At 39.6% G+C, this 57671-nt stretch carries 53 protein-coding genes (2 of these 53 cut by a window edge); 40 read left to right on the forward strand and 13 right to left on the reverse strand.

What is annotated here, in order from left to right; translation table 11 throughout:
* The 3 genes in view from EHR07_RS03930 to carB are tightly spaced (at most 41 nt apart) and all read left to right on the forward strand, a layout consistent with a single transcriptional unit that may run on beyond the window.
* Positions 1–2661 carry the end of an alpha-2-macroglobulin family protein gene (locus tag EHR07_RS03930; protein ID WP_135743887.1) on the forward strand. The gene continues 2940 nt to the left of window position 1, outside the view, so 2661 of the gene's 5601 nt are visible here — the last part of the coding sequence; its start codon lies off the left edge, out of view; it ends in the stop codon at positions 2659–2661.
* A gap of 41 nt (positions 2662–2702) precedes the next feature.
* A complete protein-coding gene (locus tag EHR07_RS03935; RefSeq protein ID WP_135744379.1) occupies positions 2703–4961 on the forward strand; it encodes a sulfatase family protein in 2259 nt (752 codons plus the stop codon).
* Positions 4962–4981: 20 nt separating this feature from the next.
* Positions 4982–8299 (forward strand): carbamoyl-phosphate synthase large subunit, encoded by a 3318-nt coding sequence (gene carB, locus EHR07_RS03940; protein ID WP_135743888.1) that lies wholly within the window; start codon positions 4982–4984, stop codon positions 8297–8299.
* A 40-nt stretch (positions 8300–8339) separates the two neighbouring features.
* Here carB and EHR07_RS03945 read toward each other — a convergent pair whose 3' ends face one another.
* A complete protein-coding gene (locus EHR07_RS03945; protein WP_135743889.1) occupies positions 8340–8789 on the reverse strand; it encodes a DUF1499 domain-containing protein in 450 nt (149 codons plus the stop codon).
* Positions 8790–9129: 340 nt separating this feature from the next.
* On the opposite strand from EHR07_RS03945, the gene EHR07_RS03950 reads away from it, so the two are divergent.
* Positions 9130–9633, forward strand: coding sequence for a TetR/AcrR family transcriptional regulator (locus tag EHR07_RS03950; RefSeq protein ID WP_135744380.1), 504 nt, complete (start codon positions 9130–9132; stop codon positions 9631–9633).
* Positions 9634–9644: 11 nt separating this feature from the next.
* Complete coding sequence (locus EHR07_RS03955) at positions 9645–10733, forward strand: alkane 1-monooxygenase (RefSeq protein ID WP_135743890.1); 1089 nt, start codon at positions 9645–9647, stop codon at positions 10731–10733.
* Between the two features lie 94 nt (positions 10734–10827).
* Here EHR07_RS03955 and EHR07_RS03960 read toward each other — a convergent pair whose 3' ends face one another.
* From EHR07_RS03960 to ispG, 3 genes are read right to left on the reverse strand one after another with little or no spacing between them, the layout of a single operon-like run.
* Positions 10828–12066 (reverse strand): hypothetical protein, encoded by a 1239-nt coding sequence (locus tag EHR07_RS03960; protein WP_135743891.1) that lies wholly within the window; start codon positions 12064–12066, stop codon positions 10828–10830.
* Positions 12063–13748 carry a DUF2339 domain-containing protein gene (locus tag EHR07_RS03965; RefSeq protein ID WP_135743892.1) on the reverse strand — a complete coding sequence of 562 codons (1686 nt, stop codon included), beginning with the start codon at positions 13746–13748 and terminating at the stop codon, positions 12063–12065. The genes EHR07_RS03960 and EHR07_RS03965 overlap by 4 nt, the downstream gene beginning before the upstream one ends.
* A gap of 42 nt (positions 13749–13790) precedes the next feature.
* Positions 13791–15839: a (E)-4-hydroxy-3-methylbut-2-enyl-diphosphate synthase gene (ispG, locus tag EHR07_RS03970; RefSeq protein WP_135743893.1), complete on the reverse strand. Its 2049-nt coding sequence runs from the start codon at positions 15837–15839 to the stop codon at positions 13791–13793.
* Positions 15840–15978: 139 nt separating this feature from the next.
* Between ispG and EHR07_RS03975 the strand changes: the two genes are divergently transcribed.
* The 23 genes from EHR07_RS03975 to EHR07_RS04085 all read left to right on the forward strand — a co-directional run bounded on the left by EHR07_RS03975 (position 15979) and on the right by EHR07_RS04085 (position 37319).
* Positions 15979–16263: a hypothetical protein gene (locus tag EHR07_RS03975; protein WP_039937836.1), complete on the forward strand. Its 285-nt coding sequence runs from the start codon at positions 15979–15981 to the stop codon at positions 16261–16263.
* A complete protein-coding gene (gene mutY, locus EHR07_RS03980) occupies positions 16260–17321 on the forward strand; it encodes an A/G-specific adenine glycosylase (RefSeq protein WP_135743894.1) in 1062 nt (353 codons plus the stop codon). Before EHR07_RS03975 ends, mutY begins: the two co-directional genes overlap by 4 nt.
* A 29-nt stretch (positions 17322–17350) precedes the next feature.
* Positions 17351–20083, forward strand: a complete 2733-nt coding sequence (locus EHR07_RS03985; protein WP_135743895.1) for a HAMP domain-containing sensor histidine kinase — start codon at positions 17351–17353, stop codon at positions 20081–20083.
* Positions 20080–20496 (forward strand): response regulator, encoded by a 417-nt coding sequence (locus EHR07_RS03990; protein WP_135743896.1) that lies wholly within the window; start codon positions 20080–20082, stop codon positions 20494–20496. The genes EHR07_RS03985 and EHR07_RS03990 overlap by 4 nt, the downstream gene beginning before the upstream one ends.
* 21 nt (positions 20497–20517) lie before the next feature.
* Entirely contained in the window at positions 20518–20793 is a 276-nt protein-coding gene (locus tag EHR07_RS03995) for a Smr/MutS family protein (protein WP_135743897.1), read from the forward strand.
* Entirely contained in the window at positions 20790–22325 is a 1536-nt protein-coding gene (gene cimA / locus EHR07_RS04000; RefSeq protein ID WP_135743898.1) for a (R)-citramalate synthase CimA, read from the forward strand. Before EHR07_RS03995 ends, cimA begins: the two co-directional genes overlap by 4 nt.
* Positions 22322–22888, forward strand: a complete 567-nt coding sequence (pth, locus tag EHR07_RS04005) for an aminoacyl-tRNA hydrolase (RefSeq protein ID WP_135743899.1) — start codon at positions 22322–22324, stop codon at positions 22886–22888. The genes cimA and pth overlap by 4 nt, the downstream gene beginning before the upstream one ends.
* 49 nt (positions 22889–22937) lie before the next feature.
* On the forward strand, positions 22938–23522 hold the full coding sequence (locus tag EHR07_RS04010; RefSeq protein ID WP_135743900.1) for a YqaA family protein: 585 nt from the start codon (positions 22938–22940) through the stop codon (positions 23520–23522).
* A complete protein-coding gene (locus EHR07_RS04015; RefSeq protein WP_135570276.1) occupies positions 23523–23744 on the forward strand; it encodes a hypothetical protein in 222 nt (73 codons plus the stop codon).
* Position 23745: 1 nt separating this feature from the next.
* Positions 23746–25005, forward strand: a complete 1260-nt coding sequence (locus tag EHR07_RS04020) for a replication-associated recombination protein A (protein WP_135743901.1) — start codon at positions 23746–23748, stop codon at positions 25003–25005.
* A gap of 115 nt (positions 25006–25120) precedes the next feature.
* On the forward strand, positions 25121–25498 hold the full coding sequence (locus EHR07_RS04025) for an NADH-quinone oxidoreductase subunit A (RefSeq protein ID WP_135743902.1): 378 nt from the start codon (positions 25121–25123) through the stop codon (positions 25496–25498).
* Entirely contained in the window at positions 25489–26049 is a 561-nt protein-coding gene (locus EHR07_RS04030) for an NADH-quinone oxidoreductase subunit B (protein WP_135743903.1), read from the forward strand. Before EHR07_RS04025 ends, EHR07_RS04030 begins: the two co-directional genes overlap by 10 nt.
* A complete protein-coding gene (locus EHR07_RS04035) occupies positions 26046–26567 on the forward strand; it encodes an NADH-quinone oxidoreductase subunit C (RefSeq protein ID WP_135743904.1) in 522 nt (173 codons plus the stop codon). The genes EHR07_RS04030 and EHR07_RS04035 overlap by 4 nt, the downstream gene beginning before the upstream one ends.
* 16 nt (positions 26568–26583) lie before the next feature.
* Complete coding sequence (locus tag EHR07_RS04040; protein WP_208739693.1) at positions 26584–27804, forward strand: NADH-quinone oxidoreductase subunit D; 1221 nt, start codon at positions 26584–26586, stop codon at positions 27802–27804.
* Complete coding sequence (locus tag EHR07_RS04045; RefSeq protein ID WP_135743905.1) at positions 27804–28292, forward strand: NADH-quinone oxidoreductase subunit NuoE family protein; 489 nt, start codon at positions 27804–27806, stop codon at positions 28290–28292. Before EHR07_RS04040 ends, EHR07_RS04045 begins: the two co-directional genes overlap by 1 nt.
* 1 nt (position 28293) lies before the next feature.
* On the forward strand, positions 28294–29565 hold the full coding sequence (nuoF, locus tag EHR07_RS04050; protein ID WP_135743906.1) for an NADH-quinone oxidoreductase subunit NuoF: 1272 nt from the start codon (positions 28294–28296) through the stop codon (positions 29563–29565).
* A gap of 16 nt (positions 29566–29581) precedes the next feature.
* Positions 29582–30652: an NADH-quinone oxidoreductase subunit NuoH gene (nuoH, locus tag EHR07_RS04055; RefSeq protein ID WP_135743907.1), complete on the forward strand. Its 1071-nt coding sequence runs from the start codon at positions 29582–29584 to the stop codon at positions 30650–30652.
* Positions 30631–31248 carry an NADH-quinone oxidoreductase subunit J family protein gene (locus EHR07_RS04060; RefSeq protein WP_135743908.1) on the forward strand — a complete coding sequence of 206 codons (618 nt, stop codon included), beginning with the start codon at positions 30631–30633 and terminating at the stop codon, positions 31246–31248. Before nuoH ends, EHR07_RS04060 begins: the two co-directional genes overlap by 22 nt.
* Positions 31245–31565 carry an NADH-quinone oxidoreductase subunit NuoK gene (nuoK, locus tag EHR07_RS04065; protein WP_135743909.1) on the forward strand — a complete coding sequence of 107 codons (321 nt, stop codon included), beginning with the start codon at positions 31245–31247 and terminating at the stop codon, positions 31563–31565. The genes EHR07_RS04060 and nuoK overlap by 4 nt, the downstream gene beginning before the upstream one ends.
* A gap of 4 nt (positions 31566–31569) precedes the next feature.
* Entirely contained in the window at positions 31570–33498 is a 1929-nt protein-coding gene (nuoL, locus tag EHR07_RS04070; RefSeq protein WP_135743910.1) for an NADH-quinone oxidoreductase subunit L, read from the forward strand.
* A 1-nt stretch (position 33499) separates the two neighbouring features.
* Complete coding sequence (locus EHR07_RS04075; protein WP_135743911.1) at positions 33500–35239, forward strand: complex I subunit 4 family protein; 1740 nt, start codon at positions 33500–33502, stop codon at positions 35237–35239.
* Between the two features lie 3 nt (positions 35240–35242).
* Positions 35243–36685 carry an NADH-quinone oxidoreductase subunit N gene (locus EHR07_RS04080; protein ID WP_135743912.1) on the forward strand — a complete coding sequence of 481 codons (1443 nt, stop codon included), beginning with the start codon at positions 35243–35245 and terminating at the stop codon, positions 36683–36685.
* A gap of 100 nt (positions 36686–36785) precedes the next feature.
* A complete protein-coding gene (locus tag EHR07_RS04085) occupies positions 36786–37319 on the forward strand; it encodes a cupin domain-containing protein (protein ID WP_135743913.1) in 534 nt (177 codons plus the stop codon).
* A gap of 91 nt (positions 37320–37410) precedes the next feature.
* On the opposite strand, the gene recJ is transcribed toward EHR07_RS04085, so the two are convergent.
* Together recJ and EHR07_RS04095 are read right to left on the reverse strand one after the other, a co-directional pair.
* A complete protein-coding gene (gene recJ / locus EHR07_RS04090; protein ID WP_135743914.1) occupies positions 37411–39381 on the reverse strand; it encodes a single-stranded-DNA-specific exonuclease RecJ in 1971 nt (656 codons plus the stop codon).
* Positions 39369–39689, reverse strand: coding sequence for a bactofilin family protein (locus EHR07_RS04095; protein WP_002973855.1), 321 nt, complete (start codon positions 39687–39689; stop codon positions 39369–39371). The genes recJ and EHR07_RS04095 overlap by 13 nt, the downstream gene beginning before the upstream one ends.
* 152 nt (positions 39690–39841) lie before the next feature.
* Between EHR07_RS04095 and EHR07_RS04100 the strand changes: the two genes are divergently transcribed.
* From EHR07_RS04100 to EHR07_RS04145, 10 genes are all read left to right on the forward strand, one after another.
* Positions 39842–40168, forward strand: coding sequence for a hypothetical protein (locus EHR07_RS04100; protein WP_135743915.1), 327 nt, complete (start codon positions 39842–39844; stop codon positions 40166–40168).
* A gap of 75 nt (positions 40169–40243) precedes the next feature.
* Entirely contained in the window at positions 40244–43540 is a 3297-nt protein-coding gene (locus EHR07_RS04105; RefSeq protein ID WP_135743916.1) for an efflux RND transporter permease subunit, read from the forward strand.
* A complete protein-coding gene (locus EHR07_RS04110) occupies positions 43541–44164 on the forward strand; it encodes an inorganic pyrophosphatase (protein WP_135570243.1) in 624 nt (207 codons plus the stop codon).
* Positions 44161–45486, forward strand: coding sequence for a TolC family protein (locus EHR07_RS04115; RefSeq protein WP_135743917.1), 1326 nt, complete (start codon positions 44161–44163; stop codon positions 45484–45486). The genes EHR07_RS04110 and EHR07_RS04115 overlap by 4 nt, the downstream gene beginning before the upstream one ends.
* Before the next feature lie 6 nt (positions 45487–45492).
* Positions 45493–46674 (forward strand): efflux RND transporter periplasmic adaptor subunit, encoded by a 1182-nt coding sequence (locus EHR07_RS04120; RefSeq protein WP_135743918.1) that lies wholly within the window; start codon positions 45493–45495, stop codon positions 46672–46674.
* Positions 46675–46724: 50 nt separating this feature from the next.
* The gene (lexA, locus tag EHR07_RS04125) at positions 46725–47333 is read left to right on the forward strand and encodes a transcriptional repressor LexA (protein ID WP_135570237.1); all 609 of its coding nucleotides are present in this window, start codon (positions 46725–46727) and stop codon (positions 47331–47333) included.
* Positions 47334–47369: 36 nt separating this feature from the next.
* Positions 47370–47660: an LA_1448 family UV-C exposure upregulated protein gene (locus tag EHR07_RS04130; RefSeq protein WP_135743919.1), complete on the forward strand. Its 291-nt coding sequence runs from the start codon at positions 47370–47372 to the stop codon at positions 47658–47660.
* 1 nt (position 47661) lies between these two features.
* Positions 47662–49026: a S41 family peptidase gene (locus EHR07_RS04135; RefSeq protein WP_208739712.1), complete on the forward strand. Its 1365-nt coding sequence runs from the start codon at positions 47662–47664 to the stop codon at positions 49024–49026.
* Positions 49026–50051 carry a tRNA (adenosine(37)-N6)-threonylcarbamoyltransferase complex transferase subunit TsaD gene (gene tsaD, locus EHR07_RS04140; protein ID WP_135743921.1) on the forward strand — a complete coding sequence of 342 codons (1026 nt, stop codon included), beginning with the start codon at positions 49026–49028 and terminating at the stop codon, positions 50049–50051. Before EHR07_RS04135 ends, tsaD begins: the two co-directional genes overlap by 1 nt.
* Positions 50048–50803 carry a CDP-alcohol phosphatidyltransferase family protein gene (locus EHR07_RS04145; protein WP_135743922.1) on the forward strand — a complete coding sequence of 252 codons (756 nt, stop codon included), beginning with the start codon at positions 50048–50050 and terminating at the stop codon, positions 50801–50803. The genes tsaD and EHR07_RS04145 overlap by 4 nt, the downstream gene beginning before the upstream one ends.
* Before the next feature lie 3 nt (positions 50804–50806).
* Here the strand turns inward: EHR07_RS04145 and EHR07_RS04150 are convergent, their stop codons facing one another.
* Positions 50807–51124 (reverse strand): STAS domain-containing protein, encoded by a 318-nt coding sequence (locus EHR07_RS04150; RefSeq protein ID WP_135743923.1) that lies wholly within the window; start codon positions 51122–51124, stop codon positions 50807–50809.
* 85 nt (positions 51125–51209) lie between these two features.
* Here EHR07_RS04150 and EHR07_RS04155 point away from each other — a divergent pair, with 85 nt between their 5' ends.
* Together EHR07_RS04155 and glpK are read left to right on the forward strand one after the other, a co-directional pair.
* Positions 51210–52166, forward strand: coding sequence for an MBL fold metallo-hydrolase (locus EHR07_RS04155; RefSeq protein WP_135570224.1), 957 nt, complete (start codon positions 51210–51212; stop codon positions 52164–52166).
* Position 52167: 1 nt separating this feature from the next.
* Positions 52168–53664 carry a glycerol kinase GlpK gene (glpK, locus tag EHR07_RS04160; protein ID WP_135743924.1) on the forward strand — a complete coding sequence of 499 codons (1497 nt, stop codon included), beginning with the start codon at positions 52168–52170 and terminating at the stop codon, positions 53662–53664.
* A 77-nt stretch (positions 53665–53741) separates the two neighbouring features.
* On the opposite strand, the gene EHR07_RS04165 is transcribed toward glpK, so the two are convergent.
* The 6 genes from EHR07_RS04165 to rsmI all read right to left on the reverse strand — a co-directional run.
* Entirely contained in the window at positions 53742–54392 is a 651-nt protein-coding gene (locus EHR07_RS04165; RefSeq protein WP_238839920.1) for a hypothetical protein, read from the reverse strand.
* A gap of 64 nt (positions 54393–54456) precedes the next feature.
* Positions 54457–55635, reverse strand: coding sequence for a FliG C-terminal domain-containing protein (locus EHR07_RS04170; protein ID WP_208739695.1), 1179 nt, complete (start codon positions 55633–55635; stop codon positions 54457–54459).
* The gene (locus EHR07_RS04175; protein ID WP_135570219.1) at positions 55632–55877 is read right to left on the reverse strand and encodes a hypothetical protein; all 246 of its coding nucleotides are present in this window, start codon (positions 55875–55877) and stop codon (positions 55632–55634) included. The genes EHR07_RS04170 and EHR07_RS04175 overlap by 4 nt, the downstream gene beginning before the upstream one ends.
* Before the next feature lie 6 nt (positions 55878–55883).
* Positions 55884–57050 carry an iron-containing alcohol dehydrogenase gene (locus tag EHR07_RS04180; RefSeq protein ID WP_135570217.1) on the reverse strand — a complete coding sequence of 389 codons (1167 nt, stop codon included), beginning with the start codon at positions 57048–57050 and terminating at the stop codon, positions 55884–55886.
* Between the two features lie 83 nt (positions 57051–57133).
* Positions 57134–57460 (reverse strand): flagellar biosynthesis anti-sigma factor FlgM, encoded by a 327-nt coding sequence (locus EHR07_RS04185; RefSeq protein WP_135692963.1) that lies wholly within the window; start codon positions 57458–57460, stop codon positions 57134–57136.
* A 21-nt stretch (positions 57461–57481) separates the two neighbouring features.
* On the reverse strand, positions 57482–57671 hold the 3' end of the coding sequence (gene rsmI, locus EHR07_RS04190; protein ID WP_135743925.1) for a 16S rRNA (cytidine(1402)-2'-O)-methyltransferase. The gene runs 533 nt beyond the window's last position; 190 of the gene's 723 nt are visible here — the last part of the coding sequence; the start codon falls outside the window, past its right edge; the stop codon is at positions 57482–57484.

Below are 57671 nucleotides of genomic sequence, written 5' to 3' on the forward strand. Positions count from 1 at the left end.
CGTATGGATATTCTCCCAGAGAAACGTTCCGTGGAGGTAGGGGAAACCATTAAAGTCCAAGTTCGTTCTCCTTTCCGAGAAGCAACAGCCCTTGTCAGTTTAGAAAGAGAAGGTGTTCTCGATTATTTTGTAACCCCGGTATCGGGAAAAGATCCAGTGATTTCCATTCCTATCAAAAAGGAATATGCTCCCAACGTTTTTGTTTCTGTATTTTTAGTTCGTGGTCGCGTCGGAGATCCCAAACCAACAGGTCTAGTGGATTTAGCAAAACCAGGATACCGTTTGGGTCTGACTATGTTAAAAGTCGGATACAAACCGTACAGTTTGTCTGTCTCTGTAAATCCTGAGAAAAAACTTTACCAAGTCCGAGAAACGGCAAATGTAGAAATTGAAATCAAAACTTCAGAGGGAAAGGTTCCTGTGGAATCAACAGAAGTGACACTTGCCGTTGTAGACGAAGCACTTTTGGAACTATCTCCGAACCCCACTTGGAATTTATTAGATTCTATGATGGGAACAAGACCTCATACTGTGGGAACTTCCACTGCCCAATCACAGATCATTGGAAAACGTCATTTTGGTTTGAAAGCAAAACCGGAGGGAGGAAGTGGGGGAAAACAATCCACACGTTCTCTTTTTGATACCTTACTCTATTGGAAAGGAAAGGGAATTGTTGGAAAAGATGGAAAATTAAAGTTTAGTTTTCCTTTAAATGATTCCCTTACCAGTTTTCGGATCGTAGCTGTTGCTACTTCAGGTGCCAAAGAATTTGGAACGGGGATGGCAAAAATCCAAACTACACAAAAAATTCAGTCCTTTTCTGGGATTCCACCTGTGGTTAGGTTAGGTGACAATCTTCGCCATGAAGTAACACTTAGAAATGCTGGTGAAAACAAAGAACAACTTCGATTACGTCTTTCCGTAACGGATGTAAAAAATGGAACCGATGTCAAAGAAGATTTAGAAACCAAATCGGCAATCCTCGGTCCAGGGGAAACTAAAGTAGTTTTTTGGGATTTAACCGTTCCTGAAAATACCACCAAACGAAAGTTCCATTTAGAGGTTTCTGCACCAAATGGAACGATCCTTGACCAAATGGCTGTGGAACAAAAAGTTTTGCCTGTGGATTCAGAAAGAGTATACCAAGCAGGTTTGTTTTTATATGAATCACCAATAAAAGAATCGGTTCAGGTTCCTGAAGGTTCAAAACCCGACTCTGGTAAAATGATTTGGAAGGCATCACCTACCATCCTAACGAGTTTATCTGGAATTCAAAATTATTTCCACAACTATCCTTACTATTGTATGGAACAACGTGTTTCCAAGGCCATCGGACTAAAGTCAGAGGTTTTATGGAATGAGGTTTTATCTGATTTGAATTCCTTTTTAGATTATAGTGGCTTTGTTAAATACTTTGCCCGTATGGAACATGGGAGTGAAATCCTCACAGCTTATATACTAACCTCAGCACAACTTACCAACAAAAAGATTCCTGAAGATGCTTTGGGAAGAATGATTGCAGGTTTACAAGGATATGTAGAAGGCCGTGTCAATGGAGAAAGATATAGATTCGGTGCCGATTCCGTGATTCGAAAAATTATAGTTTGGGAAGCCCTTACAAGATACCAAACTTATGAATGGGAACAAGTAAGACCAATTTTTGACGGACTTGAGTTTTTACCAACCGCATCCCTGATTGACTTAGCAGAAATTTGGGGAAGAGTCAATGGGGGAGATAGTTCTGTCAAATCTAGATTAATTAGTGTTTTGCGATCTAGACTTAATATCCAAGGTTCTGAACTTGTGATTGCGGATTCTGGGTTTACCAATCCTTGGTGGATTTTGGGAAGTCGCGATTATACGATGGCAAAATTTTTACTTTGGTCATTTTCCGAACCAAGTTATAAAAAAGATATGCCTCGCCTGATCAAAGGATTTGTCAAAATGCAAAAACGGGGAAGTTATGATACTACACTTGGGAATGCTTATTCCATTTTGGTATTTGACCGTGTGAGTAAACTCCTAGAATCCGAAAAAGTCACCGGTGGAAAAATAAAGATCCAATCGACAAAAGAAGTGTATCAATTGGAACCTAACGGAAAACAGACGGTATCTCAAACCATCGGAACCACTCTAGAGACAGTTTCTGTGAGTTATGACGGAAAGGGCAAACCTTGGGTGGAATGGTCCGTGAATTCTATCCTACCTTTGAAGGCTCCCATTTCCAGTGGATACCGTATCAAACGAACTTTTGAACCAGTCCAAGTGGCAAAATCTGGGGTTTTGACAAAAGGGGATACCATTAGGGTTACCTTGGAAATCCAAGCAGATTCCGATAAAACTTGGGTGGTTGTGGAAGACCCAATTCCTCCAGGTTCTCTTCCACTGGGTCGAGGATTCGGCAGGGAATCCATCATCCAAGGGGAAGGCAAAACAGGGGATACTTCATATTATTTGAGTTTTGAGGAAAAGACTCTCTCAATGTACAGAGCATATTTTGAGTATCTCCCCAAAGGAACCCATACCATCGAACATAGCTTCCGTTTGAACCATTCGGGAAGTTTTAAGATGCCGGCCACCCGGGTTGAGGCCATGTATTCCCCCGAAACTCATGCAGAATGGCCGAATGAAACTGTAAGGATTTCGGAAAACGGGGACTAGGAAAAGTTTACGGAATCAGGGGTTCTGGAATTATGACTCTAATGGGTCCGAACCAAGCCCCTCTTTTCCCCATCCGAATCCTAAAAATCTCCCTTTGGTTTACAGTTTTTTTTTATCTATTTTTTTTACTCTTTAATACAAGTTTTACCATCATGGGAGTCGATGTAGGAGACTTCCTCAAACAGTATTTAGGTGCTTTTTTTGGAGTTTATCTTAACACTACCCTCAAAGTTTTTTCCGTTTCTCTGTTTTTACACCTCTCTCTCTTTTCTCTTGTTTTCTTAACCTACCATTTTCTGAATCGAAGAGAAGTTTCTTGGGTCGTTTTATCGGCTTGGGTTCTTCTTATTGAATGTTTGGCTCTTTGTCATTCGATGGTTAGTTTTCCACAAATTTATGGTGAGTTCTTTTTCTTCCGATATCCATCTTTTGCTTCGTTCCTTTATTTTTTAACAGACCACACCAGTCCCTTTTATTTCAGTTTTGCTTTAGGACTCCTACTTTTTCTTTTTATCACCTTTCTCCTTTTCCAAATTTATCTCCATAAAAATAAAGAATCCTATTTCTCTTTAGTGCATGTTCTTGTGTTAGGTTTGGTTCATTTGTCAGGATTCTATATTTTGGGGATTGTTTATTTTGCCATTTTGTTTTGGCAGGGAAAACAATACCAAAGAGTCCATATCAAATCTTATGGATTTATTATTTTCCTTTTAATCTTCCTATATTTAATTCCTAGTATTTGGAACCAAATTGAGGTTTTGACTAAATCAAAAGAAAAAGACAAACCTCCCATTTTTATTTTATCTGCTGACTCCCTTCGGTATGATAAAGTGGGCCAGAAAATTAATGGAAAAAGCATTACACCAAATATTGATTCTTTTGCAAAAGATAGTTTTGTCTTCCATGACCACCATACAACGATTCCGCGTACTTTCCCAAGTTGGACAGATTTATTAACGGGACAATATTCGATGAGCCACAAGGTTCGGGATATGTTTCCTTCCTTGGAAGAAAAACAAAGGATTGGATCTGCTTCTTTTCCTACGATCCAACAAATGTTGCAGAAGTTGGGTTACAAAAGTTATGCGGTGGGAAGTTTTGCCGCAGATATTTTTCCCCGCGCCAATTTCGGATTTGATGAAGTATTGGCCCCGAATTTTAATGCTCGCATTATGACCGTTCAGCGAACTGCTGAATCACAGTTGTTTCTATTACCTTTTCTGACTGGTTCCTGGTTTTCCGGCGGAATGTATTTAGAGGAGATGGATGGGTTATCTACTTGGGGTGACGGAACACGAATCCTTAACCGCTTTCGTTCCATTCTCAAACGAGAAGGAGATTCTCCTTATTCGGTCACTTATTTTTCGAGTGTCATTCATTTTCCTTACACTCCTGCTTATCCTTACTACAAATCATTTACAAATCCCAAATATTATGGAAAATATAAGTATTTAAAGTTTGTGGACCCAACTAACTCTTCTTTACCGAACGAAGAGGAAACAAAACAGATCCGGGGGCTTTTTGATAGTGCGGTGTATGCTTTTGATGCCGAGTTTGGAGAGATCCTTTCTGAACTCAAAGAACGTGGGATTTATGACGAAGCCATTATCATTTTGACTGCTGACCACGGGGAAGCATTGTATGAAGATGTACATGGGCAAGGGCACGGTGAACATTTACGTGGGGAAGCAGTGACTCATGTTCCTTTACTCATCAAATTTCCAAAATCTAAAATAGAGACAACAAAAGAACACGAGTTTTTTGGAATCACATCCAGTGTGGATTTATATCCAACCATTATGGATTATTTTGGAATCCCCACCAAGCAGGAGTTTCCTGGTAAGTCATTACTACCGATCCTTGGAAAAACCAATTGGGAAGAAGACAGGTTTGTATATGCGGAAACAGGAATTTGGTTTTCTGATGTTGGGGATCACTTCTTTCAAAAACAAAGGATTCCTTATCCGAACATCCTTTCCCTCCACCAAGTAGTTCCCGAAGAGGACTACCAAATCATGATCACCGATCCTATTTATCGAGAAACCATTGCTTTTTCTAAACATAGGTCAGTTCAAAATTCAAATTATAAATTAATATATATACCTACACGCCAAGGTGTGTTATTTGAATTGTATGATCGAAAAAACGACCCTCTCAATAGGAAAAACCTTTATCCCCTTCACCCAGTAAGTGCCAAAATGAAAGACTTACTTTATAAAACGGTGATCCAGTGGGAAGAAGCCACTCTCGCAGGAGAGTATTTAATACCGAGTTCTTTATCAGATATAAATGAAAACTAAATAGGAAAAAAGAGGAAACTATGCCGCAACGTAACGACTTAAAATCAATTTTGATCATCGGATCCGGGCCAATCGTCATCGGGCAGGCATGTGAATTTGACTACTCCGGAACCCAAGCAACCAAAGCCCTACGAGAAAAAGGGATACGAGTCATTCTCGTAAATTCCAATCCGGCAACCATTATGACGGATCCTGATCTTGCCGATGCAACTTACATCGAACCACTCACGGTTCCTGTTCTTGAAAAAATCATAAAAAAAGAAAAACCAGATGCCATCTTACCAACCGTAGGTGGACAAACGGCTCTCAACTTAGCATTGGCCCTTCATAAAGAAGGTGTTTTAGAAAAATACAATGTAGAGTTAATCGGTGCGAAAGTAGACGCCATCCGTAAAGCAGAAGATAGAGAACTTTTCAAACAAGCGATGGAAAAACTGGGAATCCGGGTCGCAAAATCCTTTATGGTTTCCGATATGGATGCCGCAAGAAAAGCAAAAGACGAAATTGGATTTCCTATCATCATTCGACCTGCCTTTACCTTAGGGGGAACAGGTGGTGGAACTTGTTACGAAGAGTCGGAATTCGAAGAAATTGCGCAGAAAGGTTTATCTGCATCCCCCATCTCACAGATATTAGTTGAAGAATCGGTTATGGGATGGAAAGAGTTCGAGTTAGAAGTGATGCGAGATCTGGCCGATAACGTAGTCATCATTTGTTCTATCGAAAATTTAGATCCAATGGGTGTTCATACAGGAGATTCTATTACAGTTGCCCCACAACAAACGTTAAGTGATAGAGAATACCAACGACTCCGTGATATGTCCATCGACATCATTCGAGAGATTGGTGTGGAAACCGGTGGTTCTAATATCCAGTTTGCTGTAAATCCAGAGAATGGTGATGTCATTGTCATTGAAATGAATCCTCGTGTATCAAGATCCTCGGCATTGGCATCGAAAGCAACGGGATTTCCCATTGCAAAAATTGCCGCTTTGTTATCGATAGGATACACTTTGGATGAGATCCGAAATGATATCACTCGTGTGACGCCTGCTAGTTTCGAACCATCCATTGATTATGTGGTTACAAAAATTCCAAGGTTTGCCTTTGAAAAATTCCCTGGTTCCGATAATACCTTAGGAGTTCAAATGAAAGCTGTTGGGGAAGCGATGGCCATTGGTCGTAACTTCAAAGAAAGTTTTCAGAAAGCCCTTCGTTCCTTGGAAACCGACCGATTTGGATTTGGCAGTGATGGTTATTTAAAAGAACTTTTGGAATGGGAATCGATTCCGAAAGAAGAAAGAAAAACTTGGCTTACTGCAAAAGTAAAACGTCCTACTGACAAACGCATTTTTTATGTAAAAATGGCTTTTGATTTTGGAATGAGCGTGGAAGAAATTTTCGAAATTTGTAAAATTGATCCTTGGTTTCTCTATCAATTTGAAGAGTTATTCCAATTAGAGAATCGGTTTCGAAAAGAAGGAAAAACGATGATTGAAGAAATGAAGAAGGCAGGTTTTTCAAACCGCCAACTTGCATTTCTAAATAAAGAAGAACAAATCTTATCTCAAGTTCGAAGCGGAGCTGCTATCGAAATTACAAAAGCCAAAGTGGAAAAAACTCTTCGTGAGGAAGAAGAGGCAATCGAAAAATATTTAGAAGAAAAAAACATCCACCCAGTCTATAAACGAATTGATACGTGTGCCGGGGAATTTGAAGCTTTTACGCCTTATATGTATTCCTCTTATGACGAAGAGGATGAAGCTGATGTCACTTCGAAAAAGAAAGTGATGATCCTCGGTGGTGGTCCAAACCGTATTGGGCAAGGAATTGAATTCGATTATTGTTGTTGCCATGCTTCCTTTTCCTTACAGGAAGCAGGAGTTGAATCCATCATGGTCAACTCCAATCCAGAAACAGTTTCCACAGACTATGATACTTCTGACAGGTTGTATTTTGAACCTTTAAGTCTTGAAGACGTAATGGCAATTTTCAAAAAAGAAAAACCTGATGGCGTTATTGTTCAGTTAGGTGGTCAAACTCCTTTAAAATTAGCTAAATCATTGGAAAAAAGGGGAGTTCCAATTCTTGGAACCAGTCCCGACTCCATCGACCGTGCAGAAGACAGAAAACGTTTTGCAGAAGTTTTAGAGAAACTAAATTTAAAATCACCTGAAAATGGAATTGCCGCCTCCAAAGACAAAGCCAGAGAGATTGCACGAAAAATCGGTTATCCTGTTCTTGTGAGACCTTCCTATGTGTTAGGCGGAAGGGCCATGTTAATTGTAAACGAAGAGTCAGAACTCGATAAATACATGGAAGAAGCAGAAGAGGTATCAGAAGATAGACCACTTCTTGTAGATTCTTTTTTACAAGATGCGACCGAAGTCGACGTAGATGCTCTTTGTGATGGAAAGGATGTGTTCATTGCTGGAATCATGGAACATATTGAAGAGGCAGGAATTCACTCCGGTGACTCAGCTTGTGTGTTGCCCCCACAATCCATTTCTCAACGAATGTTACAAGAAATTGAAGAGGCCACTTACCGTTTGGCTTTGGAATTAAATGTAAAGGGACTCATTAACGTTCAATATGCGATCAAAGAAGAAACTTTGTATGTATTGGAAGTAAATCCTCGGGCTTCACGAACAGTTCCTTTTGTTGCCAAATCAATTGGAATTCCGGTAGTGAAAATTGCCGTAAGGTTGATGTTAGGGGAATCTTTGTCTTCTTTTAAATTAGGAAAACGTTTTTCTGCTCCTATGATCACTGTGAAAGAAGCGGTTTTACCATTTAGTAAGTTTCCTGGTGTTGATACCATCCTTGGGCCTGAGATGAGGTCCACCGGAGAAGTGATGGGTGTTGCAACCACAAAAGGGGAAGCCTTTGTCAAAGCACAGATCATGGCGGGTGAAGAACCACCTAAACACGGAACTGTTTTTGTGACTATTAATGATAAAACTAAAAAGGAATTACTCGAACCAGTAAGATCATTATCCAATTTAGGTTATAATATTATAGCAACGGAAGGAACACATAAATTTCTTTCTGATAATGGAATCCTATCCAGTAAAATTAATAAAATTTATGATGGATACTTCCCGAACGTGATTGATTATATCAAAGAGAAAAAAATTCATTTGATCATCAATACTCCTTTGTCAAGAGTCACCCGCGAAAATGCGTTTACGATCCGCCAAGCAGCGATTAAATATAAGGTGCCTTGTTTGACTACTTCGCAAGCAGCTAGAGCACTCATTCATGGTTTGGTGGAAATGAAGGATAAAGGTTTTTCTGTGAATTCCTTACAGGAAATTCACAGAGGACATCAAAAATAGTAAACTAATCTTGGGATTTAGAAAGATTAACAGGCCTCTGTTAAATTTCTAAATCTTTCAGTATGGACTCAATTCGCTTTCGATTCACACCTAGGTCTGATTTTCCCAGCCGCGAAGCAGACCGAAAGTGTAAGAGTTTATTTTTTTCATCAAAATAAAATTCTACATCATCCACATAACGCATGATAAGTGATGTGAATTCTGCATAAATGTAATTAGGATTTTCTTCGATGATTTTTGTACGTGGTGAAAGCTCTAATTTTCTTTTTAATATTTGGACTGCTTCTTTTAAAGGTTTCTTGTAGGGAAGCGGGCTTCTATAGTGTTCTTTGTCTGTGGGATTTGCAAAACTGCTAATGCAGTTAGGAGTTCCTGGGCATTCAGCCAATTTCTCTGACTTAACACCTAAAAAAACTGGCCTGGTTCCGGTACAGGCTAATAAAAATGCAAGAAGGGCTATCGGAAAGAGCATCTGGAATTTTTGGTTCATTGGATCATTCTCTTGGGGTTTATCTGATTGGACGGGTCCTGTTTCCAAATAGTCATAAAAATCGCCTGTCTTTTCTCGCTTGAACTTTCCCTTCCTTACTTCTTACTGGTGCCTGTTCCCCAAAAATCCTAGGTTAAGGAGATTTGGGCTAGGGGAAGGACTAGAGTTTCATGGAAAAAAAACATAAGATTTCGGAATTGGTTATAATTGGGAAAAAAGATTGGACATTCTATGTTGAAAGTAATTATTTATATCGATCGTTCGATATAAATAAGGGATTTTTCCGATGCCAAAGATAGTCGATCATGATCTCTACCGGGCAGAACTTTTGACCAAGTGTATGCCTATCTTTGTGACGAGAGGTGTGTCATCGGTTTCGATGCGGGAACTATCCAAGGAATTGGGGGTTTCTACGGGAACTCTTTACCATTATTTTCCGACCAAGGAGATTCTCTTTGCGTCGATGGTAAAACAACTTGTGGCAATTGATGCAAAAGAGATCACCGAACTATCTGAGAGTCACTCAGGTCTTTCGGATATAATGAATTTTGTCGCTTCGCGAGAAGATCATTTTTTGAACCTGATGTTACTGGCTGTGGATGTAAAGAGGCACCTTAGTGATTCCCATGAACTTTCGCAGTTGGTGGAAGACTCTTTTACTACATATCGAACGGCTTTGGACCGATTCTTTCCAACCAATGCCAATACGATGAGTGGAAAGGCTTTTTTATCTTTTTTTCTTGGAGCATTGTTTTTAAAAAATAAAGCCACGGAAAAAACAAATTGGCCAGAACTTTTTGATGGATTGGAGAACTTGAAGGTATTGTTCCAAAATAAAGAATAAGGAGATCGTTTATGACTCTAATCAAACGACTTAGTTTTTTACTTTGTTACGTTTTACCAATTCTTGTTGTGGTTGCCGAAGCAGTAGGGGGAATTAGTTATCTGATAGTTCCTATTACTGTTTTTATAGTTTTACCAGTTCTTGATTTAATTCTTGGAAGAGATGAATCAAATCCATCCGAAACTCATTTTTTTAAAATACAAAACGATACTTATTTTCGATATTTGACAGAAATTTGGGCTTATGTTCAGCTAATATTTGTCATATGGTCTGTATACCGGATTAGTTTTTTTCCTCATACAACTTCAGAGTTTATTCTCTTTGGTCTTGCCGTAGGAATTGTTACCGGTGGGGTCGGGATTACTGTAGGACATGAACTAGGTCATAAAAATACTAAGTATGAACAGTTCCTTGCAAAAATGATTTATATGACGGTTTGTTATATGCATTTTTATATAGAACACAACAGAGGACACCATACAAAAGTTTCCACTCCTAGTGATCCTGCATCTTCTAAAAAAAATCAATCCTTCTATCAGTTTTATCCGCAGACAGTGTTTGGGGCTTTCCAATCTGCTTGGGAATTGGAGAAAAAACGACTATCTAAGTTGGGACTTGGAGTATTTCATTATCGTAATGAAATGATTTGGTATATGGTCATTACCATTTTATTTTTAACGACTATGGTAGTTTTGGGATCTCTTGGGAGTGGAAAAGGATTTCGATTGGAAATTCTTGTGTTTTTACTTTTTCAATCCTTTGTTGCCTTTTCTCTTTTAGAACTCACAAACTACATTGAACATTATGGTTTGAAACGAAACCAAAATGCCCAAGGAAAGTTTGAGAAAGTATTACCAATCCATTCTTGGAACCAAAACTATTTTGTTTCTAATGCACTACTTTTTCAATTACAAAGGCATTCTGATCATCATGCGAATGCAGGAAGAAGATACCAAACCTTACGTCATTTTGAAGAGGCACCTCAGTTGCCTTATGGCTATGAGGTGATGATTTTAATTGCGCTTATTCCTCCGCTTTGGTTTTCCATGATGAATCCAATTTTGGAGTCTTGGGAAAAGAAAACGGCTATTGGATCCTAAATCAAATTTAATTCATCCAATATTTCTACTAACATTCACTTTATAATTTGGACATGGACTCACGAAAAAGTTTTTTCGTGAGTCACTTGTTTTATTATGATTCGGATTCTGTGAGAACGGACCTTTTACTCTTTAAAATGGAAAATAAAAGATACAATAAGGCAAGAACTCCTAAATAAAAGAAACCGGTGGCTAGATATCCTGAAATGGGTGGGTAGAGGATACTAAAACTAAAGTCGGGATTTTCTGATTCTGCAAGGAGTGTTCCCCTATTTACTTCAGCGTTTTTAGTTTCTTCCCCAGATGGGTAAGAGTAAGGATCAAAACTAGGCGGCCATTGGTAAGGGTTTCCGTAATAGAGTGCATAACCTTCTTTGGAAGCATCCGCATTTGCAAAAAAATATATTTCTTCTAATGGTTGGACAGAGATCACTTCTTTTAGGTGAAGGGTTTCGTTTTCTCCATCATAAATTTGTATTTCAAATTCAGAGGTGATCGTTTGAGAGAGTGGTATTTCGGTATAAACGCCATCTGATTTGTTGTGAGTAACGGTTCCGTCGAATACTGTCTCCCATTCTTTTTTGTTAATTTTTCCTCGGACGATTACGTTTCTTTCCCAATTATCTTCTTCAATACGTAATTTCAAAATTTGAAAAGCGGACTTAGTTTCATTGGGAAACAAAAACTGGCAATGGTTTTCGGCAAGGACAGGATCCGTTACCGTATGTGTTTTTTCGTAATACAAGTTTTTGTTTTGTTTGGCTCTATATGCGGATGGAAACTTTAGATCGGATCCAGGTTCTGCTTCCAAACGAACAAAACGATGTTTTGTATTTCCTAAATCAATTTCACCAGAAGTTTGGCTTCCATATTTATAAAGAAATACGGTTTTGGAATCCGTAAATTGGTCAGGATTGTCACCTAACTTAAGAGTGATGGAGGTTTCGTAGTCATAAGCACTCGACACAGAAAGTTTTGTGTAGTTCATACCTTCTGGTAGTTTGGGAAGTTCCAATACGTAAATCTCCAAATCATCCTTTTTGGAAAATAGTAGTTCTGGTTTTACTTTTTCTGTGTTTTTCGAAATTTCTTCCGCATTTTGGATATGGTAGGGAACAATGTCTCCGTTGTAAGTTAAACGTAAGTCTCCGTAAAAAGAATGTTTGTAAATATCTTCATCTAACATGAGTTTTACAACTCCGTTAGGGGAAAGATTTCCTGAGATTTTTAAATCCTTTTTGTATTTAAAATTTTGCACTGCAAGGGGGCGACTAGTTACTTGTGTTGTAATGGCTAAAAATAATAGAATAGGGAGTAAATATTTGAACTTCATTTTGTTTCCTTCTTAAAATGGTTGTATAACGTTCCTGTAACGATGAGTGTGATTCCTAAAAATAATCCTGCCGAAATTCGGTAACCCAAACTCAAATTCCAAAAATCATAAAGATAGAATTTTATGATGACTAGAGCTAAAGATCCAAATCCTACGTATCGTAACGATTGGATTTTTTTTCCAAATCCAACTGACAACGCTATGAACCCATAAAGAATCAAACTCAGAGTGTAGAGAAATAACTGTTTCTCCTCTGGAAATCCTAAGTAAATTTCAACAAAGGTTCCGAGTAACCAATACGGGTAAGCTGCATACAAAAATAATTTGGATAGGTCTGAGAACTTTCTACTATAAAGGTAAGAAAGTACAAGGTAAGCTGAACCTGTTGCAAATACCAAAAAACGTCCGTTGAGGAAAGGAATTTCGTTTTGCGAACGATAGGTGAAAGCAAAGATATAAAACAGTGCAAAAAACCAAACGGGAAATGCAGCAAAGTACATATACAATTGTTTGGAATAAGTTGAAGCAACAGTCACAAGAAAAGCGAAACTGATTAGACTAAAAGCTAAAAATTTTCCAGTAGTTCCGATGACAATCAAACTGACGATAAATGGTAGTCCGAAAAGACCAATCAAATCATAGAGTTTTTTCTTTTCTAAATTAAGTGCTGTTCGTCTGATGGAACGTTCATATAATCCATAGAATAGAATTAGAATGAGTGTTAGTAAAAAAGGTTTTGCGATAGGATAAAAAATCGAGAAGGCCCAATACGATTGTAAAAATCCTAAACCTAAAGTAAATCCAATCGTAACAAGGTTAAGAACTAAATCTTTAGATTTTTTTGATTCTAATGTCTGAAACTCTCGTAGTAAAAATAAAACAAAAACTCCAAGTTGGAATAAAATCGGAAAAAATGGTTTTGATTCCTCTAATTTGTCATTGGCCCATCCAGCAAAGATTAGGTGGTTTGCACAAAGAAGTAATAAGGGAATTACCTTCCAATCTTTATCTTTTCTTACCCAGAAAAAAAGAAGATTCCAAAGGAGTAAGTAAGTGAAAAGGAAAGGATAGGAGTTTTGGCCTGTCGACAAAAGGAGAGGAACTGAAAATGCACCAAGAGAGGCAAATCCAAATAATACCTCACTTTTTTCGGCATGGGCAGTGGCCACGGTAGTCAAACTGAGAATCAGGAGACCCACAAAACAGGTTTCGGTAGAATAAAGATCATACCAGAGATAACCAGAATAGTATGCCGAAAATAAAATAGCGATTCCGAGTCCAAGAAGGCTTGGGGAAAGATAAGGCCTTGAATGCCTTACACGGAATCCATAAATCAGTATCGGGATGGCAGAGATAAGCCCAATCCAAATGCGAACAGATTCGTTGATCCAATACTCTTCAATGGCTAAATAGAAAAACCAAATGGTTGCCAAGAGAAGTGAAAACACTCCTAACTTAACAAATAAATTTTCGCCAATCCACTGTACAAACCAATTAGGTCCTTCGCCTAGTGTAACTTCTGCTTGGTGGGTATGCACAGGAGTTGGTTTCGAAACAGGGGGAGTTTGCTGTTTTGGAGTTTCTGTTTTTGTTTGCGAAAGGACTCTTTCTTTTAAAAAAGAAAGTTCCCTTTCCATCGCTTGGATCCTAGAAAGGATATCTTTAGATTCTTTTTCTTCCACGGAGGAAATGCTTCACATCCGTGAATAGAGGGGAACTACTTTTTATTCTGGATCGCTCCACATGCCATTTTCGCGAATGAGTTCTATGAGTTGGTCGGCCGCTTCTTCTTCCGAAACACCTTTTTTTACAATTTCTTTCCCTTTGTAGAGATGAACCTTACCAATTCCAGCACCAACATATCCAAAATCGGCATCTGCCATCTCTCCTGGACCATTGACAATACATCCCATTACGGCTATTTTCACACCTTTTAGGTGCCCTGTTCTTTTTTTGATCATTGCCGTTGTCGATTGTAAATCGAACATAGTTCGGCCACAAGAGGGACAAGATATATATTCTGTTTTTGTTAGGCGAAGCCTAGTTGCTTGTAAAATATCGAAACTTAAAACCAGTGACTCTTCCGGTTCACCATCACCAAAGGACAAACGAACCACATCACCAATTCCATCAAGTAAACTTCCACCCACTTGGATGGAAGATTCATAGAGCAAAGTTTCCTTATCTTGTGTTTGTGTGACAAGAGTTATGGGATAATCAGATTCTCGCAAATGATAAGCAAGTTTTCGAACAGTAAGTAAATCCCCATTTTTTACAGAAAAAATGAGGTTTTCAATTTTTCTTTTTTTAGATTCTCTAACAATTTTTTCTGTTAGGTGAATGTCTTCGGCTTCGATACTCCACTCCACACAACGTTTGTCTTTTGCAAAACGAGTTACAAAATCCAAAAGGTCGTCCCATGACTCTTCCGATTCCTTAAAAAATATATGAGGATTTACCACCCACTTTTGAATGCGGTATAGGTCTTCGGCCAAACTATCATATTGGTAAGTCAGTTCGTTTGATAGTTCCACAGATACCGGTAAGGGAAAGGAACCACGGCGCACCATAGTGCCTAAAGAAATTAAATCCAGTTCGGAATGGATGGCGAAGTGGAGCATTTCAGGAATTCTGCCTGACTTGGATTCCCTTTGGATGAGGTGGAGGACTTCTTCTGCTGATTCTGATCCAAAAAAAGGAAAACAGATTTCTATCCGAACCGGAGAGGAATCTCCCAGTTTTGTTTCGCCTAAACAAAGTTCTTTGGAATAAAACCTGGAGTATTGAAATGGATCCCGAAATTCAGTATAAATGGTTTCTCGTTTTTCAGAAATTCCTGGTTGTGATGGAGAGTAGGGATAAGAGGTTGTTTTCTTTTCATTTAGAAACAAATCATTGTATTTGCGAACAAGTTCTTTGGCGACAGGGATTTCATGAATGGCATCTTCTGTGAGTGAAACTCGGATGGTATCTCCCAGTCCATCTTCGAGTAAACTGCCTATACCAATGGCTGATTTGATTCTTCCATCTTTTCCATCACCTGCTTCTGTAACACCTAAATGTAAGGGATAATCCATTCCTAAATCGTAAAACCTAGAAACTAACATTCGATAGGCTTGTATCATCACTTGCGGATTGGAAGCTTTCATGGAGACAACAATGTCTTTATAAGAATTTTTTTCTGCAATCCGAATGAATTCTAAAGCAGATTCCACCATACCAAGAGGAGTATCTCCAAACCGGTTCATGATTCTATCGGAAAGACTTCCGTGATTGGTTCCGATACGCATGGCAACACCCAGTTCTTTGGCACGTAGGACAAGGGGAGTAAATACTTCTTCGATTCTTTCTAACTCTTCGTTGTAGTCTTTGTCTGTATATTCGATGATTTCAAATTTCTTTTTGTCTGCAAAATTACCTGGATTGATTCGCACCTTTTCAACCCATTCCACACATTTGAGTGCTACTTGCGGTGTAAAATGAATATCCGCAACAAGAGGCACTGTAAGTCCTAATTCTTTCATTCGTTTTCGAATGTTTGGTAAATTATCCGCATCAGCTTGGCTTGGCACTGTTAGGCGAACTATTTCTGAACCTGCTTTTTCTAAATCAGCAATTTGTTTGATACTTGCTTCCGTATCTCTTGTGTTAGATGTAATCATGGATTGGATACGAATTGGATTTTTTCCTCCAATTCCCACTGTACCAACCATTACTTCCCGGGTAGGACGTCTTTTATAGAAAAATGGCGATTCGTTATATTTGGTGCTCATTTGAATCTTATGTTCTCATTATCTAGGAAATTAAATTCGAAATTTTGGGCAAGCAGTATGAAAAAAATCTGTGGGTTTCAATTTCCCTATCCCCCAGACCGAAAATCTATTTAGGAAGAAAAACCGGTTTTTTGAGACAATGAATACGGAAGTAAAACAAGGATTACAGCGAAAATACCGGGTGCAGGTTACGGTGGCCATTTACCGTGAAGGAAGTTTATCTTATAAAAGTGAAATCCTTTCACCTGCCCATTACGACAAACGTCAAGAGGCTCGTGACCATATCCGTCAGGAAATTCGAGAACGATTAGCACATTCCAAATTCTTCCGTTCCACTCGTTTAGATTATGATTTGGTTCGTTATACAGAAGAAGGAAGTTGTAATACCTTTCTTCGTTATAGTATCCAAGACTCAGAAACTTGAGCCCACAAAAAAAACTCCAGGGCTGGTACCAAATTCATAAAAGGGACCTTCCGTTTCGAAAGAAAAAACAAGCCTATCCTATTTGGGTTTCTGAAGTGATGTTACAGCAGACTCGTGTCAATGCAATGCTTCCATTGTATGATTCGTTTATGAAACGGTTTCCCACACCAGAGTCTTTAGCATCTGCCGAGGAAGAAGAGGTTCTTTCTTATTGGAAAGGGCTAGGGTATTATAGTCGTGCACGTAATCTCAGAAAGGCAGCCATTTTTCTTGTACAAAATTATAATGGATCTTTTCCTAAAGATTTAAATTTAGTTTTGAAACTTCCCGGAGTTGGAAACTATACGGCAAGGGCCATTCTTTCCATTGCTTATGACTTACCGCTTGCGGTTTTGGATGGAAACGTAAAACGAGTTCTCTCTCGTTATTTTGGATATACAGAAAATATTTTAGGATCGAAAGCAGATACTGACTTACAACAAAAGGCAGATGATTTTTTAAACAAAGATCATCCTGGAGACCATAACCAGGCCATGATGGAACTTGGGGCGACACTTTGTTTGCCGGAGTCTCCTAAATGTTTATTATGTCCATTGACTGATTCTTGTTATGCGAGAATTCATCAAAAAACGGGAGAGATCCCACTAAGGGTCAAAGAAAAAAAACAAATTCAATTAAGTGCTGAAATTTTGGTTTTTGATTTCAAAGACAAAATCCTACTTGTGAAAGAACCTAAAATGCGTTTTTTGAAAGAGATGTTCCATTTGCCCTATGGATTTATTGGTGAAATTCCAGAAGAAACCTATGAACCTACCTCCTTCTTTTTAGCCTTAAAAGAATTGTTTCCAAGTCTTCTCGCCCTTGGGAAATTTAAACATACCATCACTCATCATAAGATGGAATTTTCTGTCCTACGTCAAAGTTTGAAAGAAAGAACCCAGGTGGAAACTTTGGCCAAAAATTTTGGTGTGGAAAGCAAATGGGTCCAACTTTCCTCCTTAGATCGGGAATTCCCTTCCTCCCTTGCCTCTAAAGTCAAAAAGTTTTTGCTTTACTAAAAGTTTTAATTCGTTACCATTCATGGGCCATGGCCGAATTCATTGTTTGGATCGAAAGACTTGTTTCCAACATCCCTCTGCCCATTTTGGAGGTCTGGGGTCGGTTTTCTTTTTTACTAGGTTCTATTATTGCTATATTCGCATTTACTGGTTTTACGTTTCGAAATGGAAAAACTTTAAGAATCTCAAGAGAGGTTTGGAACTGGAACCTAACTAGTTTTTATTGGTTTCTGATTACTTTTGTTACCATTTTTATTACTGGATACTTGGGAAGTTCCATAGTTTTAATTCCCGGTGCACAAACTTTTGAAAGTTTAAAAGATTTATCTGTTTTCCTTTGTTTGAATTTTTTTGGATTTCCGGCTCTTCTTGCTGTTCCCTTTGCCTACGGCTTATCTGATCTGATGGAGGGAGTTCCGCCGGAATTTTTATGGGACTGGTTGCCGGGTTACTTTATCAATCCGTCCTTATTTTGGATTTCCTACCAATTAATTGGAAAATCACCTGACTTTCGTAAGTTCAAGATATGGATATATTACTTTATATTTGTTTTATTGTTTTTACTGTTAGAACCTTTTTTATGGGGTTATTTATGTTCCGAACAATTTGGAGCTGAAATTTCCTATCATACCATTAGTTCTGCACTTCTTTTCACTACAGGAATTACTTGGATCCTCGCACCACTGGCGATGTATATCACATTCCCCTTAGTCAGAAAGTTTGGATTTTTTTGGGCTGAGGTTCCTGGACAAGTGAAAGAAGTAACGATTACCGAACCACAATTGGTTTGGAAATCGGGACCAAAAGAATTTGATTCTTTCGAATCAGAATCGGAATTAAAAACTGGTATTTCCTTACAATTATTTATTGTTGCACCTTTTGTTTGTTTGGTGTTAATTCTTGTTGGTATTACTGCCTATGTAACTCTAAAAAATGCGGAACAATCTGGCTTTCAAATGGTAGAGGTTTTACATAGGCAATGGTCAAAGAATATCAATTTAAGTTTAGATCTATATTTTTCTACCCTTCCTGAAACGAGTAAAGAATACAGTGGAACGAGCGGACTGGGAAAGGTTCTTGATTCCTCCAAAGTAAATGAACAAGGCAAAGTGTATTTGTTAGATGAAAGTTTAAATCCGTTGGCATCACTTGCGAGAGACCGTGGAAAATCCAGATTATTGGAAATTGCCAGAGTTGAACTTAAAAAATTGGGAAATGATATAAATACTTCTGAAAAACGATTTAGTTTTGCAGTTGTGACAAAAAAGCCACTCTCTCGTGAAAATTGGAATGCGATGGTTACTGAGTATTCCCATCCAAAACTAAAAGAAAAAACCTATCTTATCACTTTGTTTCCTTATTCATTTTATTTAAGTGGAGTCCTTAGAGGTAACAGCAAATCAGCCATGGTTTTTGCTTGGGCCATCCTTTTGAGTTTGTTACTGGCAGCTTTTATTGCTGAGTTTGTGACAAGGCCCGTTCTTTCTTTTGCTAAAGCATCTAAGTCACTTGCGAAAGGAGATTGGAATTACCCTGTCGACGAAAGTATAATTGTTGAACTGAAGGATTTATCCGAAGCGTTTCGTTTTATGTCAAAGGAACTAAAACAAAGTTTTGAACGTGTGGAAGAGAGCCAACGTTTGGTGATGGAGACCAATTCAAATTTAGAAGAAAAAATTGGAGAAAGGACAGAAGCGCTTATCGAAAGTAATCGCAGCCTTTTGGAAATGATAGAGACGAAAGAAAAAATTCTAATCGATTTACATAATACACAAACACAACTACTGATGAGTGAAAAACTAGCAGCACTCGGGCAATTTGCCGCAGGAATTACTCATGAATTAAATACTCCACTGGGTGCGATTACTTCTAGCGTTCGTGCCATGTCGGAAATTTTAAAAAATGATATCACTAATTTACCTGAATTTTTGGAGTCTTTAGATAAAACTGAACGTGAAAACTTTCGTTATTTACTCCATTTAAGTTTGTCTTTTGGATCTCGTAATTCAGGGTTACTCAACCGAGCTGAAAAAAAAGAAAGATTAGGGATATTAAATTCCTATCAAATCGAAAATCCTGAAGAAGTGATGGAGGACTTAACATCACTAGGAATTTTACATTTCGACGAACCATTACTCAAGGTTTTAAAGAACCCAAGGTCAGGAATGATCCTTCAAAATGTACATATTTTAGGTAGTTTATATCGATTAGTTTATGTGATTCAAACTGCGACAGAAAAAGCATCCCATGTAGTAAATGCACTCAAACATTATTTACATACCGACCGATTAGAAACACAAACAGAATTACAAAAAGTTCATATCCCCACTGAAATGGATTCTATTTTAACCCTATATCATGCAAAAATAAAAAATGATGTCGAAGTGGTTAAACAGTATAAAACATCTGATTATTGTTTGGTGGAAAAAGACAAACTCAATCAGGTTTGGATTAATATTATCAACAATGCCTTACAAGCAATGGATTATCGAGGTAAAATGACAATTTCAGTCACTTCCAAAGAGAACTTTGTGATCACATCCATTCGGGATTCTGGTAAGGGGATTGCCCCAGAGATTCAGGATAAGATTTTTTTACCTTTTTTTACTACAAAAAAACATGGCGAAGGGATTGGGCTTGGGCTTGACATTTGTAAACAAATCGTAGAAAAAATGAAGGGCAAAATTGAGTTCATATCAAATGAAGAGGGAACTGAGTTTCGAGTGTTTTTGCCAAAGGGAATCGAAGGGGAAAGAGTTTGAATATTACACAACTACATCATGAGAAAAACGCAATCCTATGTGTGGATGATGAACCGATTCTCCTCCTTTCCCTCGTACAAGAACTAAAACGCGAAATTGGTGGCAGTTATACATACGAAACAGCCCAGAATCCTGAAGAGGCGATGGAAGTGATCGATGACCTTTGTAGTTCAGGTGTGGAAGTGATCCTCATTCTCTCCGATTGGCTCATGCCTGGAATGCGTGGAGACGAATTTCTCATCCAAGTCCATCAAAAATACCCACAGATTAAATCCATTCTGATTTCCGGCCATGCGGATCGTGATGCCATCAACCGTGTAAAGGAAGAAGCAAAAACCTACGCCATTTTTTCCAAACCTTGGAATACTAGAGAATTGCTAGATGCAGTTCGTTTCTGTTGCAATTTGACCTAAGTCCATTTTTCTGGACGTAAGGTGCGTACCATCTACATCCGAAAACTCCGATTTGAAGAAGCTCGCATTAAATTAGAGCGAGAACTCCATGAAGCCTTTATGGACGGGGAATCCTATGTCGAAATTTTGCACGGAATCGGGGAAGGAATCCTCAGGCGAATGGCGATTGACTACGTGGAGACCTGCGGTTTTCTGAAACTAGTGGAGACCGATCCGATGTTTCGGTCAAACCCGGGTGCGACCATTGTCGAAATTCTTGCCCCATCCAAAGAATACATCAACCGATTGAAATCATGACCGAATCTAACTCTACTATAGAAATCCTGGACGTTACTTTACGAGACGGGGAACAAACAAACGGTGTCTCCTTTTCTTGGCAGCAAAAGTTAAATATCACCAAACACTTATTAATGGATCTAAAAACCGACCGAGTCGAAATTGCCAGCGCTCGGGTCTCACCTGGTGAGTTTGAAGCCGTTAAAAAAATTGTGGAATGGGCTAAGTCAGAAGGTTTAGACGATCGAATCGAAATTTTAGGATTTGTGGATTATGATAAAACTGTAGAATGGATGAAGGGAACTGGCGTTCGGGTTCTTAACCTTCTTACTAAGGGGTCACTGAACCACCTAACAAATCAACTTCGAAAGACCCCAAGAGAACATTTTTTAGACATTCAGAAAACTGTCGAATTTGCAGCTGCTTCTGGAATCGCCGTAAACGTTTATTTAGAAGACTGGTCCAATGGATACACCCATTCCAGAGATTATGTATTAGAATATTTAGATGTTGTCTCAAAGTTTCCGATCCAAAAATTTTATTTAGCGGATACATTGGGAGTATTGTCTCCCTTCGAAGTTCGGACAGCCATTACTGATCTTGTAAAAGAATTTCCAAAACTCTGGTTTGAATTCCACGGACATAATGATTATGATTTAGCAGTGGCGAACTGTTTGGAAGCAGTGAGTGCCGGTGTTCGTGGGCTCCATGTCGCCGTAAATGGACTTGGGGAACGTGCGGGTAATTCTCCTTTAGAAGCAGTTGTCACAGCAATCCATGACAAAACAAAATTTAAAACTTCCATAGTGGAAAAAGAAATTACCAATGCCTCAAGGCTTGTGGCGGTTTTTTCAGGGAAACGTATTTCGGATAACCGACCCATCGTTGGTGAGGATGTATTCACACAAACTGCTGGAGTTCATGCCGATGGGGACAAAAAAGGAAATTTATATGCCAATCCCATTTTGCCAGAAAGGTTTGGACGATCTAGAGTTTACGCCTTAGGGAAGTTAGCGGGTAAAGCAAGCATTACAGAAAACTTAAAACAATTGGGTATGGTTCTTTCCCCCGAAATTGAAAAAAAAGTTTTGGAACGAGTGATTGAACTTGGTGACCAGAACAAAACCGTCACTAAGGAAGACCTTCCCTATATCATCTCTGATATCACTGGTGAAAATTTAGAAGCTAGTTTTCGAATCGAGTCCTGTACTGTGACAAGTGGGATCGGGGTCAAACCAAAAGCCGAAGTCAAGGTGAATTTCCAGGGGAAGGATTACGCGGCAAAGGGAGAAGGTGACGGCGGTTACGATGCGTTTATGAATGCCCTTGGTAAAATTTTAAAAGAATTAAACATCCAAATTCCAAAACTCTATGACTATGAAGTTCGGATTCCTCCCGGAGGAAATACCAATGCTTTAGTTGAAACAGTCATCACTTGGAAAGTAGAAGGTGAAACTCATCCTATTCGCACCATTGGCATTGACTCTGACCAACAAGTGGCAGCTGTGAAAGCCACAGAACGATTGTTACATATTTTACTCGGAAACGTATGATTCATTTTCTCATTGTGGGCCTTGGGAATCCAGGGGATAAGTATAAAAACACTCGCCATAACATTGGTTTTATGATCTTGGATGCTCTTGCGAGTAGTTTCAGTGTGTCTTTCAAAGATTCCAAAAAATATATGGAATCAACTCATACTCTGGACGGAGACAAAGTCCATCTTTTGAAACCATTAGAGTTTATGAATCTTTCTGGAAAAGCCACCCAAACTCTTGCCAATTTGTATAAAATTCCTCCCTCCCAAATTTTAGTCGTTCAGGATGAAGTGGACCTACCTTTCGGAAAAATTAAAAATAAAATTGGCGGCGGAACGGCTGGCCACAACGGACTAAAAGATATCGTGGCAAAACTAGGTTCGCAAGAATTCCACCGGTTGCGGTTTGGAGTTGGTAAACCCGAAAAAGGTGGAATGGAAGTAGCTGATTTTGTTTTACAAAATTTTAATGCAGAGGAAAGAAACAATTTGGATGCACTCATCAAAGAATCAGTTACTAAAATTGAAGATTGGATCAGAACCAACCGTAATTTAATCCGAAAAGAAAATGGAGGTTAGGTGGTTCACTCTTAACAAAACAAGGTGAATATACCATAGATCACATTTTATGACAAAAGACAAAGAAACTTCCATCAACCTTCGTAGTCTTATCTTCCAAACCATTCTATCGATTGTGATCGTGTTAGCCATTGTGTTTGGACTTGCTTTTTTCTTTCGAAAGGAACTACTCGGATTTAGCGAACACTTTGTTCGTATTTTTGGGTATTTGGGACTTTTTGTGGGAATGATTCTTTCCGATAGCCTTCCGGCTTTTGTTCCTCCCGATGCTTTTCTAATGCTTGCCATCACGGGAGAAATGGATCCTTTAAAAACCATTCTTTCTATGTCTTTTGGGAGTATCATTGGGGGATCCTTAGCCTACTTTGTTGGATTGTATCTTATTCCTAAGTTTCATTTAGGTCGGCAGATGGTTTTACATTACGAAGACAAACTCCTACCTTATCTACGTAAATATGGATTTGGTGCTGTTGTTTTAAGTTCCCTTACACCCATTCCCTATTCTTGGATGGCTTATACAGTGGGAACCTTTAAGATGCGTTATTCGCTATTTTTACTCGGCTCTCTTTTTCGATTTGTGCGAGTCACTGTATATTTTTATGCCATGTATTTGGGGTGGATCACTGGAGGATAGATGTCAGAAGAACGTTTATTTCCTAAAACAGTGGATGAGGTAATTTTAGAAAAAGTAAGGTTTTTCTTTTTGCCTGATCGGACTGCAGCTTTTGTAAAAAATTTGGTGGAAGGAAAGGTTTCGGAAAGGTCTCTTATTTGTTGTAATTCAGGATGTGATGTTTGTAACGAAACCATATACAATTGTTATATGGCAGTCAAAAAAGAATTGGAAAATACTTAAGTTGGACTCTCTTTTTTCACAAAACAAACAAGTTCCATTGGCCCATGCCCTTCGACCCAAGATTTGGTCAGAATTTGTTGGCCAGGCTCAAGTGGTGCAATCACTAAGAGCCATCACCAAACCCACCTCTATTCTGTTTTACGGCCCACCTGGTTCTGGAAAAACTACCTTAGCACACCTTCTCACACAAAGTTGGAGTTTAGAAAAACGTTATTTAAGTTGTGTGACAAGTGGTCTGAAAGAAGTGCGAGAGGTTTTAGAGGAAGCCAAACGTAGGGGAACCATTGTTTTGTTTTTGGATGAGATCCACCGTTTTTCTTCCTCCCAACAAGATGCCCTTCTTTCTGCTGTGGAGGAAGGTGAAATCATTCTAATTGCGGCAACCACAGAAAATCCAAGTTTTCGTGTGAATAAAGCTCTCCTTTCTCGGATGTTAGTGTACAGGCTCACCACTTTGTCAGAAGAAGAAGAAAACTCGATTTTTGAAACTTGCCTGACCAAACTCAATCACAAGGGAAAATTTCCAGAGGATTTAAAAAAGGAACTCTTTCGCAGAAGTTCAGGAGATGCCAGAAAACTCCTTGGGTATCTAGAACGAATTTTAAGTTTTACGGAAGATACGGGAAGTATCGACGAATCTAAGTTAGCTGAAATATTAGGTGAAAATGTAATCTTTTATGATAAAAACAGTGAAAGCCATTATGATATCATTTCTGCTTTTATCAAATCCCTTCGTGGGAGTGATCCCGATGCTGCCCTTTTTTATTTGGCTCTTATGATCGAAGGGGGAGAGGACCCACTTTTTATCGCAAGGAGGCTTGTGATTTTTGCCAGTGAGGATGTGGGAAACGCCAGTGTCCATGCCCTTCCGCTGGCCATTGCCACTTGGCAGGCTGTGGAACGAGTTGGGATGCCGGAAGGAAGGATTCCCCTTGGCCAATGTACAACTTTTCTTGCTTCGGCACCTAAATCTAACGCAAGTTATTTGGCAATTGATAAAGCTTTGCAACTAGTCCGGGAAAGGAAACGAGAGTTTCAAATTCCAAACTATTTGCGTAATGCTCCCACAGCCACCCATAAAAAGGAAGGGGCTGGAAAGGATTACCAATACCCCCACGATTTCCCGGGGCATTTCCTAAAAGAACGTTATTTTCCCACTGATTTTTATCCAGACATTCCCCAGTTTTATCATCCGACAAACCAAGGGATGGAAAAGAATTTAAAGGAACAATTGGAGCGTCTTTGGGGGGACCGGTATTGAGAATTTATCTCAAATCGGCCGCAAAAATTACAAACGATCGAAATTAACACGAAAACAAAGGGGAAAATGATTCTCATCTTGACAATCGACCCCACTCGTGAGAGCATTTTCATACATGGGTTCTGCACCAGATAGTTTTGCGCCAATACTTTTACAACTTTTGCTCGGAGTCGGTTTTTCCGCTCTGATTTTGACCCTTGCCTTCCTCATCAATCCGAAGAAAAAATCAAAACCCCAAGATACCTTTGAATGTGGAGTTACCTATTACGGTGATGCGAGAGGACTCTTTAACATTAAGTTCTATCTTGTGGCGGTTCTTTTTATCCTCTTCGATATTGAAGCTGTCTTCCTTTATCCTTGGGCAGTGAACTTAATCAGCTTTAAAGAGGCGGGCCTTGGTACCTTCTTTTTAATCGAGATGTTTTTCTTTTTACTCATACTTGTTGTGGGTCTATACTATATATGGAAAAAGGGAGCACTGGAATGGGATTAACAGAAACACTATCCAAACCGGGTGAGATGTTTGGCGATATGTTCCAAGTCGCTACATTGGATAACGTAGTCCAATGGGGGCAAAGTTTTTCATTATGGCCTTATCCTTTTGCCACTGCTTGTTGCGGAATCGAATACATGAGTACCTCTTGTGCTGATTATGACATCGCTCGTTTCGGTGCAGAACGTCCCTCTTTTTCACCACGCCAAGCAGATATGATTTTGGTTCTTGGAACCATCACATATAAAATGGCTCCCGTCTTACGCCAGATATACGACCAATTGGCAGAACCTAAATTTGTAATTTCTGTGGGTGCTTGTGCTTCTTCCGGTGGTATGTTTCACACCTACGGTGTGTTACAAGGTGTCGACCGAATCCTTCCTGTGGATGTATATGTTCCAGGATGTCCTCCAAGACCAGAAGCTCTCCTTGATGCCCTAGTCAAACTGCAAAAGAAAGTCCAAGGCCAGGGATTAGAAGCGAGACGCCAAGAAGTCATGCGAAAAATCCAAGAAATCAACGAACGCAATAAACCTCTCGTAGTGGCATGAAAGATACAATAACTGAATACTTAAACTCGCGGTTTTCTGAAGTTTTACTCCCGCAAAGGGACATAAACACCAATTTACTTTATTTTACGATCAAAAAGGAAGCCCTTCCCACCGTCGTACAAACGTTAAAGGATCATCCAGAATTTGCATTCACTTACCTAAATGATCTTACCTCCGTCGACTGGCTTGGAAAAAGAGAACCAAGGTTTGAAGTGGTTTACTTACTTCGTTCACCTAAAAACAAACATTTCCGTTTGCAACTACGAGTTCCTGTGGGAGAAGGGGAAGAGGTTCCAAGCATTGTTAGTATTTTTCCTTCTGCCAATTGGCCTGAGAGAGAAGTGTATGACCTAATGGGAATTCCGTTTTCCAACCACCCGCAGTTGGAAAGGCTGATTATGCCTGATAACTTTATTGGCCATCCACTTCGTAAAGATTATCCGCTGGAAGGTCCAGGACAAGATTATCTCATTGAAGATTTACTCACCATTCATGTGAACGAGGATATTGCCGGTTAGGCGGTAGGAAATCATTATGGTAATGTACGAAAAAACAGCCGAACACTTTGGAAAAAAATTCAAAGACCTACCGGAAGGCCATTTACTGGTTAACTTAGGACCCAGCCACCCCGCCACTCATGGAATTTTACAAAACGTAATCCAAATTGATGGAGAACGTGTGGTGGATACAGAATCCGTCATTGGGTATGTCCATCGTTGTTTTGAAAAATTAGGAGAACGTTACGATTATAATCAGTTCTTAGTTTGTACTGACCGTATGAACTACGTATCCACTCCGCTCAACAATATTGGATGGATTCTTACGGTTGAAAAGATGATGCAGATCCAAGTTCCCGAACGTGTTACTTATGTAAGAATGATCATCTCTGAACTATCTCGGATCATGGATCATATCATTTGTAATGGAATTATGGGTGTGGACCTTGGTGCATTTTCTGGATTACTCCATTTATTTCATCATAGAGAAAATATTTATCAAATTTTAGAAAAGTTAACGGGCGCTAGGCTCACGACTACTTTCTGTCGTGTGGGTGGAATGGAACGTGATATTTATCCCGAGTTCCAATCCGAAATCAAAACTGTCATCAAAGGTTTGAAACCTGCTTTGGATGAATTCCAAGACCTTCTCATTCGTAATAAAATTTTTAATGAAAGGACGGCAGGGATTGGTGGTCTCTCTGCAGACCGTGCCATTGCTTACGGATTTTCTGGTCCCAATCTACGTGCGGCCGGTGTTCCTTGGGACGTAAGAAAAGATGATCCTTATATGTTCTATGATAAGGTCGATTTTGATATCCCCGTGGGAGAAGATGGATCAGCCCTCGACAGGACTCTCGTTCGTATGGAAGAAATGCGTCAATCCATGCGCATCATAGAACAACTCATCGATGGAATTCCAGAAGGCCCGTATCATGCAGATGTTCCCCACACTTTCCTTCCGCCGAAAGATCGTGTGTATCACAATATGGAAGAACTCATTTACCATTTTAAAATCATTATGCACGGAGTGAAGGTGCCTCCGGGAGAATACTATATGTCGACCGAGGCAGCCAACGGTGAACTCGGTTTTTATGTAGTATCAGAAGGTGAAAAATCTCCTTGGAGAGTGCATGTCAGACGTCCTTGTTTTTGGTATTACCAGGCGTTCCCTGAACTTGTCAAAGGGGGCTTACTTGCGGATACCATTGCCACCATGTCTTCACTCAATGTCATTGCAGGGGAGTTGGATTGTTAATGGCTTATCAATTTTCACAAGATTCAGAAAAGCGTTTCCAGAGGTTGATTCCTCAGTTTCCGAGTAAACGTTCGTTAATTTTGCCCTGTCTTTTTTTATTACAAGCTGACAAAGGTTTTGTGGACCAGGAAGGGATGCAGTACATTGCAGATCGGATTGGTGATCCGGTATCCCTTGCTCATGTGCATGGGGTTGCTACTTTTTACACCATGTACAACAAAAAACCGGTGGGAAAGTTGCACATTCAAATTTGTGGAAATATCTCTTGTTACCTTGCTGGTTCCGATTCCATCACCGAACATGTATGTTCCAAGTTAGGGATTAAACCGGGTGAAACCACAAGTGATAAAAAATTCACCGTTGATGAAGTGCAGTGCCTTGGTGCTTGTGGGTTTGGGCCAGTGGCCCAAATCAACGACAAATATTATGAAAACCTAACACCGGAATCAATCGAAGCCATTCTTTCCGAATTGGAAAAGCAGGTATAAAATGGGATTAAAAACACTTCTCACAACTCATGTTGGTGCTGCTGATTCTCATACTTTAAACCATTACCGGTCTGTCGGCGGATACGAAAGCCAAAAAAAGGCACTGACGGAAATGACCGCAGAACAAATTGTAAACGATGTTAAGAACTCTGGTTTACGGGGTCGCGGTGGTGCCGGTTTTCCTACGGGAAACAAATGGGGCTTCATTCCAAAAACCGACAAACCCAAATACTTAATTTGTAATGGGGATGAAGGCGAACCGGGAACCTTTAAAGACCGACTTTTAATCGAAAAATTCCCCCATATGCTGATTGAAGGGATGGTCATTGCTGCCAAAGCAATCGACTCCCACCAAGGTTATATTTACATTCGAGGTGAGTTCCATAAGGGGATTCGTATCGTCGAAGAAGCAGTCGAAGAAGCATACAAAGCTGGCCTTCTTGGAAAAAATATCTTAGGCCTTGGTTATGATTTTGATTTGGCTGTGTATTCCGGAGCAGGTGCTTATATCTGCGGAGAAGAATCAGCTCTCATCAATTCCCTTGAGGGAAGGAGGGGCCATCCAAGATTAAAACCTCCTTTTCCAGCTGTATCTGGTCTTTATGCATGTCCTACCGTTGTGAACAATGTGGAAACATTTTGTAATGTTCCGCATATCATTCGTATGACGGGAGAAGAATATAAAAAAATCGGAACAGAAAAATCACCGGGAACCAGGCTTTTTGCTGTCAGCGGACATGTGAAAAAACCAGGGATTTATGAAGTCGAAATGGGAACTCCCATGAAAGAACTCATTTACGATATCTGTGGTGGGATTAAAAACGATGGAACCCTCAAAGCAGTGATTCCAGGAGGAAGTTCTTCTCCCATTCTCACAGCAGAAGAGGCCATGACTGCCACTATGGATTATGAATCCATAGCTTCTCTCAAATCCATGTTAGGTTCCGGGGCTGTCATCATTCTTTCCGAATCGGCAGATCTTGTGGAAACCACATACCGATTGGCAGAGTTTTACTCACATGAATCCTGTGGTCAATGTACGCCTTGTCGGGAAGGTACACATTGGGTAAAAGACCTTCTCCATAAAATTAAAGTCGGAGAAGGAACAGAAAAAGATGTAGAACTCATTTTTTCTTTGTCTAGGAATATGGAAGGTGGAACCACCATCTGTCCGTTAGCGGATGCTTGTGTTATGGCAGTCCGTCCAACGATGACAAAGTTTAAAGGGGAGTTCTCGACTCGATTGAAAAAGGAAGTGAGCATCTCTCACTAAAGGTCATCGAAACATTATGGACTGGGCTCTAATACTTGCTTGGGGAATTAAAATCCTCTCATTATTTTTTATCATTTTAACGGGTGTGGCCTATTACACACTCGCCGAACGTAAGTTTGCTGGATTTATCCAGGATCGTCCGGGCCCCAACCGTGCCGGAATTTTTGGACTTTTCCAACCTCTTGCTGACGGAATCAAATTCATCGCTAAAGAAGAAATTTTTCCAAAAAACGTATCCAAAGGGATGTATCTTTTGGCTCCTACCATCTCCATGACTTGTGCCATTATGGCCTGGGCTGTGATTCCTTTTGGGGGAAGTCTTCCGGCACCGGAGTGGCTTATGGCTCTTACCGGTATTACAACGATTGATTTACAAATTGCTAATCCCGATTCAGGGGTATTATACATGCTTGCTATCTCTTCTCTTTCTGTGTATGGGATTATGATTGCGGGTTGGTCTAGTAACAACAAATACTCGTTACTTGGTGGAGTTCGTTCTACGGCTCAGATGATTAGTTACGAACTTCCTATGGGACTTTCCATTGTTGTGATTGTGATTATGACTGGATCTCTCAAACTAACAGACATTAGTGATTCCCAAAAAGATATGTGGAATATTTTATCTCCCCCTGGGTTTGTTGCCTTTTTTATTTATGTGACGGCGATGTTTGCCGAAACCAATCGCCTTCCTTTTGACCTTGCGGAAGCGGAATCGGAACTTGTTGTGGGTTTTCATACTGAGTATGGAGCATTTAAGTTCGCCCTCTTCTTTTTAGCTGAATACATGAATATGATCACCATGTCTTGTCTTACCACCTTACTCTTTTTTGGTGGATACAATGTTCCGTTTCAATTAGGTGCCGGTTCTCCTTACCAAGCATTTTATGGACTTGGGTTTTTTATTTTAAAAGTGTTATTCTTTGCCTTTTTGTTTATTTGGGTTCGTTGGACCCTCCCTCGTTTTCGTTATGACCAATTGATGAAACTGGGTTGGAAAAAAATGATCCCTTGGGGACTTTTTGCAGTGATGTTTGCGGCCATTTACACGGTTTATTGGAAAGAAGGATGGATGAAATTATTTATATGAACATAGAATCTTCTCCTTCCTTTTTATTATTTATCTTTTTTGGAACAGTGACTGTGGTGACTGCTCTTAGTGTGATCTTCCAGAAAAATCCTGTGGTATCAGCGGTATCTCTTGTTTTTACCTTCTTTTCTTTGGCAGGCATTTACGGAATTATGGGAGCTTTGTTCATAGCCACCATGCAGGTGTTAGTGTATGCAGGCGCCATTATGGTTCTTATCGTTTTTGTTTTGATGTTACTTTCACAAAGAACAGAAACCTTGTCTCGATATAGAAAACACCCAATCCGTTTGGTTTTACTTTCTCTTTTTGCATTAGGTTTTTTCTTTTTATTGTATAGTGCTCTCACAACAGGAGTTCCTCATTCTGAACAAAAGGGAAAAGGTTATGAACTCACTGAGTATTCCTTTCCCATCCAAGGAACGGGAACCGTAAATACAAAAGGGAACGTAGCCACTGTCGGTGCTTCCACTTATTTGGACTATTTACTTCCTTTTGAAATGATCTCCATCTTACTTCTCGTAGCAGTTCTTGGGGCAGTGATCCTTGCCAAAAAAAGACTCACAGAAGTGGAACAAACCAAGGACAACGTTTTATGAACCAATTCATTAATGACATTCCTGTTTCCTACATATTAGGTCTTGCTGGAATCTTGTTTTCCATTGGCGTACTTGGAATTCTTATTCGAAGAAACATCGTCATCATCTTTATGTCAGTGGAACTCATTTTAAATTCTGTGAATTTAGTGTTTGTTACTTTTTCCAAAGCCCTTTCTCATATTTCAGGGGAAACCATTGTTTTCTTTGTGATGGCAATTGCTGCGGCAGAAGCGGCTGTGGGACTGGCGCTTGTGATTGCCATTTTCCGGCATAAAAAATCCACCAATGTGGATGAACTCCAATCGATGAGATGGTAATCCTATGTTAGATTTATTCCCGTTAGTTGTCCTTCTTCCTCTCCTTGGTTTTTTACACAACGGTCTTTTAAAAGATCGGATCCCTCATAGGTTTGCCGGTGCCATTGGGACTTTGGCTGTGTTCATTCCATTCCTTATCACCTTAGGTGCGTTTAACGAATTTAGACCAATGGAAAGAACCGCACCACATTTGGTTCCTGTTTTTGACTGGATTGTCGTTGGTAATTTTAAGTCTTCTTTTGGTTACCAAATCGACCAACTTTCTCTTTATATGACTCTCATCATCACAGGCATTGGATCTCTCATCCATTTATACTCGATGGGTTATATGAAAGGGAATGCGGGATATAACCGATTTTTTGCCTATTTGAATTTGTTTATATTTTGTATGTTAAACTTAGTTCTCAGTGACAACCTAGTGCTTACCTTTCTTGGTTGGGAAGGGGTGGGCTTGTCTTCTTATTTACTGATAGGGTTTGACTACGATAAAAGTTCTGCAGCCGAAGCGGGGATGAAAGCATACATCCTAAACCGAATAGGGGATGTTGGTTTTATTTTAGGCACGGGGTTTTTGTTTTGGTTAGGTGGTAGTTTACAATACTTACAACTCCAAACCAATTTAAGTGAAATGAGTGAGTTTGCAAATTATGCAAACATTGTAGCACTTTTCTTTTTTATTGCAGCTATGGGTAAGTCAGCCCAAATTCCTTTGTATGTTTGGTTGCCTGATGCGATGGCAGGTCCCACTCCTGTTTCTGCTCTCATCCATGCGGCGACAATGGTAACGGCGGGGATATTTCTCATTGCTAGACTTAACTTTGTATTTTTACTCGCACCGGAAACTTCTCTTTTCATCGCCATCATTGGTGCAGTGACCGCACTTTTTGCCGCCACCATTGGAACTTTACAAAACGATATCAAAAAAATTCTAGCTTACTCAACAGTTTCACAACTTGGATTTATGTTTCTTGCCATGGGTAGCATGAGTTATGTGGCAGGACTTTTCCACTTAATGACACATGCGTTTTTTAAAGCCTTATTGTTTCTTGGTGCAGGTTCAGTGATTCACGCCCTCCACCACGAACAAAACATCAAACATATGGGTAGACTTTTCGGAAAAATCAAAGTCACTTCTTTTACTTTTTTACTGGGAACTCTAGCCATTGCAGGATTTTTTCCTTTCTCTGGATTTTTCTCCAAAGATTTAATTTTAGAAAAAACATACACCTACGGTGCGTTTGGTTCTATCCTTTGGACCATGGGTATTGTAGCTGCCTTTTTCACTTCGTTTTATATGTTCCGACTTGTCTTTGTTGTATTCTTTGGAAAAGACAACACGGACTCACATCACAAAGTTCATGAATCTCCTTGGACCATGACCTTGCCACTTGTACTTCTTGCAACCGGCGCCGTGGTCGCCGGGTTTTTACAGACTCCACATTTCTTTTTACATATTGATGCTTTAGAAAGATTTTTTGCTCCTGTTTTGTCAAAAGGGTATGAATTGGCTTCTCTTCATGGAACTCTAGCAGAACACAAGAGTCTGGTTCATGACGTAGAACTTTCATTAGCTGGGTTTTCTGTAGGAATTGCCACAATTGGTCTGATCCTTGCCTATTTCCTTTATCAAAGAAAACAAAGCCCCATTCTGGAAGAACATACAGGGTTTCGAAAGATTCTATTTCACAAATACTATATCGATGAAATCTATGATTTTCTATTTGTAAGGCCCTTTCTCTTTTTATCGAAAGGAGTGGCTTTCTTTTTTGATACCAAGATCCTCGATCGATTCTTTTTGGGAATTGGAGGGAGTTTTGGTGTGATTGCCAATGGTTTACGAAGGCTCCAATCAGGATTTATTGGCGATTACGCCTTGTATGTTGTCATTGGTACATTTTGTATTTTAGTGTATCTATTAACGAGGGGGGTGTAAGGTGCCGGAACAAATTTTATCGATCATTATCTTTTTACCAATTCTTTCCTCTTTACTCATTGTATTCCAAAAACGAGTAGGGGCAGTTGTTGTCATCTCAGCACTTTCGTCTGCATTTACAACCATCCTGTCTGTAGGGCTCTTTTTCTTTTTTGATTCCACTAAGTCAGGATTACAATTTGTCCATTGGATTCCTGATTGGATTCTATCGGGCAAACTGAGTGTTGATTACCATGTTGGGCTTGATGGGATTTCTCTTCTTTTATTTGCCTTAACTGCCTTTATGTTTTTTCTTTCGAGTATTGCCTCTTGGTCCAACATTCCAAAGAAAATCAAAGAATTCCATATTTGTTTACTTGTTTTGGAAACAGCAGTCCTTGGGGTTTTTGCTGCCGGTAACCTTGTCCTCTATTATGTATTTTGGGAACTTATGGTATTACCAATGGTTCTTATGATTGGAATTTGGGGTGGGGAAGAAAGAACCAAAGCTGCTTTAAAATACTTTTTATTTTCTATGGCTGGCTCCTTGTTTATGTTAGGTGGTATACTCACCCTATATTTTAAAACAGGAAAAACATCGATTGAATCTTTGTCTACAGCAAGTCTTGGAATGTATTCCGAACCCCTGCAATGGTTTTTGTTTTTTAGTTTTTTTCTTGCATTTGCGATCAAAATCCCACTATTCCCATTCCATACTTGGATGCCGGATGTCCATACTCAGGCACCTACTGTTGGTTCTGTGGACTTAGCGGGTGTATTACTTAAAATCGGGGCATACGGGTTCATACGATTTTGTATTCCTTTTTTCCCAGAACCCAGTTTACTTTCTCAAAATTGGATCCAAATCCTTGCAGTCATTGGTATCGTTTATGGTTCGATGGCGGCACTTGTCCAAACTGATATCAAACGGATCATTGCTTATAGTTCCCTTTCTCATTTAGGATTTTGTATCTTGGGCCTCTTCTCTTTTACCAACGAAGGAGTTGTGGGTGGAATGTTACAAATGGTATCTCACGGGATATCCACTGGGATGATCTTTCTTATGATTGGGATGATTTATGAAAGAGCTCATACACGAAATATTGCCGAGTTTGGTGGACTTGCTAGTCAGATGCCTGTGTTCTCCACTTTTTTTCTCATAGCAGTATTGTCTTCTGTGGGACTTCCGGGAACCAATGGATTTGTAGGTGAGTTTCTCATTCTTATGGGAGCTATTAAATCCAATCTTTGGCTTGGTGGCATTGCCGCAACAGGTGTGGTTCTTGGAGCTCTTTATTTACTCTGGTTTGTAAAACGATTCCTATTTGGAGTGAGTAAAACCATCCAAGCAAAACCATATAAAGATTTAACCTTTAGAGAAGTGGGAATTTTATCGCCCCTTGTTTTCTTTATTTTCTGGATTGGAATTTATCCCAAACCATTTTTAGAAATTTTACAATCTTCCTCCCATGTATATTTGAATTCAGCATCGATACAATCCATAACAGAAAGAAAGGACATACAAAAAGATTTCCTTGGTGGAAATGTAAGTCGGCAATTTTCGGATTATACAAGTTTAGGAAAAGAACCATTATCCTTTGAAGAAAGGTTGGGATCTTTTCAATCGAAGTATGCACTTCCTACTTTTCTTTCTGTGAAAGAAAACAAACCGAATCTGAATGAAAACTTGGACAATTTGGAAAAGTCCATTGAGTCCGATTTTGACTTGGAACCAATCCAAAAAGAGACAATAGGAAACTAACCCATGTCATATACTCCATCCTCCAATGATTTAATAGCAATTTCTCCCATGTTGATTTTATGTGGGGTGGCTTTACTTTCTCTTGTTGTTCAGTTTCTTGTTCCCAAAGAAGAAGATTCCAAACCATTATGGGTGCTTTCGGTTCTGGGAATTCTTGGTGCTATGTATGCTTTGTATCATACAACAGGATCTCCTGGGTATGGTAAATTTTTTGGATCACAGATTTCGATTAGTCCCCTTACCGTTTGGCTAAGTGCGATTTATTTGATTGCGGGGCTTATCACTTTACTCGTGGCACCACCATTTCTCGCTCAACATAAAACCTTGTTTCCTGAGTTTTTTCCTCTCCTTCTATTTTGTTTGTCGGGGATGATGTTTCTCACTTCTGGATATGATTTTATTGTCATCTTTGTTGGATTAGAAATCCTTTCGCTTGCATTATATGTGATGATTGGAATGGCTCGTACTTCCGTTTCTTCTTTAGAAAGTGCTATGAAATACTTTTTACTCGGAACCTTTAGTTCTGGGTTTATGTTACTAGGAATTGCTTTTTTATATGGTGGTTCAGGAACCACAAACCTAGACGGAGCACTTCGTGGTTTGTTTCTAAAAGGTTATGAATCCAATTTTTCAAAGTTAGGTTTTGGACTTTTTTTGGTGGGAGTGTCTTTTAAAGCAGCACTTGTTCCATTCCATTCTTGGACTCCTGATGTATATGAAGGTGCACAAACACCCATCACTGGTTTTATGGCAAGTGCCGGTAAGGCATCGGCTCTTGGGCTAATGATCGTATTATTTAATCATATCCCCGTGGGTGAGATGGGAGATACTTGGAAAGTATTAATGGGAGTGATTGCCCTTGTTTCCATGACTTGGGGAAATATTGTAGCTCTCAAACAAGAAAACCTCAAACGAATGTTAGCTTACTCTTCTATTTCTCATGCTGGATATATTGTGGCAGGGATCGCTTGTGGGGCTGGTCTCGAAGCCTTGTATTATCTATTTTCTTATTCTCTATTAAATTTGGCTGCTTTTGCTATCATTTCCTATTTGGAACAGGGCAAACACGAAGTGACTGTCAATGGAATCGCGCATTTGAGCGCAGAACATCCGTTAACGGCCCTTTCACTTTCCATTATCTTTTTAGCTTTTGCTGGATTTCCACCCTTAATCGGATTTTGGACCAAACTTTTCCTTTTGCAAAAAATTGCTGAATCGGATTTATTATTCAACCGCATCCTGCTTTTTGGGGCCGTGGCAAACTCTTGTGTGGCCTTCTACTACTACATGAAAATCACCATCCAATCCTATATGAAACAAGAAACAGGTGCAGTGGCGGGAGTTCGTGACCTTCCGACTATGCCAACCCTAGGCTTTTTGGTATTTCTTTTGAGTTTGTTTTTTACAGTGGGTTGGGTCTTTTTCCAACCTGGAGCTTTGTTATAAAATCGCAAATCTGTTATAACAGAATTAGTTCCAGGATAGCGAAAAACGAATTGATTCATAGATAGGGATCTAGAGGGTAGTCCGTAGGTAGGTATTTCGTATGGCAACCATTCTAAGAAAGTCAGGAACTCTAGAGGATCCCTCAGCAATTAAGGATTTCCTTGTTTCCAAGGGTCTTGTTTATGAATTCTATAAAACCCCAGAAACTTTGGATCTCATCCTTGACCAAAAGGGCTTAAATGATGCGGAAAAAGCGGAAGTTCTTTCAGGATTGGAATATCGATTTGACCAACTAAAGAAAGAACATGGTTACAAAGCCAATGACCTCGTTGTCCTGCATGACGAAGTTCCTGGAATCCAGGACATGTTAGCGAAATTTGATAAACTACATATCCATACAGATGAAGAAGTACGTTATATCATTGATGGAAGTGGGATTTTTGGATTCATCATTGATGGAGAAAGATTTGAAGTCCATGTGAGTAAAGGTGATTTTCTTTCGATCCCTGCCAATACTAACCACTGGTTCACCCTGGACAAAAATTTAAGAATCAAAGCGGTTCGTTACTTCAAAGACAATTCAGGATGGACTCCTGTTTATGTGGATGAATCAAAAGTTTTAATCAACGTTTGACGGAGAAAAGAATCTCTTCCTTTTTGAAGGGATTCCTACTTGAAAAAAAGAAACCTCGAGAGTTTCGAATCGTTTGCTTAATAAACTTTTTTTAGTTTGATACGGCAGGGTTCTCTGCCGTGATTCCAAACCACTCGACAATAAATTGAAGGGTGGTTCTTCCTTGGTAAAAATTTTCTTCCAAACTTCCTACCAAATCAAAACTTCCATGTTCTGACATAAACTTTTGGAATTCTTTACCTTTGTTCCAAATCATATACTTTAAGGAACCACTTCCAATCAAATGGAATCGAACGTGTTTTCCTCCACTAAGTGGAGTTAGGTGAATTGCCTTTGCATTTTTAATCGCTAGTTTGATATCTGGATTCCCTTGGCCAAAGGGTTCGAGGTCTTTCCATTCCTTGAGTAACCTTTCTCCGATTTCTTCGGTGAGAACAGTAAAGTCTGTATCGATGGAGTGGACTTTGGGTTTTTCTTTATCAACAGAAAGCCAATCTTTAGCAGCCGTATACAATGCCGATTCAAAGGCAGGGATTTGGTCGATTTTAATAGAAAATCCTCCCGCTTCTGGATGGCCACCGAAATGTAAAAAATGTTCCGAAAGAGATTCTAATAGTTCTAAAACATTTTCGGGACCATAGGAACGAATGCTTCCTCTCGCATCACCATTGTCAGGTGCAAGAAAAATGGCAGGTTTTTTGTAAGTATCCACCATCCTTGTGGCCACAATTCCGCTGACCCCAGGTTCCATATCAGGTTCATAACAAAATACGACTTCGTGTGCGGTTCGTTCCGGTTTTCTCTGGAAATAACGTTCGACGCGGTCCATATTGCGTTTGGTTCTTTCTTTTCTTTCTTCATTGATGGAAAGGAGTTGTTTGGCCTTGGTTTTTGCCTCTGTAGTTGTTTCCGATAATAATAAAGAAACAGCTTCTTCCGTTTTTCCCATCCGGCCAGCCGAATTGAGAACAGGTCCTATCGACCAACCTAAATCTTTTGTGGTCACACCTTGGGGGCTAAGTTTCAGTTCTTTTAATAGTTCCGATAAACCTTTTCTTTTTTTATCACCAACATAGAGTTTGGTGAGCGAGTTTAAGGCTAGTTTGACAAAATGCCTGTTTTCCCCAACAAGAGGCATCATATCGGTAATGGTTCCAATCCCGGCAAGGTCTGTTTCTTCTTCTAATCCAGAAAAAAATTCGGGGATGTTGGAACATTGGTAAAAGAAAAGTTTTCTTTCTTCATCCACTGGGATCGCTGTCGTAAAGTTCTCTGGGTAAGGAAAAATCGATTTGTCATCTAAAGGTAGTGAGGTGAGGGTTTCATTTGTAAGTTTGATTCCATTCTGAAAATAAGTGATTTGATTTTGTCCTGTTTCTTCTTTAAATTCTATTTTTTTATAAACTTTTCCAAATTCATCACTTTGTCGGAATAAAATGGCAGATACTAATTTAAAGGAAAGCACTGCCGTGCAGATTTTTTTTTCAGGGTATTGGGAGTCTGTCCTTCTCGGATTCACCAAAGCGCAGTTAGTGGGAATGCGAACAGGAACTTCGTGGTGGTCAAGTACAATGACTTGGATACCTGTATTTGTGAGTTCTTCGATTTCATCGGCTTGGCTTGAACCAAAGTCCAGTGTCACAAGAAGGTCAGGTTTTACTTTTTTTATTTTTACCAGGGCTTCTTTACAAAGACCGTAAGGATCACTTTCGGATGAAACCATCACTTCTAAATTGATAGAAGAAAAGCTTGGATGGGATTTTAGAAAGAATGCCAGTAAACAGGTGGAACTCACTCCATCAGAATCTCTATCTCCATAGAGGAGGATTTTTTTTCCATCTTTTACAAATGAGAGAAGAAGTTCCACTGCCATCGAAAGATCGGGAAGGGAGAAGGGGGAATGTAAACAAGAAAAGTCAGAACTTAGCAGTTCTTTGGGGTGAATGTTGCGAAGGCCCTCTCTTTTATCGACTAAGTAACGTAAGAGGGGGCGTTTGGAATCAACTTTGGTTCGAACTTCGGAAAGTAATGGCCCGAAGTGAACCTTGGTTACATGATGCAATTGCCAATAATTTTGGAACCGAATTCTACTTCGAGTCCCGGTGTTTTGATATCTCCAACTACCTTACCATTTTTTTTAAGTTCTACCTTTTCTTTTGCGTCCACGTTTCCTTTTAGATTTCCGTGAACCACAAGGCTTCCTACTTCTACATCGGCTTCTACGTCGCCTGTTTCATCAATGATGAGTTTGCCTTGGGATGTAATCGTGCCTTTGAACTGACCTTTGATTTTTAATGTTTGGTTGAAGGAAAGGGTTCCGCGAAACGTAATGTCGTCGCTAATGATGGTGTCTATAGATTCGTCTTTCATCGGTAGGGATAGTCTTGTTTGACTCTCGTGTTTTGGCAACTACACAAGTATTTGTCATCAAAAGGAAATGGAAAAAAGTTCATATTTCCGGGGTTTTCACTTGAGTCTCCAGGTCGATTCTTGAACCTGGGTCTCAAGTATAGGAAAAAACAGTGAAAATTAGGCGCTTCTGGAAGTCAGGGTTCATCCTGCTTTTAGCGGTTTTCATCAATCTGAATCTGGTCGACGACCGGTTTGTTTCTCCTCTCGAAGATTTGGACTTTCAATACCAATCCTACGAGTTGGAAGAAACGACTCGTGTTCTGACTTCCTCTAAAGAATCCAACCAAGTTTTGAAACTGGTTCCTTCTCGAAGAATCGAAGCTCCTTTGAGAGTTTCTGTGATTCGTTGGTCTACACTTTCAACAGAACCTGCTTTTTTTCACGAAATTCTTATCTTATTTCACTTTCTATACCTCCCGCCCCCTGTTTTGGCTTAATCGTTGCATGTAGATTAGTCTAGAAGTAGAGCCTAATTTGGGTCTCTACTACGTTTTCAATTTGAAATAGGAATTATGTTAGAAAAAATCATTCAGTTTTCCATTCACAAACGAGCCACAGTCCTCGTTTTGACAGCAGCACTCACCATTGTTGGTTTTTACAATGCGCTGCACCTTTCGATCGATGCCATTCCCGATGTGACAAACGTGCAGGTGTCGGCAGTGACTTCGGTGCCTGGTCTTTCTCCCTTAGAAGTAGAACAGTTTATTACTTACCCCATCGAACTTGAGTTTAACGGGATGCCCAAGGTCACAGAGATTCGTTCCATTTCAAGAACGGGTGTTAGTTCTGTAACGGTTATCTTCGAAGATGGAACAGATATCTATTTTGCAAGACAACTTGTCAATGAGAGGCTCAAACAAGCAGAAAACTTTATCCCCAAATCCTATGGCAGACCGGAACTTTCTCCGATTGCCACTGGTCTTGGCGATATTTATGAATTTGCTCTAGTATCCGAAAGCCATTCACCAGAAGAACTGCGAACGGTGATGGAATGGGAAGTTGCAAGACAACTTCGTTCTGTCAAAGGAATCATTGATGTGAACGTGGTTGGGGGAGATGCCAAACAGTTTCAAATTAAAATCGACCCCAAACGATTGTTATCTCATAATTTAACTCTCTCTCATATTACAGAAGCTCTGGAAGGTGCCAATGTTAACTTAGGTGGGGGGTATATCCAAAAAGGCGAAGAACAATTTGTGATTCGAGGCGAAAGCCAATTTAAGTCGATTGATGATATTGCAAGGCTTTCGGTTCGAACCTCAAGAGATGGAATTCCTTTGACACTGGGTCAAATTGCCAAAGTGGAAACGGGTCCTGCCCTTCGTTTTGGTTTGAGTACCATGAACGGCAAACGCGAAGTTGTGGGTGGGACTGCCATGATGTTACTCGGCAGTAACTCCCTCCAAGTGGTGAGCCGAGTGAAAGAAAAAATGAAAGAGATTGAATCTCGTCTTCCCCAAGGGATGAAGATCCAAGTGTATTATGACCGCTCGGAATTCATTGGCCGAACTCTTTCGACTGTATTTACCAATTTGGTAGAAGCTGCCATCATTGTTCTCGTTTGTCTCATTTTAACTTTAGGAACGGTGAAGGGAGCTTTTGCCGTTGCCCTAGCCATTCCTGTTTCCATGATGGTGGCCACAATTCTTATGAATGCCTTTGGTATTGTGGGAAACTTGATGTCTCTTGGTGCTCTTGACTTTGGTCTTCTTGTAGATGGTTCCATTGTGATGTTAGAGTCCACTCTTCATGGATTTTTACTGCGTAAAAGTTTCCTACTTTCGAAAACATCGGCCCAGGACATGGAAGATGGGATGGAAGAAGTCATCATGGAGTCTTGTATCAAAGTGGTGCGGGCTTCCGCATTTAGTGTGGGAATTATTTTACTAGTTTATTTACCACTGATGACACTGGAAGGTGTGGAAGGTAGGATGTTCCGTCCAATGGCAATTACCGTTGCATTTGCGTTAGGTGCTGCACTTCTTTATTCCATTACCACTTTCCCGGCCCTCATGTCTTATATTTATAAAAAGCCAATTTTGCATGAGTCTGCCTTTTGGGAAAAGTTTCAAACTAAATATGCAGAAGTTTTGACCTATGGGATGAAGTTCAAACGCCAGTTTACTTATGCCGGGATCGGTGTTGTTTTGTTATCGTTTATGCTCGCATCCACTCTTGGATCGGAATTTTTACCTAGAATTGATGAAGGAGAAATTGCCATCGACATCAAACGATTACCTTCTACTGCCATCAATCACTCTCGTGATTTGAATTTGGAAATGGAAAAGGTGATTTTGAAATTTCCAGAAGCAGTGAGTGTGGTTTCGAGGCAAGGTCGGGGGGAATCGGCAGCAGAACCCATTGGTTCGGAAGAAGGGGAGATGATGGTCAAATTGAAACCTAAAAAGGAATGGGTTTCGGCAGGTGACCGCGAAGAGCTGATGGAACTCATGAAAAACTCTGTGAACAACAGTGTTCCTTCTTCTTACATTAGTTTATCGCAACCAATTGAAAATCGCGTCAATGCATTGTTATCTGGTTCCAAAGCCGATATTGTCATTAAAATTTATGGAGATGATTTAAAAACACTCAAATCCATTGCAGACAATTATGCCTCCAAAATCAAAAAAATCCAGGGAGCTGCTGACTTACGAGTCCAAAAACTTTTAGGTTTACCACTTCTCGAAATCAAAATGAATCGTGGAAACATGGCGCGTTACGGTGTTCGTGCAGAAGAAATTCTCACTACCATCGAAACACTTCGGGTGGGTGCCAATGCGGGAAAAGTTTATGAAGGTTACAAACGATTTGATTTGATTGTTCGTTTGGATGCTGACGTAACAGACATTGGTGTGATCGAAAACGTTCCCGTGATGACAGAGCTTGGGGGAACAGTTCCACTCGGTCAAGTCACAGACATTACGATGACAGAAGGGCCTGCCGCACTTTATCACGAAGGTTTAAAACGAAGGATCCTTGTCGAAGTAAACGTTCGTGGCCGCGATATGATTGGATTTGTGAATGATGTGCAAGCTGCTACTGGATCTATCGAATCTGGATTACCACAAGGATACTATGTGGATTGGGGTGGGCAGTTTGAAAACTTCACTCGTGCAAAGAATAGGCTTGCCATCGTAATTCCCATTGCAGGTGCGATTATTTTTGCGATGCTCTTTATTGCTTTTGGAAGTGTCTATTATGCATTGGGAGTTTTTATTTTAGTACCATTGTCACTTTCCGGAGGAATCCTTTCCCTTGTGATCCGCGGCCTGCCTTTTTCCATTCCTGCGGGAGTTGGATTTATTGCGGCAGCCGGTATATCGGTGTTAAACGGGGTTGTGTATGCTTCGGCACTCAAGGACCAATTAAAAGTCACTCGTGATCCTTCCAAAGCTGTGGTGGAAGCGGCAGTCTACACTCTTCGTGCGGTTGCAACCACTGAACTTGTGGCCATCATCGGATTTTTACCTATGGCCATTGCCTCCAGTGCAGGAGCCGAAGTGCAAAGACCACTGGCAACTGTAGTCATGGGTGGGGTTCTTGTGGCGACCATCTTATCTCGTTTTCTACTTCCGATTGCCTTCGAATTTTTAGTCAAACTAGCACAAAGACAAGAAATCAGACAAATGGAAAGGGAACGTAAAATGAATGAATACTTTGTAGAAGAAATGAAAAAATACAAAGATATAAATATTCATGATACTCATGGACATTCACATGATTCTGAATTAGAACCAAATGAAATTCATAATGAAGACGATTCTAAAACAAACAAACCAAATCAAAAATCGAAAAAAAAGAGGAATTAAATGAAACCTAATTATTACGTAGCACATCCTTGGCATGGATTGGAACTCGGACCAAAAGCACCCGATGAGTTGGATGTATTTATCGAACTCACACCACAAGACACGGTGAAATATGAAATTGATAAAGCTTCTGGTTTTATCCGTGTGGACAGACCTCAAAAGTATAGTAACCGTTCACCGACTCTCTATGGATTTATCCCAAGAACATTTTCAGGAGAAGCTTCTGGAAAACATTGTTCGGAAGTTGTGGGAAGACCAGACATCATTGGAGATGGAGATCCTATCGACATTTGTGTACTCAGTGTCAATCCCATCACACATGGAAATATGATTTTAACAGTCATTCCTATTGGTGGACTTCGAATGATTGATAAAGGCGAAGCAGATGACAAAATTGTCGCTGTTTTAAAAGGGGACGAAGTGTTCGGACAAATCAAAGATATTTCAGAAGTTCCGAAAGCTCTGATCAACAAACTCCACCATTATTTTTTAACTTACAAACTCGATCCGAACTCACCTTCAACGGGAACCGTAGAGATTACCGAAGTGTATGATCGTGTGGAAGCTATAAAAGTCATCCAGTTTGGAATCGAAGATTATATAAAGAAATTTGTAACTGTATGAAGTTTATAAAGAAGTTTTTGGTTTTATTCCTTTTCGGAATTCATTCATCCACTGTTTTTCCAAAAGAAAAAGCAGTCTATGAGTTGCATTCTAAAGATGAATTGTTTTTTCTCGGTGAAGATTCAAGAGTCCAAGATTCGAAAGAAAAATGGAATTTAGATGAATTAGAAGATTTTGCTGTCACTAGTAATCCGCTTTATCTTCGTGAAAAACAAAATATCGGTATGGCTCGGGGAGATATCATTACTGCTAGTTTGTATTACAATCCCATAGTGAATATGCAACAGCAGTTTATGGGTGCTTCTGTGAATTCAGCGACAGGTAGACCAGAAACTTCTTTTATTTACAACCAACCATTCGATATGAGTGGGGTGATTCCTCAAAGGGAAAAAGTCGCCAAACAAGAGTTCTTGGGTACGATTGCCAGTTTTCGAGATTTTGATCGTTTGTTTCGATTGCGACTTCGTCAAAATTTTTGGACGTATCTCTATGTAACGGAACAAATTAATTACCAAAAGGAGTTTTTGGAAAACTACCAAGATCTTTTGGATTTAACCAAACTTAGGGCGGAAAAAGGAGATATCTCCTTTTTGGAATATGACCGATTGGCTTTGGAACGTGTACAAATTGAACGCGAATACCGAAATGCCAGGATCCTTCGGGCACAAGTGGTTAAAAATTTAAGAATCTTAATTGGAATCTCTGATGTAAATTCTCCCTTAAGTATCAAAGGTAGATTGGAATTTATATCTACACGTGAATTTGGGATTGATTTGAATGATTTTGATATTGAAGAACGTCCTGACCTTGTGGCATTGAAAATTCGCCAACAAAAGGAAAGAATGAATATCGAACTAAAAAAACGAGAAATCATTCCCCCTTTAACACTGGGGATTGAGTTTTTAAACAAAGGAAATGAAAATGTAACGGGTGTATATGCGGCTACACCACTTCCTTTGTTTGATCGTAAACAAGGGGAAATTTTAAAATCAGAAGAATCTTATAAAAAACTAGGATTCGATGTCGATGCTAAACGAAACGAAATCATATCTGAAATCTCTGCTGCCATTAAAGAGTTACAAGCTCGGGAATCTCAGTTACTCGATTACCAAAAAATGGGACTACTCGAAAAAAACAAAGAAGTGCAAGAGAAGTCAAGGCTTGCTTACATTCGGGGTGCCTCCAATTTAGTAACGTTTTTGGAGGCTGAGAAAAACTATCTCAGTGTGCTTCGTAGTTACTATGAAATCATTTATCTCTATTACAATGCTTTGGAAGGATACAAAGCTTCTATCGGAAAGATGGATAGCTCGGAGTTTTAAATTTATATGAAAACAGAATTCAATTTTAAGAATATTCGTTCCTTGAGTATACTTGTACTCGTTGGAAGTTTGGCTTACTTTGGTTATACCAAGTTTTTTGGGCCTGGTAAAAAAACAGAAGCTCTCACAGAAGATAAATCCAAATTTATCATTTCTCAGGAAATTCAAAAGAATCATCCTTTTTCCGTTGTTTATTTGGAAGAAAAAGCACTCGAGGAAGAACTACAACTACCTGGAACTGTATCTTATGATATGAACAGTGTGGCAAAAGTAGGATCTCGAGTCAGCGGACGGATTGTACAAGTTTTTGTGAAAGAAGGCGAATATGTAAAAAAGAGTACTGCCCTTGCCTCCATTCAATCGGTAGAACTTGGCACCACAGAAGCAAATTACTTAAAAGCAAGAGCAAGGCTTGAAGCATTAAAAGTCCAGGCCGATAGAGCAAAAGATTTGTATGAAAGAAAAGTAACCTCTGCAAAAGAGTATGAGATGTCTTTAATGGATTACAAATCAGTGAAAGCGGAAATGGAAACATCCCGAAATGCTTTAGAAAACTTGGGATTAAACGATGCAGAAATTACCAATTTAGAAGCTGGAAAATATAACTCAAAAAACTTATACATAAGGACTCCTATTTCGGGAACAGTTACAGAAAGAGAAGCTATCATCGGTCAGGCGGTGAATGCTCGAGACAATTTGTTTACCGTGGCTGATTTAAGTGTACTTTGGATCAATTTAGAAGTATATGAAAAAGATTTGGCATCCATTCGAATGGGAAACGAAGCCAAAGTCATTCCGATTGGATCTAAAGATGAATCCTTGAAGGCAGTCGTTTCTCATGTGGGAGATGTGATTGATCCCATCAAAAAAACGGCAGAGATTCGTTTGGAAGTGAGAAACTCAAAAGGAAGACTTCGTCCCGGACAAAGTGTAACAGCAACGGTCGTGGGTGCTATGGTTGAGTCTTCTGTGAACAAAGCCAAAGTCATACCCGTAAATTGTATTCACAAAATCGAAGGTGAAAATTTTGTTTTTGTTCGTAATGGAGATGGTTCTTTTTCTGCTAAAAAAATTGGAGTAGGGAAAGTTTACGACAATTGGGTTGAAGTTGTAACAGGTGTTGAATCAGGGGAAGCCATTGTGGAAGAAGGAAGTTTTGTTTTAAAAAGTGAGTATTTAAAATTATAACTCCTAGTTTTTTGTTGACATAACGCCCATTTCCTAGTTATCTGTTTAGTATGAAAGACCTCACGGAAAAACAAGAATTTGTCCTGCAATACATATCGGACACTGTCCGCGAGAAGGGGTTCCCACCCACCATCCGTGAGATTGGGGACCAATTTGGAATTACTGCTAAAGGTGCTTATGACCACCTAAAGGCGATTGAAAAAAAAGGTTATATCCGCACTTCTAAAAACCAAAGCCGCGCCATTGAACTTTTGAAAGGGAATGGAGACGAAGCACTTCTCGTCCGTGCTTCGGGAATCCCTCTTCTTGGGCAAGTGGCTGCGGGTTCTCCCATCCTTGCGGAAGAAAACATCGAAGAATACATTGCGGTCCCGGAAGATCTTGCAACCAAACCGGGAACCTTTGCTTTACGTGTGAAGGGAGATTCTATGGTGGAGGCTGGGATTAGCGATGGAGACATTGCCATCATCCAGAAAAAAGACACGGCAAGGAATGGAGAGATTGTAGTGGCCATGATCGAAAACGAAGCCACTTTAAAAGTTTTTTACAAAGAGCCCGATATGATTCGTTTGGAACCAAGGAACGTAAAACTAAAACCGATTCGTACCAAAAAGGCAACGATAATTGGAAAACTAATCGGACTCTATCGCATTTACTGATTGACCAAAGCCTGGTTGGGAACGAGTTTTGAAGGGATGTCGAAACATCTTTTTTCTTTCCCAACCTTTCTGATCTTATCTCTCGTCCTCTCTTGCGCTCCCAAAAAACAAGAAATCGATGCTTATGACCTAAAACGCGTTCTGGAAAGGTATGCGCAAAACCGAATCCAAACGGGACTTATGGCAGACACCAAACGACCCACACCAACAGATATGGCTCTCTTTGAAGAAGCTTGTGAGGTGTACCGCTTGTCTATTCCTGAAGCCAAAGAAATGTTAAAAAAAGAAAACAAAGCTCTTTACGAGTCAATTTATGGAAATGAATAAAATTAAAATTTCAGAACGTCTGGTTTGGGGCTCAATTACCTCTTGTTTGGTGGCCCTAGTTTTTTTTATAAACACAGATAAGGTTAAGGCCATATCCACTGACGGGGAGAAATATTTACAGATTCTCCATGAAGTAGTTTCCTATATAGAAAATGATTATGTAGATCCCCAAGAAGAGAAAAAAATTTATACCGGTGCCATACAAGGAGCCTTACAAAGTTTAGGTGATCCACATACTAGGTTTTTGGACACTGATGAATTTGGTGAATTACAAAACGAAACCAAAGGAAGTTTTGGTGGAATTGGTGTTGAGATTAGTTTCCAAGAAAATGCATTTATTATCGTGGCACCCATTGAAGGAACTCCCGCATGGAAGGCAGGACTCCAACCCCAAGACAAAATTATAGAGATTAACGGGAAAAGTACAAAGTCTGTTTCTTTATCAGAATCCATTGCAATGATGCGTGGTGAAGTGGGATCCTCAATTTCTATGAAGATCGAACGAAAAGGAATCAAAGATCCTTTTGTTGTTAATTTGGTTCGGGAGCTGATCCAAATTCGATATGTAAGGTCACATTATCTTCCAGAAGCAGAAACAGGTTATATCAAACTGGTTCAGTTTATGGGTAAAGAGACCACTACCAAAGAATTTGTTTCGGCAGTGAAAACCATGATGGATTCTGGTGCTAAAAAACTAGTGATCGATTTGCGAATGAATCCCGGTGGACTTTTGGATTTGGCCATCGAACTTGCGGATCTATTTTTACCTCCCGATGCAGAAATTGTTTCTGTAAAAGGAAGAGGTGGGGTTCTTGTAAAAAGTTATAAAGCCGATAAAAAAGAGAAAAAGTTTTTGGATATCCCCATTGCCATTTTGGTGAATGGAGGTTCTGCGAGTGCTTCCGAGATTTTAGCGGGTGCTTTAAAAGATAACAAACGTGCTGTGGTCGTCGGGACTCAAAGTTTTGGAAAGGGAAGTGTGCAGTCTATTTTTCCTCTATCGGGGGGAACAGGGGTTGCCATTACCATTCAAAAATACTATACCCCTTCCGGAATTTCCATTCATGGAAAAGGGATCACTCCTGATTATATCGTAAATCCCACTTCTGCCAGTGAAGATGAAAAATATGCTTTGGAAAAACTTTTTAAGAAGAACTTAATCCGTCCGTTTTTAGAAACACATGCAGAATTCAACGAAGCTGCTCTTTCTGATTTTGCAGCCATACTCAAAAAAGAAAATCTAACCATCTCAGACTCGGTCACTCGTATTTTTTTGTTTAATGAAATGAGAGCCGGGTCTTCTAACGTTAAACCAAGATTGGATTTAGATACTCAGCTTTCTGAAGCCATTCGTGTTTTGAAGTAATGGCCTACGGGTTAGGAATTGAATCCAGCTGTGATGAAACATCCATTGCGATTGTTCGCGATGGAAGGGAACTTCTCTCTCTAAAAGTTTATAGCCAAATCGATTCACATTCCCCTTACCGGGGAGTGGTACCTGAAATTGCATCCAGAGCTCATTTAGAAAAAATCAATTCTCTTCTTTCTGTGGCAATGGAGGAAGCAGGAATTGAATTTTCCGATTTAAACTACGTGGCGGTGACCAGTTTTCCGGGGTTAGTTGGTTCACTTATGATCGGTGCACAGTTGGCTCGTTGTATCTCTCTTGTATATGGGATCCCGATTGTTGCAGTAAATCATTTAGAAGCGCATTTGGCTGTGATTGGTTTAGAAAGAGAACTTCCTCCTTTTCCTTGGCTTGGACTTCTTTTATCGGGAGGAAACTCATCCATTTATATATACAAAGGATTTGGTGATTTGCAAATTTTTGCAGATACCCAGGATGATTCTCTCGGCGAGGCTTTTGATAAGGTCAGTGCCGTATTGGACTTACCCTATCCCGGTGGGCCCTATTTGGAAGCCAAAGCAAATGCATACAGTCCGATCCCTGGTGAAAAAAATCCCTTTCCAAAACTTTTGAAAGAAGATGGGGAGGACCTAATTCGGTTTTCTTATAGTGGGCTAAAAACGGCAGTGTTATATTATAAACGGGAAAATGCAAAGTCACTTCCCATCGAAAAAATTGCCTACTATTTCCAAAAGACTGCCTTTGAACTTGTCACTCGTAATCTAGGAAAAGCCATCTCCAAAACAGGGATTCGAACTGTCGTTGCCGCAGGAGGGGTCCTTGCCAACGGAACTCTCCGGGATTGTTTGGAAAAAGAAAAGGAAAGGTCTCGGTTTGATCTATTTTATCCTAGCAAAAAAATTTACTGCACAGATAACGGAGCGATGGTGGCATGTCTTGGATACCATCTTTGGAAACAAAAATCTTTTGTGGGGCTCGACTTTAAGGTAAGTCCCAAACGAAACTTTGAACAAATAATATGAAACTAAAACTTACCTGGATTCCAAATACACTTACACTGGGAAACTTAACCTTGGGCTTTGTTTCTATGCTTCTGGTAGCAGAAACGAATCCATCACAATCCAATTCCCACGAACTCTTTACCTTAGCGGGAGTGTTTATCATTTTGGCCGCTCTCTTCGATGGGTTTGATGGAATGGCAGCACGGGCTCTTAATTGTACAAGCGAGCTCGGGGCAGACTTAGATAGCCTTGCCGACCTTACCACCTTTGGGATTGCTCCTGGATTTTTGTCGTACAAAATGTTCTTTTACGATATCAAACTCGATATCTTTGACAAACCAGATTATTTTCCATTGGGTATGTTCATTGCCGCTTTGTATCCTATTTGTGCGGCATACCGATTGGCACGTTTTAATGTAGCTCACGATCCCAAATCTTTTAACGGACTTCCTTCGCCAGTGGCCGGGGTTGTGATTGGAATTTTCCCTTTGGTGTTTTCTGTGTCTCAAGTGCCACTTTGGACTGCTGTTTTATTTTTTGTGATCACAGCCTTACTTATGGTTTCGACTCTCCGTTATAGCAAACCACAAGTTGCCATCAGAGGACTTTTCTCTTGGAAAAAATTGGGAATTAGTATTCTAGGGCTTGGTTTGTTGTTACTTGCGATTGGATTTTATCGTTGGCCCTATGTGATGTATGGTGCGGTAGGATTTTATGTATTTTCTGGAATTGTATCGTTTCTCATCCAAACCATCCAGGACTACCGAGTGTAGTCTTTAAGTGGGTTCTTTGAGTTGAAAGATATCGAGAAGGTTTGCCACTGCAAATATCGTTCGAACTTCTGGGGACAAATGGATGATACGAACCTGTTTCTTTTTTTCCTTTGTCCAACTGTAGGTGTGTAACAAAATTCCGATCCCAGAAGAATCTAAGTAACTCAGGTTTTTAAAATCTAAAACCAGTTCCTTAATAGCTTCGGTGTCAATTTGTTCTTTTAAGTCCGCTCTAAATTTGGGAGTATCCTTCAAAGACAAGGATCCATTTAAGAGGACGATTGCCTTATCGTTTTCTCGTTTGATTTCATACTGAAACATAACTTCAGTTAAGACAACATCTGAAAGACTCAAATACAATCAAAAAACGTTTGATTTTTCAAAAAAGGACTCTAGAAAAAGAGCAATGAAAATCAAGTTTTGGGGTGTTCGCGGATCCATTGCTTCACCCATTCGGCCTGAAAGCGTAAAACATAAAATCGAAAAAATACTTTCATTGGCAAGTCCGACAGACATTCAGAATGAACAAAGTATTCATAGTTTTCTTAATTCTTTGAGTTTTTCCTCTTCATCAACTTACGGTGGTAATACGACATGTGTCGAAATACGTGATAAGGAAGGTAACCTCATCATTATTGATGGTGGCACGGGACTACGCGAACTAGGCAACCAAATGATGGCCACTGACTTTGGAAAGGGAACAGGCCATGCCTATTGGATTTTGACTCATACCCATTGGGATCATATCCAAGGAATTCCCTTTTTTGTACCACTCTTTTTACCAGGAAACCATTTTGAATTTGTTTCTTGTATGAATGATGCAGAAAAAAGATTAGAACACCAATTTGTATTCACACATTTTCCCGTATCCTTTGATCATTATGCTGCCAAAAAAACTTTCCAATATTTAGAGGAAGGGGAAACTATTTCTCTTGGGCCCCATATCCAGGCGTTTAGCAAAGCAGTCCGTCATCCTGGAGGAAGTTTTTCTTACCGGTTTATGGAAGAGGGAAAAGCAATCATCTTTGCCTCTGATGCCGAATTCAATTTAGAAGAGATGGAAAATATCGATACCTATATTGATTATTTCCGTGATGCCGATGTACTTGTTTTTGATACACAATATACATTTGAAGAATCATTACAAAAAATTGATTGGGGTCATAGTTCTGCATCCATTGCCACAGACATTGCCCTTCGTGCGAAGGTTAAAAAACTTGTGATGTTTCATCATGATCCTTCTTATGATGACGAAAAATTAGATTTAGTTTATTTGCGAGCACTCAAATACAAAGAGATGTTTGATCCACACGGAAAATTAGAAATCATTATGGCTTATGAAGGTTTGGAGATAGAGGTTTAAAATGGCAAAAAAAGGTTATATCATTGGAATCGATGCAGGAACTACAGGGATCAGAACGTTTTGTTTTAACGATAAAGGAAAAGTCATTTCTTCTGCTTACCAAGAATTCAAACAATTCTATCCGAAACCAGGTTGGGTAGAACATGATCCAGAAGAAATTTGGGTCAAAACACAAAAACTGATTAGCCAAGCAATAAAAAATGGAAAATTAAATCCTAAAGATGCTGTAGCTATTGGAATCACAAACCAAAGAGAGACTTCTGTTGTTTGGGATAAAAAGACCGGCAAACCAGTGTACAACGCAATTGTTTGGCAATGCAGAAGGACTTCCGATATTTGTAAGGACTTAAAAAAACAAAGCCTAGAATCCAATTTCCGAAACAAAACAGGTCTTGTATTGGATGCCTATTTTTCAGGTACCAAAATCCAATGGATCCTTGATAACGTCAAAGGGGCTCGTGTCAAAGCGGAGAAGGGTGAGTTATTATTTGGAACGATCGATACTTGGTTATTGTACAAACTTACAGGTCACAAAGAACACAAAACCGATCATACCAATGCCTCAAGAACCCTTCTTTTTAATATCCAAACCAAAGAATGGGATGAGGAACTTTGTGAAATTTTACGTGTTCCCATGTCTATGCTTCCGAAAGCATACAATTCAAAAAATCTGTTTGGATTTACTTCCAGTGTTAAATCACTTCCCGATGGGATTCCGATTTCTTCTCTTGTGGGGGACCAACAAGGGGCTCTCTTTGGTCAACTTTGTACAGAACCGGGGGAAGCAAAAAATACTTATGGGACAGGATGTTTTTTACTCTTCAATGTGGGCGATGAATTTAGAATTTCAAACCAAGGTTTGATTACGACACTGGCCCTTGGTCCTGAAGGCAAAACTGTTTATTGTTTAGAAGGATCTGTATTTATTGGGGGAGCTGTGGTTCAGTTTCTCAGGGACAACTTAGAATTTTTCGAATACTCTAAAGACTCCGAAAAATTAGTAAAGGCCATCAAAACAAAAGATGATTTGGTTTTTGTTCCTGCCTTTGCTGGACTGGGAGCTCCGCATTGGGACCAAGAAGCACGGGGTGCCATCTTTGGACTTTCGCGTGATACAACACCAGCACAGATCACAAGAGCCGCACTCAAAGCCATTGCTTTACAATCCTATGAACTTGCCAATGCAATGGAAAAAGAAACTGGAAAACCACTGAAGTTTTTACGTGTGGATGGGGGGGCGACTTCCAACGCATGGCTTATGCAATTCCAAGCGGATATCCTCGGAACCAAAGTCATTCGTCCACAAAATGTTGATACAACAGTGCTTGGTGCAGCTTACCTCGCTGGTCTCGAACGTGGATTTTTTAAATCGGTCGCAAGCCTTCGTAAAGAGGAAACCAAAACCACACAATTTCTTCCCAAGATGAAAGAGTCTGAAAGGAAAGAAGAAATTGATAAATGGAACTGGGCAATTTCAAGAGTGAAAACAGGAAACTAAAGGAAAACTTTTTTACCTTGCTAGGTGAATCGTCAATGGAAAGATTAACCTAGCGATTGTTATTTGGTTCGCCTTTTTTATAAGTTGATAGAATCTACTTTTACAAATGAAATTCCTACGAATAGAATCCAAATTGGAAAACTCAGTTGGCAAAATAGTAATACTTCTGGTGAGATTAACCAGGAGTAACTTGCAATCATTTGGAACCCAAATGTAAGGACTCCAAAGACCAAAATCAAACTACCATTTTTATTCTTATTTCGATAAGAAATACTATATAGTAAAATCGCTAGAGCCAAAACGAGCGAAATCATATGCATGGTTCCCACTTGCATACTCAAAAGAAAAACAATAGTATCCTCTGACAATGGATACGAATTCACAGGATAAACCAATCGGCCAATGAGTAAATCGACAAGGACAAACATTGGCACAACTAGAAAGAAAACCAAACCGGAAGCAAATAGAGCCGTGGTTGATTCTTCTTTTCTCCAAGGATTTGCCAATTGATAAATAGAAGGAATTAATGCGAGAACTGCAAAGATTAAAATCTCATCGGCGATTTGTAGGTAAAGTTTCCAATCTAAAATCCATTTTTGCAATAAATTTGTTTCGTTAGGTGGTGGCGGTACTAGATACATTGTAAGGTAGTAACTAAAAAATAACAAACTACAAATGAAAAACGGAATCCGATTTCGATTGAGAAGGTTATTGGTTTGGTTGGACATGACCCCATTGAGAAAACAAATAAATAGCCGGTCTAGAGAAAAAGTAACACGTTCTGATTAAATTTTAATAATCAAACCAAAGGAGAGAAAACTCAAATGGGTTTTTCTCCTTGGTAATCCCACCACCGACAAGAAAGATCCCAGTCGCATAATAAGGAATTTCAATGAGAAGGTCTGGTGGCAACCGATGGAATTCAGTTGTTTCGATTTCTTTACGTGATAAAAAGAAATCAAATCGCAAAACATCGATCCAATCATTTGTTTTGAAAAATAGTTTTGTTACCGTTCGTCCATAAAATTGGAGAACCTGTCCATTGGTAGAAAATTGAAACTTCTTCGAATCGGCAAAGGGCACTTCTTCTTTTCTTTCTACTTCTCCATTTTCCCGGTAAGTAAAAATGGATCCTTCTTCGTAATAAATATTTCTCGCAAACCGTTTGAAGAGTTCTGTTTCTATGACAGAAACTAAATCCTCTCCCTCTTGTGGTTTTTTTGTGGGTCCATCCAAAATTTGTTTCATTTTATTTTTGGAGATGGAGGAGCGAACTACTTCCATGACAGGTTTGGAAAGGTTAGGAAGGATGTATTTGATATAACGTTCATCATGCTCCCTAAGAATCTCCTGTAAAAAGTTTCCATGAATCATAGGAATCATTTCTACAGTAAACATCTGTTTGTTTAAGAATTTGGCAAACTCTGGTTCATGGCGAAATAAATTGGAAACAATTGTTTCTTCTTCTTTGGGAGTTCCAGAAAATAGAATGGCTACCAATCGAAAAAGGTAGGTTTTACTTTTTATATCAAAATACAATGCTTCAATTTTTTCTCGCACCAAATCTTCCGAAAGTTCTGGGTTTATAATGTCTCGCAGTGAGAGATACTTGGCCGATTGGAACTTGTCACGTTTTCCCCTATAAAGAAAGGAAGGGGTGTTACGCTGTCCGCCTATCTGAATGGTTATGGGAGAAAATCCAGGTATAGGTTTGGATTCGGAATCTGTGGGAACTTTTATACTACCCATGTAAGTTGGGGTGTAGACTGGTTTGGAAACAAAGGTTTGTCTGTTGTATTGCAACTCGTATAAAAACTGCGGAAAAAGAATTGGGTCTGAGGTGACAGAAGGTAGTTCTGGAATTTTATTTTTGGGAACCGGATAAAAGGGAAAAATGGAAGATCGGAACCGGGCCACCGAGTCGGTGTTTGCTAAAAAGAAGTGGTAATTGTTTCCTTGTCTATAAATCAAAGGGGTGGAGATTTTTTAAGTTTTTTCTGAATTCGAATTCGAAAGTGTTCCCAATTATAATCTCTTTTTAAAATTTCCAACTCATTTTCCACACCAAAACGCATGAAGTCGAAAATCTCTTCATGGTCCATTCCGACAACGATAGATAGGTCTTGGATGACTCGTAATAATCGTCTCGCATCACGATCACTGAGGGCAAAGGTTTCTAAAAGTTTTTGTTCGAATTCCGTTAGTTGGATCAAGGGAACCTAAAACGCAGCCACAAGGATGGTTTCGATTTCATTTTTAGGAAGTTCTCTAGGAAGACAATCAAGAAACGAGTAAGTGGCCGCCAAAGTCGCAATCCCAGGAAGATCAATTTTTTTCACTTCGTATTCGGATAACCTTTGGGGAATACGTAGTTCTAAGTAAATTTTACGAATTCCTTCCACCGCTTTGATTGCAGCTTCAATGACAGAGATATTGGTGACGTCTTCATCCAGAGCCCTGGCAATCATTACATACTTACCAGCAGAAGAGGTTAAGTTGTATTCCATAACATGTGGGAGAAGGATCGACATACTTTGAAAGATATCTAAATTAGTAACTGTTGTTACAGCAAGTGACAATGCATAACAAAGTCCAAGACTACTTGTGGATTGTGCAATTCCTGCAAGGAGACTTGCCGCATAAATCGAGTTTTTTGGTCCCAAATTTCTTGGTTCACGAATGGCGGGTACTATGTTTTTAGAGATAAGTTCAATGGATCGAAGTGCAGTGGAGGAGGTAATCTCATTGGCATATTTAGAAAGGATACTGTCAACGGCTGCGGACAAAATAGAGATTCCGGTTTTGGCAGTTTCCGAACTAGACATACCGGCACCAATTTTTGGATCGGCAACGATCAGTTCCGGGAAGGCCCATTCATGAGCAAAGTATTTTCTATTTTTATCTTTATCATCCACAATCGAAAAGAAAGGAGAACATTCATTTCCGAGTAGGGGTTTTGTCGGAACTACGATTAAGGGAAGGCCTTTTTTCTTAGGTTGTTTTTTTCCAATGAGGAGCTCTTCTGCAAATAAATCATTGGTAGCAAGTAGAGAAGCTGCCTTACCTGCGTTTACCGATTCAAAGGAACCATAGGCCACAACACAATCGGCATTGGAGATTCTAAGGAAGTGAGCACAGGAATCTAAATCTTTAAAATGAACTCGGTCCACGATGTCATCATAGATGATCACACCTTCTGCATGTTTTTCGAGACTGGTTTTGATGATGGAAAGTTCTTCGGCGTTTTCTAGTTCTTTCTGTGTTGTGATCAGAACCACTCGAGACCCAATGTTTTTGACAAAAGATCCGAGTTTGTATCCACAATCGATTTCGAAGTGAATTTTAGGTGGAAATTGAAAATTGATCCATTCGGGGAGAACTGGCATACGATCCCCTAATTATGATTCGGCGGAGTTAGAGAAATCCTCGGAGAGGACAATAAAAAAGGATCCCTCACCACCCGTCCTTTTTACTGTTGTCCGAGGAAAGTTGACGCGATTTGGTCGGAGATTTTATCCAACATCTCTGTAGAGAGATTGTCGTAGTCACCGTTTTTCAATCGTTCTTTGATCGCTTTGATTTTTTCCGTACGATCTTCTTCTGGAGGAGCTTGTACGATTTGTTTTGCGATTTGTTTTACTTCTGCTTGTAATTTTGCTTCTGAGGCAATTTTTTTAGCAGCGTCAGAAATGGAAATTGTATCTACCGGAGCTTGTGCTTCCGTTTCTTTGGGCCCTTGAGTTTTTTTGGGTTCGTATCCGTAACCACCAACTCGTCCTACTTTGTCGACGTTCATATATTTAGTCCTCTTCCTACATCACATATCGGAGGAATCCGAATTTCCCTTAAGTGTTTTTTTTCGATGGTTTAAGAGAAAAACAAACTCTCCTTTGGCGTTTGGCGGATCTTTTGCCAATTCCCTAGGATTTGCATAGTAAAGTACCTCTTCAAAGGTCTTTGTCAACTCCCTTCCCACAAGCACTTGCGTTTCCGGAAAAAGCTCCTCA

Source organism: Leptospira bandrabouensis, from assembly GCF_004770905.1.
GTDB classification, from domain to species: domain Bacteria; phylum Spirochaetota; class Leptospiria; order Leptospirales; family Leptospiraceae; genus Leptospira_A; species Leptospira_A bandrabouensis.

Coding starts and splice junctions, on each gene's coding strand:
- EHR07_RS03935 (WP_135744379.1), top strand. CDS start 2,703: ATGGGTCCGAACCAAGCCCCTCTTTTCCCCATCCGAATCCTAAAAATC.
- carB (WP_135743888.1), top strand. CDS start 4,982: ATGCCGCAACGTAACGACTTAAAATCAATTTTGATCATCGGATCCGGG.
- EHR07_RS03945 (WP_135743889.1), bottom strand. CDS start 8,789: ATGAACCAAAAATTCCAGATGCTCTTTCCGATAGCCCTTCTTGCATTT.
- EHR07_RS03950 (WP_135744380.1), top strand. CDS start 9,130: ATGCCTATCTTTGTGACGAGAGGTGTGTCATCGGTTTCGATGCGGGAA.
- EHR07_RS03955 (WP_135743890.1), top strand. CDS start 9,645: ATGACTCTAATCAAACGACTTAGTTTTTTACTTTGTTACGTTTTACCA.
- EHR07_RS03960 (WP_135743891.1), bottom strand. CDS start 12,066: ATGAAGTTCAAATATTTACTCCCTATTCTATTATTTTTAGCCATTACA.
- ispG (WP_135743893.1), bottom strand. CDS start 15,839: ATGAGCACCAAATATAACGAATCGCCATTTTTCTATAAAAGACGTCCT.
- EHR07_RS03975 (WP_039937836.1), top strand. CDS start 15,979: ATGAATACGGAAGTAAAACAAGGATTACAGCGAAAATACCGGGTGCAG.
- EHR07_RS03985 (WP_135743895.1), top strand. CDS start 17,351: ATGGCCGAATTCATTGTTTGGATCGAAAGACTTGTTTCCAACATCCCT.
- cimA (WP_135743898.1), top strand. CDS start 20,790: ATGACCGAATCTAACTCTACTATAGAAATCCTGGACGTTACTTTACGA.
- pth (WP_135743899.1), top strand. CDS start 22,322: ATGATTCATTTTCTCATTGTGGGCCTTGGGAATCCAGGGGATAAGTAT.
- EHR07_RS04010 (WP_135743900.1), top strand. CDS start 22,938: ATGACAAAAGACAAAGAAACTTCCATCAACCTTCGTAGTCTTATCTTC.
- EHR07_RS04015 (WP_135570276.1), top strand. CDS start 23,523: ATGTCAGAAGAACGTTTATTTCCTAAAACAGTGGATGAGGTAATTTTA.
- EHR07_RS04025 (WP_135743902.1), top strand. CDS start 25,121: ATGGGTTCTGCACCAGATAGTTTTGCGCCAATACTTTTACAACTTTTG.
- EHR07_RS04030 (WP_135743903.1), top strand. CDS start 25,489: ATGGGATTAACAGAAACACTATCCAAACCGGGTGAGATGTTTGGCGAT.
- EHR07_RS04035 (WP_135743904.1), top strand. CDS start 26,046: ATGAAAGATACAATAACTGAATACTTAAACTCGCGGTTTTCTGAAGTT.
- EHR07_RS04040 (WP_208739693.1), top strand. CDS start 26,584: ATGGTAATGTACGAAAAAACAGCCGAACACTTTGGAAAAAAATTCAAA.
- EHR07_RS04045 (WP_135743905.1), top strand. CDS start 27,804: ATGGCTTATCAATTTTCACAAGATTCAGAAAAGCGTTTCCAGAGGTTG.
- nuoF (WP_135743906.1), top strand. CDS start 28,294: ATGGGATTAAAAACACTTCTCACAACTCATGTTGGTGCTGCTGATTCT.
- nuoH (WP_135743907.1), top strand. CDS start 29,582: ATGGACTGGGCTCTAATACTTGCTTGGGGAATTAAAATCCTCTCATTA.
- EHR07_RS04060 (WP_135743908.1), top strand. CDS start 30,631: ATGGATGAAATTATTTATATGAACATAGAATCTTCTCCTTCCTTTTTA.
- nuoK (WP_135743909.1), top strand. CDS start 31,245: ATGAACCAATTCATTAATGACATTCCTGTTTCCTACATATTAGGTCTT.
- nuoL (WP_135743910.1), top strand. CDS start 31,570: ATGTTAGATTTATTCCCGTTAGTTGTCCTTCTTCCTCTCCTTGGTTTT.
- EHR07_RS04080 (WP_135743912.1), top strand. CDS start 35,243: ATGTCATATACTCCATCCTCCAATGATTTAATAGCAATTTCTCCCATG.
- EHR07_RS04085 (WP_135743913.1), top strand. CDS start 36,786: ATGGCAACCATTCTAAGAAAGTCAGGAACTCTAGAGGATCCCTCAGCA.
- EHR07_RS04095 (WP_002973855.1), bottom strand. CDS start 39,689: ATGAAAGACGAATCTATAGACACCATCATTAGCGACGACATTACGTTT.
- EHR07_RS04105 (WP_135743916.1), top strand. CDS start 40,244: ATGTTAGAAAAAATCATTCAGTTTTCCATTCACAAACGAGCCACAGTC.
- EHR07_RS04110 (WP_135570243.1), top strand. CDS start 43,541: ATGAAACCTAATTATTACGTAGCACATCCTTGGCATGGATTGGAACTC.
- EHR07_RS04115 (WP_135743917.1), top strand. CDS start 44,161: ATGAAGTTTATAAAGAAGTTTTTGGTTTTATTCCTTTTCGGAATTCAT.
- EHR07_RS04120 (WP_135743918.1), top strand. CDS start 45,493: ATGAAAACAGAATTCAATTTTAAGAATATTCGTTCCTTGAGTATACTT.
- lexA (WP_135570237.1), top strand. CDS start 46,725: ATGAAAGACCTCACGGAAAAACAAGAATTTGTCCTGCAATACATATCG.
- EHR07_RS04130 (WP_135743919.1), top strand. CDS start 47,370: ATGTCGAAACATCTTTTTTCTTTCCCAACCTTTCTGATCTTATCTCTC.
- tsaD (WP_135743921.1), top strand. CDS start 49,026: ATGGCCTACGGGTTAGGAATTGAATCCAGCTGTGATGAAACATCCATT.
- EHR07_RS04145 (WP_135743922.1), top strand. CDS start 50,048: ATGAAACTAAAACTTACCTGGATTCCAAATACACTTACACTGGGAAAC.
- EHR07_RS04150 (WP_135743923.1), bottom strand. CDS start 51,124: ATGTTTCAGTATGAAATCAAACGAGAAAACGATAAGGCAATCGTCCTC.
- EHR07_RS04155 (WP_135570224.1), top strand. CDS start 51,210: ATGAAAATCAAGTTTTGGGGTGTTCGCGGATCCATTGCTTCACCCATT.
- glpK (WP_135743924.1), top strand. CDS start 52,168: ATGGCAAAAAAAGGTTATATCATTGGAATCGATGCAGGAACTACAGGG.
- EHR07_RS04165 (WP_238839920.1), bottom strand. CDS start 54,392: ATGTCCAACCAAACCAATAACCTTCTCAATCGAAATCGGATTCCGTTT.
- EHR07_RS04180 (WP_135570217.1), bottom strand. CDS start 57,050: ATGCCAGTTCTCCCCGAATGGATCAATTTTCAATTTCCACCTAAAATT.
- EHR07_RS04185 (WP_135692963.1), bottom strand. CDS start 57,460: ATGAACGTCGACAAAGTAGGACGAGTTGGTGGTTACGGATACGAACCC.